A 54623-nucleotide genomic window follows, 5' to 3' on the forward strand; every position below is an offset into this window, starting at 1 on the left:
GGTCGCCGCGCGCGGCGACCGGACAGCCCTAGGTCTGCGGCGGGTCGGTCCGCAGGCGCTTGGCCTCGGGCTCCTCGGAGTGGGAGGACGCAGCGTCCACGAACCGGCCGCCGCCGACCGCAGCCGTCCGCCGCACGAGCTCGTTCACGAGGTCCTCGTCCTCCGGCTCGAGTTCGTCGTCGGGCGCGGTCTCGACCATGACCTGTGACGCCGGTCCGAGCAGCAGTTCCGCGTTCACCGCGGTGCCGGTGTCGTCCGCTGTCGGGATCTCGACGATGTCGGTCGTCCCGTTCTCGCCGAGTGCTGCCGCGTACGCGAGCACCGCGTCCGCGATCGCGTCGCCGGTCATCACCTTGTTGTCCCCGTACACCACGTACTTCACCCGGCCGATCCAACTCCCCCGTGCCGGGAATGTCCGCAGTGCGCAGTCGCAGCGCGGTGTCGGGGGGTGCCGACAGAATGAGCGGTGCATGACGACGGATGCCTCACCCCTCATCCACGTCGACCGCCACGGACTGGACATCGACGAGGCGGTCGCGTTCTACGAGCGCGTCTACTCGAGCAAGGACATCTCCGTCGGGCGAGCCGTCGGCGAGCGGTTCACCTGGCGGTTCCGCGCGGTCGGTGACGACGAGGTCGTCGTCGGGACCTCCGCGGTCGAGGCGCCCCGCTGGGGGACCATCGGACAGGCGCCGAACTACGTGCTCGCCTGGACGACCCGTCCGGGACTCGCCGTCGACACCTCTGGCCGCGACCCGATCGCGATGGAGCCGGGCATCCCGGTGATGTGGCCGTCCGGTCGCGACATCACCTTCGACGGTGAGCCGACGACGCTCCACACCGTGCGGTTCGACGCGCCGTTCCTCGAGTCGGTCGCTGCGGCCCAGCGTCTGGCCGTGCCCGGGCCCCTGCAGTTCACGGTGTCGGCCGCCCCCGGCGCACTCGAGGGCCTCCGCTCGGTGATCGCCTCGGCCGCCCCCGAACTCCTCCGTGCCGACACCTCACGGGGTCGTCGCGCGGCACTCAACATGCTCGTCGCCGAGGCCGTGGTCGACGCCTACGACGTCACCCCGACGCTCGAGATCCCGCTCCACGAGGGGCCGGCGACGATGCGGTTCGCCCAGGAGTGGATGGTCGCGAACGCACACCGGCCGATCACGAGCACCGACGTCAGCCGCGTCACGGGGATCAACGCGCGGAGCCTGCAAGCCACGTTCCAACGCCACGCTGGCACGAGTCCGATGGCGTTCCTCCGCCAGGTGCGGCTCCACCGCGTCCGGGCGCAGCTCGTCGCCGGCGACCCGACGGAGACCACGGTCGCGACGATCGCGAACGCATGGGGGTTCGGGCACCTCGGCCGGTTCGCGGGGTACTACGCGGACACGTTCGGCGAGCTGCCGTCCGAGACGCTCCGGCGTCGCGGCCGCGGCCGCTGACGCGCTCCGGCCGCTGACGCGCCGCGGCCATTGCCGCGCTCCGGCCGCTGACGCGCCGCGGCCGTTGCCGCGCTCCGACCGTTGCCGCGCCCCGGCTGTCGTCAGCGCGCCGCCGCCGGCCCGGTGCTCTGCCGCACCCGGAGTGTCGTCGGGAGTCGCACGTGATCGGAGGTCTGCTCCCCGCGCAGCATCGCGAGCAGCATCTCGACCGCATGCGACCCGAGTTCGACCAGGGGCTGCGCCACGGTCGTCAGCGGCGGGGTGGTCGTCGCAGCCTGCGGGACGTCGTCGAACCCGACCACCGAGAGGTCCTCGGGCACCCGGAGCCCGAGCGCAGCGGCCGACCGCAGGACACCGACGGCCGAGGAGTCGTTCGCCGCGAACACCGCGGTCGGACGGTCGGGGCCGGCGAGCAGGTCGAGTGCGACCTCGGCCGACCGGTCCTCCTGGTAGCCGCCGTCCCGCACGAGCGACTCGTCCACCCGCAACCCCGCGGCGACGAGCGCCCGTCGGTACCCGGCCTCGCGGAGCTGGGCGGACGCCAGGTCCGGGCGCCCGCGCAGGTGTGCGATCCGCGTGTGCCCGAGCCCCACGAGGTGCTCGATCGCCTGCACGGCCCCGCCCTCGTTGTCGGAGTCGACCGTGGCGTGCCCCTCCGGTCCGGTGTGCGGGTCGATCGCGACGACGGGGATCGAGGACGCCGACAGCGCGGTGCTCGGCGTCACGACGATCGCCCCGTCGATGAGGGTCCCGGACAGGCGGGAGAGCGACCGGCGCTCCCAGCCCTTCTGCTCGGCACCGGTCACGAGGCCCGCGTAGGCCAGCAGCTCGTACCCCGTGCCCGTCGTCGCGCCGGAGACCCCGCGCAGCAGTTCGGTGGAGAACGGCTCGAACTCGGTCACGAGGATCCCGACGACGCCGGTGCGCGAACTCCGGAGGCTCCGGGCGACGAGGGAGGTCTCGTAGCCGAGTTGCTCGACGACCTCCTGCACCCGGAGGATCGTGCCCTGGGCGACGCCGTCCCGCTGGTTGATGACCTTCGACACGGTCGGGATCGAGACGCCGGCCGCGCGCGCGACGTCCGCGATGGTGACCCGGCCGGCGCCGGGGCGTGCGCCGATCGCCGTGTCCATCTGCACACCGTACCGCCGCTGAGCATCCCCGACGGTAAAGAAAACGTTATCGATAACGATTGACAAGCCTGGCCGCGCCCTGGCACGCTCTCCGCAGAGGCGGCAGTCGATGTCGCTGCGAGTCAACGACGACACAACAGGAGTTCCACGATGACGAGGAAGATCCGTGCCGCGGCAGCCATCGCGCTGATCGGGGCGACAGCACTCACCGCCGCTGGCTGTTCGGCAGGCAGCGACGCGTCGAGCGACGGCGGGAAGGTCACGATGACCTTCTGGCACAACTCGACCACGGGCCCCGGCAAGGCGTTCTGGGACACCACCGTGAAGGACTTCGAGGCGAAGAACCCGAACGTCACCATCAAGATCCAGGCGATCCAGAACGAGGACCTGGACGGCAAGCTCCAGACCGCCCTCAACTCGAACTCCGCCCCGGACGTCTTCATGCAGCGCGGCGGCGGCAAGATGGCCGCGATGGTCAACGCCGGCCAGGTCATGGACATCTCCGACTCGATCGGATCGAACGCGACGAGCGAGATCAGCAAGGGGTCCTTCAAGGCCTTCGAGCTGAACGGCAAGACCTGGGCGATGCCGACGAACGTCGACCCCGAGGGCATCTGGTACAGCAAGGACCTCTTCGAGAAGGCCGGCATCGACGGCACCCCGACGACCATGGACGAGCTCAACGCCGACATCCAGAAGCTCAAGGACGCGGACATCCAGCCGGTCGCGGTCGGTGCGAAGGACGCCTGGCCGGCCGCGCACTGGTACTACAACTTCGCACTGCGCGCCTGCTCGCCGAGCGTCCTCACGAAGACCGCGCAGGACCTCAAGTTCGACAACGGGTGCTGGAAGCAGGCCGGCGAGGACACGAAGGCGTTCTTCGACACCAAGCCCTTCAACGACGGCTTCCTGACCACCTCCGCGCAGCAGGGCGCCGGCAGCTCCGCCGGTCTCATCGCGAACCACAAGGCCGCCATGGAGCTCATGGGCGCCTGGGACCCGGGCGTGATCTCCTCGCTCACCCCGGACGGCAAGCCGCTGTCCGACCTCGGCTTCTTCCCGTTCCCGGAGGTCTCCGGCGGCAAGGGTGAAGCGGGCTCGATGATGGGTGCCGTCGGCGGGCTCTCCTGCTCGGCACAGGCCCCGAAGAAGGCGTGCACCGACTTCCTCAACTTCGTGACCCAGAAGAGCGTCCAGGAGAACTACTACAAGGCGTTCAACTCGATCCCGGCGAACCAGTCGGCGCAGTCGGTCGTCACCGAGCCGTACCTGAAGACCGTGCTCAAGGCGTACAACGACGCCCCGTTCGTGTCGAACTACCTCGACACGCTCTACGGCCAGAACGTCGGCAACGCGCTCAACACCAGCGTCGTCAACCTCCTCGCCGGCAAGGGGTCCGTCTCGGACATCGTGTCGACCGTCGACCAGGCCGCAGCGAAGGGCTGACGCATGACCACCTCCGTCGCACCGCGCTCGAACGAGGCGCGGTCCGGGACGGGGCGTCGCACGGGCGGGGCCGACGGTACGCCGTCGGCCCCGGCCCGCCGGGTCCGCAAGGGCACCGACGTCCGAACCCGGGTCGAGATCGCCGTCCTCGCTGGCCCCGCGGTCATCATGTTCGTCGGGTTCGTCATCCTGCCCGTCGCGCTCGCCGCCTACTACGGCTTCTACAAGTGGCAGGGCTACGGCGCCCCCGTCGACTTCGTGGGCCTGCAGAACTACAAGGTCATCTTCACCGATCCGGACTTCCGGGCCGTGCTCTGGCACAACCTCTTCATCGTCATCGGATCGCTCCTCGTGCAGGGCCCGATCGCGATCATCCTCGCGCTGCTGCTCAACCAGCGCATCCGCGGCCGCGGTCTCATCCGCGTCCTGATCTTCCTGCCGTACGTCATCTCCGAGGTCATCGTCGGCACCGGGTGGAGCCTCATGCTCCAGTCGAGCGGTGCGGTGAACGACCTGCTGCAGTCGCTCGGTCTCGGGTTCCTGCGCAACGACTGGCTCTCGAACCCCGACATCGCGATCTGGACCCTGCTCGGGATCATCTCGTGGAAGTACATCGGCTTCGCGGTGATCCTGTTCCTCGCCGGCCTGCAGAGCATCCCCGAGGAGCTGTTCGAGGCCGCCCAGCTCGACGGTGCGAGCTACTGGCAGATCCAGCGGCGCATCACCCTGCCGCTCCTCGGCCCGACGCTCCGCATCTGGGCGTTCCTGTCGATCATCGGGTCGCTCCAGCTGTTCGACCTCGTCTACATCATCTGGGGCCAGTACATCGCCTCGACCGCCGGCACCTCGACGATGGCGACCTACATGGTCGGCAACGGGCGGCTCTCCGGCAACTACGGGTACGGCAACGCCGTCGCCGTGGTGATCTTCCTCATCTCGCTGGTCGTCGCCCTCGTCTACCAGCGGTTCGTCCTGCGTCGCGACACCGCCGGCGCCCTGACCGAGAAGGGCGACCGATGACCGCCACCGCCTCCATCGTCGCGCCGAAGCGGCGGCCGCACGACAGCCGTCCCGTCAAGCGGGAGCGCAACCTCGGCACGTACTTCATCGCGCTGCTGTTCATCGCCGTGTGCGTCGGCCCGGTCGCGTACATCGTGCTCGGCGGGTTCCGCACGAACTCGCAGATCACCGCGAGCCCCGCCGGCCTGCCGAACCCGTGGCAGATCGGCAACTACGTGAACGTCCTGACCAGCGGGGTGTTCTGGCAGCAGCTCGGCAACTCGGTGATCGCGGGCGTCACCACGACCGTCGGCGTCGTGGTGCTCGGGCTCATGGTGAGCTTCGTCCTCGCCCGGTACCGGTTCCGCGGCCGGGAGGCGCTGTACTCCCTCTTCGCCGCCGGCCTCATGTTCCCGATCACGGTCGCGATCACGCCGCTCTACATCCTCGTGAAGGACCTCGGCCTGACGAACAACCTCGCCGGCGTCATCCTGCCCCAGATCGCCTTCGCGCTGCCGACGACGGTCATCATCCTCGTGCCGTTCCTCCGGGCGATCCCGGACGAACTCGAGGAGGCCGCCGCCATCGACGGGGCGAGCCGCATCGGGTTCTTCTTCCGCATGGTCGTCCCGCTGTCCCTGCCCGGCGTCGTCACGGTCGGCATCCTCGCGTTCATCGGCAGCTGGAACAGCTACCTGCTGCCGCTGTTCATCCTCAACGACGCGTCGACGTACACGCTGCCGCTCGGCGTGCAGGCGTTCGCGTCGCAGTACTCGGTCGACACCGCCCGGGTGCTCGCGTTCACATCGCTCTCGATGATCCCGGCACTGGTGTTCTTCGCGATCTTCCAGAAGCGCATCGTCGGTGGCCTCACCGGGGCGGTGAAGGGGTGAGCACACTCGGCCCGACGACGGAGGCGACGGACGGCACGGCGACGACGGCGGGCGCGGCGAAGGACGGCCGGGAGGCGCGACCCGCGTCGACCACGCCCGTGGCCACCGCGACCGGTGACGGACACCAGGCGCGTGGCGGGCCCGCACCGTGCCTCCAGTCCGAGACCACCCACCTTCCGGACGCGACCGCGCCCGACCGCGCGAGCACCCTGCTCGCCGCGATGACGCTCGAGGAGAAGACGGCGCAGCTCGTCGGCTACTGGCTCGACCAGAACGGCGTCGTCGCCCCGATGCAGGGCGAGATGGCCGCCGCGCAGGACGGCACCACGCTCGCCGAGATCACGCGGCACGGCATCGGCCAGTTCACCCGTGTGTACGGCACGCGGCCCGTCGAACCCGACGAGCGTGCGGCGTGGCTGTGGGCGGAGCAGCGTCGTCTCAAGCGTGAGACGCGGCTCGGCATCCCCGCACTCGTGCACGAGGAGTGCCTCACCGGGCTCGCCGTGTGGAAGGCCGCGACGTTCCCGACCCCGCTCGCGTGGGGTGCGGCGTTCGATCCGGAGCTCGTCGAGCAGGTCGGCCGCGCGATCGGTGACTCGATGCGTGAGCTCGGCGTGCACCAGGGCCTCGCGCCCGTCCTCGACGTCGTCCGCGACCCGCGCTGGGGGCGGGTGGACGAGTGCATCGGCGAGGACCCGTACCTCGTCGGCACGGTCGGCACCGCGTACGTCCGCGGGCTGCAGGCGGCCGGGGTCGACGCGACCCTGAAGCACTTCCTCGGGTACTCGGCGTCCCAGGCGGGGCGCAACCACGCGCCCGTCCACGCCGGACCGCGCGAGGTCGCGGACGTGTCGCTGCCGCCGTTCGAGATGGCGCTGCGGGACGGCGGCGCCCGGTCGGTCATGAACTCCTACGCCGAGGTCGACGGCGTGCCGGTCGCCTCGGACCCGGCGCTCCTCACCGACCTGCTGCGGGACGGGCTCGGCTTCGACGGGACCGTCGTGGCCGACTACTTCTCGGTCGCGTTCCTCGAGGTCATGCACGGCGTCGCGGCCGACCGTGGTGAGGCCGCGGCGCTCGCCCTGACCGCCGGGATCGACGTCGAGCTGCCGACCGGGGACGCGTACCTCGGGCCGCTCGTCGAGCGCGTGCGGTCGGGTGCCGTGGACGAGGCGCTCGTCGACCGGGCCGTGCTCCGGGTGCTGCGGCAGAAGGAGCGGCTCGGGTTGCTCGACCCCGATGCGTTCGAGGACGACGCTCCCACCAGCGTCGACCTGGACACCCCGCGGCACCGCTCCCTCGCCGGGGCGCTGGCCGCGCGGTCGCTCGTGCTGCTGTCGAACGAGCGCGTCGGCGCTGCTGCTGACGGCGCTGCTGCTGTCGGCGGCGCCCCCGTCCTCCCGCTCCCCGCAGGTGCCTCGGTGGCGGTCATCGGCCCGAACGCCGACCGAGCCGAGGCCCTGCAGGGCTGCTACTCCTTCGCGAACCACGTGCTCGCCGCCCACCCGGACCTGCCCCTCGGGTTCGCGATCCCCACCGTCCGCGAGGCCCTCGTCGATGCCCTCGGTTCCACCGCGGTGCGGTTCGCCGCCGGCTGCTCGGTCACGGGCGTGGACCGCTCCGGCTTCGCCGACGCGGTCGCGGTCGCCCGGGCCTCGGACGTGGCGGTCGTCGTGGTCGGCGACCAGGCCGGGCTCTTCGGCCGCGGCACCGTGGGGGAGGGCAACGACACCGAATCGCTCGACCTGCCCGGCGTGCAGCGCGAGCTCGTCGAGGCCGTCGTCGCCACCGGCACCCCGACCGTCATGGTGCTCCTGACCGGCCGGCCCTACGCGATCGGATGGGCACTCGACGGGCCAGGGATCCGACCGGCCGCGGTCGTCCAGGCGTTCTTCCCCGGCGAGGCAGGCGGCACCGCGATCGCCGACCTGCTGACGGGGGCGACGTCGCCGTCGGGTCGGCTCCCCGTCACCCTGCCCCGGTCGGCCGGAGCGCAGCCGTACACGTACCTCCACCCGCGGCTCGGCGGGCCGTCCGACGTCACGGCGGCGGACTCGACGCCCGTGCGGCCGTTCGGCTTCGGCCTCGGGTACACGTCGTTCGCGTACGAGGACCTCGTCGTCGACGGCACGGTCGCCACGGCGGGCGCGTTCTCCGTCGCCGTGACCGTCCGGAACACCGGCGACCGCGACGGCGAGGACGTCGTGCAGCTCTACGGCCACGACGTCGCCGCGTCGGTCACCCGACCGCTCGTGCAGCTGCTCGGCTACACGCGCGTCGCGGTACCGGCCGGCGGAACGGTCCGGGTGCGGTTCGACGTGCCCGTGCAGCGCTTCGGCTTCACCGACCGCGCGATGCGCCGGGTCGTCGAGCCGGGTGACGTCGAGGTGTGGGTCGCGTCACACGCGGGGGCGTCCCGGCCGGGAGGCACGGTGCACACCGACGGGATCGTCGCGGTCGGGCGCAGTGCCGCTCAGGCCCCCGTGCCCGGGTCCGCGACGGACCGCGCGGTGGTCCACGTCACCGGCCCGCTGCGCGAGGTGCTGCCGACCGACCGGCGGGCGGTGACCGCAGCGGTGGGCTGATCCTCTGCTGCTCGCGTCCGCCGTTCACGCCGCGCGGCGGAGCGTCTCGCGCGGGTACTCGCCGTGCTGCTGGTGGTACGACGCCGAGAACCGTCCGGCGTGGCCGAAGCCCCAGTGCTTCGCCACGTCGGCGATGCTCGTGGTCGCCGGGTCGCCGCGGAGCAGCTCGTCCCGGACACGGTCGAGCCGAACCCGGCGGATGTACGAGTTCGGGGAGCAGTCGAACGTGCGCTGGAACGCGTGCTGCAGTGCCCGCAGGCTCAGCGACGCCACCCGCGCGAGGTCGGTGCTCGTGATCGGCAGGTGGCAGTGCTCGTGGACGTACTCGACCGCCCGGCGCAGGTGCGCGTTGCGGGGGAGCAACAGCTCGTCCGGCAGCGTCGCCGAGACCACCGGGTAGAGCTCGAGCAGTGCCAGGGCTCCGAGGCGACCCATCTCCGCCTGGAGCAACGGCGAGGCCTTCCCGTCGAGCACCGTGTGCGAGATGAGCTGCACCGCGTTCCGCCACACTGCGAGCGCTCGGTCGTCCGGTCGCACGCGGTGGTCGAGCTGCAGCGCGTCCGGGTCCGATCCGCGCTCACCGGCGACCTCGCGGAGCGCCGACCGGTTCACCTGGACGAGGCGCTGGTCGTAGTCGCGGTAGTCGAACCCGGCACCGCTCTGCGGCCACAGCTGCGGTCGGCCGGCCTCCGTGACGATCGGGTCCTCGCCCGGCGGCGTGATCGTGGCCTGGCCGCGCGTCGTCCACTGCACGATGTGGTCATCGGACCGGGACATCGTGCCGGACAGGTGACCGTCGAACCGGATCGTCCGCAGGGTCATGGCTGCGTCCCCGACGGCCTTGAACCGGAACCCGAACGGCTCGTCGGTCCGCTCCGCCCGCCACTCGCTGCCGGCGTACTCCTCCGCCAGGAGGTTGCGCGCGACGTCGAGGTCGTCGCTCTGCGCATCGACCTGGACTCGGGTGGGGGTGGGGTGGGTCATGGGCTACCGTCGCAGCCTGCCCGTCCGCCCGGGTCCTGTCCGCTGAGCGCCGAAACCGGCCAGTGGACTGCGCACCCCAGTCCGGGGGGTCAGGTCGGTCCGGGCGCAGCCGCGCGTGCGGCGAGGTCGGGGTCCTCTGCCGCGAGGAGCGTGCTCAGCAGCTGCTCGAGGTCGGCCTGCTGCGATGCGCTCAGGGGCGAGAACAACTCGGCGAGTACGACTGCGGTGGTCCGGCGACCCGCCTCGAGTGCAGCGCGGCCGTCCTCGGTGAGGGCATGCTCGACCCGACGACCGCGTCCGGCTGTCCTGGTGATGAGTCCGCGATCGACCAGGCGGCTCGCGAGCGTCCCGAAGGCCTGGTCGCTCTGGAACGTCGCCTGCGCGAGTTCGTGGCCGGATGCATCCGGCATGCGGTCGATCGCGCGGAGTGCGTCCCACTGCACGAGTGTCACGCCGATCTCCCGCAGTGCCGCCTCCGCCGCACGGTGGCGGCGGTCCGCGCACCGTCGCCCCGATGGTCGCCCACCTCGCCCCCTCGTTCCACGTGCTCGCCCCCACGCACCCGGGCTGGGACGGCACGAGCCGTCCGGACGACATCGACTCCGTCCGCGCCCTGGCCGCCGCCTACCTGGGCCGCCTGCACGACGACGGACTCCGGGACGTCGTCCTCGTCGGGTCCTCCATCGGCGGCTGGCTCGCGCTCGAGATCGCACTGCTCGCAGCGTCCGACGGCCACACCGTCGACACGATCGGCGCGGTCGTCGACGTCGACGGGGTCGGTGCCGTCGTCGCGGGGGAGCCGATCGCGGACTTCTTCTCGCTCACCCCGCGCCAGCTCGCCGAGGCCGCATGGCACGATCCGGACCGGGGGTACACGGACCCCGCATCGATCAGTGACGAGCAGCGGGCGGACCAGCAGGCGAACGGCACGACGATGGCCGCCGTTGCCGGGCGATCGATGAGCGACCCGGACCTCCTCGGCCGACTGAGCGACCTGGACGTCCCGACGCTCGTCCTGTTCGGGGAGAGCGACCGGATCGTCACCCCCGCGTACGGCCGTGCTGTCGCGGCAGCGATCCCGGGTGCCGAGTTCGCTGTGGTCCCGGGAGCGGGACACCTGCCGCACCTCGAGAACCCCGAGGCCACCTGGGCCGCTCTCGACGCGTTCCTCGAGCAGCACTGACCGCCCGAGTGCTGCGGCCGGACCGTGCTCAGACGCCGCGCAACGCCTGCTCGTCGGGCGCCACGTCCTTCTGCACGGCGAACTGGGTCCGGTGCAGCTCCTCGTACCGACCCCCGACGGCCAGCAGCTCCTCGTGCGTCCCGCGCTCCACGATCGTGCCGTCCTCGACGACGAGGATCTGGTCGGCGCTCCGGATCGTCGACAGCCGGTGCGCGATCACGAGTGCCGTCCGCGCCTCGAGTGCCTCTCCCAGCGCCGCCTGCACCGCTGCCTCGGACGTCGAGTCGAGCGCGGCGGTCGCCTCGTCGAGGATCACGACCCGGGGCTGTGCGAGCAGGAGCCGCGCGATGGTCATCCGCTGGCGCTCACCGCCGGAGAGCCGGTAGCCACGCTCACCCACCATCGTGTCGAGCTGGTCCGGCAACGACCGGACGAGCGGCTCCAGCCGCGCCCGGCGGACCGCGTCCCAGACCTCGTCGTCGGTCGCCTCCGGTCGGGCGAGGCGCAGGTTCGAGCCGATCGTCTCGTGGAACAGGTGGCCGTCCTGCGTGACCATGCCCATGGTCGAGCGCAGCGAGGCGAACGAGACGTCACGGACGTCGGCCCCCGCCAGTCGGACCGCACCGCTGTCGACGTCGTACAGGCGCGACAGGAGCTGCGCGATCGTGGACTTCCCGGCGCCGGACGTGCCGACGAGGGCGACGGTCTGCCCGGGCTCGATCCGGAAGGAGATGCCGTGCAGGACCTCGTCCCCGCCGCGGGTGTCGAGCGTCGACACCTCTTCCAGCGAGGCGAGCGAGACCTTGTCTGCCGATGGGTACGCGAACCGGACGTCGTCGAACTCGACGGCCACCGGACCGGTCGGCACGGCGACCGCACCGGGCTTCTCCTGGATGAGGGGCACGATGTCCAGGACCTCGAACACCCGCTCGAAGCTCACGACGGCACTCATGATCTCGACCCGGGCGTTCGCGAGGCTCGTCAGCGGTACGTAGAGGCGCGTCAGGAGCAGCGCCAGCGTCACCACGTCGCCCGTGTTCAGCTGCCCGCCGAGCGCGAGCGCGCCACCGAGGCCGTAGACGAGCGCGAGGGCCAGCGCGGCGACGAGCGTGAGCGCCGTGACGAAGACGAACTGCAGCATCGCCGTGCGCACCCCGATGTCGCGGACGCGGGCCGCTCGGACGCGGAACTCCTCGGACTCCTCGTCCGGGCGACCGAACAGCTTGACGAGGGTGGCACCGGGGGCGGAGAACCGCTCGGTCATCTGGGTGCTCATCGCGGAGTTGTGGTCGGCGGCCTCGCGGCGGAGCGCGGCCAGCCGGGTGCCCATGCGCCGCGCCGGGACGAGGAAGACCGGGAGCATGACGACCGCGATGACCGTCACGAGCCACGACGTGCTCAGCATCACGACCAGCGTCAGCACGAGCGCGACGAGGTTCGTGACGACGCCGGACAGGGTGCCGCTGAACGCCTGCTGCGCGCCGATGACGTCGTTGTTCAACCTGCTGACGAGCGCGCCGGTCCGCGTGCGGGTGAAGAACGCGATCGGCATCTTCTGCACGTGGTCGAACACCGCGGTTCGGAGGTCGAGGATCACGCCCTCGCCGATCCGCGCGGAGTACCAGCGGGTCAGCAGCGAGGCCCCCGCGTCGGCCACGGCGACGAGCGCGATGACGACCGCCAGCCGGACGATGGTGCCGACCTCGCCGCGTGCTGCGATCACGTCGACGACCTGTCCGGCGAGCACCGGCGTCGCCACCGCGAGGAACGCGCCCACGACGGACAGCGCGATGAACACGACGAGCTTCCACCGGTACGGCACGGCGAAGGTCATGATCCGTCGGAGCGAGGCACGGGACAGTCCGTGCTTCCCGTCCTTCGCCGTGGAGATCTTGTAGAGCGAGCTCCAGGCGGCGCCTTCCATGCTCATGGCTGTTCCTCCCTCGGCCGGCACTCCGCGCGGGCAGCGCCGGGGTCCGGGCAAGGATACGGCCCGGCACCGACGCAGCCGACCCGGCACCGACGCCGCCGGGTCGCCCCGGACGCCGGATGTCCACGGAACGGCGCCGCGGCCCACCCGGACATCCACCTTTCGACGACGTCGTCCGGAGCGCGTGCGTGACGATCGGTGCGTTCGTACCGTCATGGTCGAGAGAGCCCCCGGAACAGCCGGGGGACCGCAGCGAGGAAGACCCGAGGAACCCGCCGTGACCACGATCGCCGACACCGACCTCCTGGTCGGTCCGAAGAGCGCACACCAGTCCGTGTCCGTCTCCGGACGTCACCACCGGAGCCCGTTCAGCGAGGTCCGTGCGGCCCGCCGACAGCGCGCGCTCGCCGTGGTCGCGGTCTGCACGGGGATCGTGTCGGTGTCGGTCGCGGCATCGGCGGCGGTCGTCCTCGGACTGGGAGCGTGAACCGCATGGCCGCACCGACGCTCGAGGAACTCCGCCGGGACCCGCGGGAGTGGCACCGCCGAGGTCTGACGCACCCCGCAGTGCTGCGTGCCATGGTGGTGGCACGGGTGAACGGCCACGACGGTCCCGTGCAGGAACCGTCGTACGCCGACTTCTTCGCCGGCTGACCCGAAGGACACATGACCTCCACGACCCTGACCCCCACGCGGAGCACGACCGACGTGCAACGCGCCGTCATCGACGCCGCCGACGCACTCTTCGCCGAGCACGGCATCGCCTCGGTGTCGAACGCGGACGTCGCCCGACGAGCCGGCCTCGACCCGTCAGACGTGATCGCGGCCTACCCGACGCAGCACGACCTCGTCGTCGCCGTGCTCCAGCGGTGGCACGCGACGTGGACGGCCGCGCTGGAGCGGATCGCGGACGAGTCCGAGGACCCGCGCGACGAGGTCCTCGCGGTGTTCGACCACCTCGAGCGGTGCTTCGCAGCGGAGGACTGGCACGGGTGCGCGTTCATCAACCTCCACGCCGAGCTCGGGCGGCAAGACCCCGAGATCGCCGAACTCGCGCGTGACCACGTCCGTCAGGTCGAGCAGCACCTCACGCAGGTCTGCTCCCGTGCAGGGCTCCCCGCGCACGTCGCGCAGACGCTCGTGCTGTTGGTCGAGGGTGCCCGGGTCGACTCGGTCGTGCAGCGATCCCCGCAGGCTGCCCGGACCGCCCGGCTCGGTGCCGCGATGCTCATGGCCGTCTACGGGACCGAGCAGTCCGCCTGACCGGACCCCCGCCGGCGTGCCAGCATGGAGCGTGCTGACGGTCGCGGTCCTCGTCGTCGCCGGTGTCGTGGCCGGTGTCATCGGCACGGCCGGCGGCATCACCTCGCTCGTGGCGTACCCGGCGCTCCTCGCCGTGGGGATCCCGCCGTTCGCCGCCAACGTGACGAACTCCGTGGCGCTCCTCGGCAGCGGCGTGAGTTCGGCGCTCCGGGCGCGGTCGCAGCTCCGTGACCACCCCGCCACCCTCCGGCGATGGCTGCCGCTCACGGTCGGTGCCTCGCTCGCGGGGGCCGTGTTGCTCGTCGTCACCCCGGCGCACCTCTTCGACCGGATCGTCCCGTTCCTGGTGCTCGCGGGCGGCGCGCTCCTCCTGCTCCAACCGGTCCTCGACCGACGACGCCGCCGAACGCCGACCGGAGCAGCAGCGTCGACTGCAGCAGCGACGCCGGCCGGAGCAGCGACGCCGACCGGCGCGGCCGCGCCCGGGATCGCCGGGGTCGGGCTCTACAACGGGTACTTCGGCGCGGGGTCCGGCGTGCTGGTGATCGCCGTCCTGCTCCTCACGGGCGAGCCGAGCCTGCCCCGTGCGAACGCGGTGAAGAACGTCCTCCTGCTGGCGGCCGACCTACTGCCTGCCCTGGTGTTCGCCGTGTCCGGGCACGTGGTGTGGTCGGCGGCGCTGGCACTCGGCGCGGGCGCGGTCGTCGGTGGGCTCATCGGGCCGACGGTCGCCGCGCGCGTGCCGCAGACGGCGCTGCGCATCGCGATCGCGGCGTGCTCGGTCGCACTGGCCGTCACCCTGTTCGTCACGGTCGCCTGATCCCGAGACGGGGCTGGCCACCGCACGACGACGCCCCGCCCCGGCGGACCGGAGCGAGGCGCGGCGGGCGTCGGACCGTCAGGCGGCAGCCGAACGGTACCGCTCGAGGACCTCGGGGTGCGGGTCCGCGGCGATCGTCGTCGTCGCGATGCTCCACGACGGCAGCGAGCCCGTGAGCGCCCACGCCGCCTGCCGCGCGGCACCCGCTGCGACGTACTCGCCCGGCTCCGGCAGCTCGACGTCGCGGCCGAACACCTGGGACGCGACGACGCGGACGGCTTCGTTGCGTGCGGCACCGCCGATGAGCAGCAGCCGCGACACCTCGACCCCCGTGCCCTCGACGGCGGCCAGCCCGTCGGCGAGGGCGCAGAGCATCCCCTCGACGGCGGCGCGGGCGAGGTGCGCCCGGTCCGTCGTCGCCGGCGTCATGCCGAGGAGCGAGGCGGTGGCGTCCGGTCGGTTCGGGGTGCGCTCGCCGACGAAGTACGGCACCAGGACCAGGCCGTCTGCGCCGGCGGGCGCCTGCAGGGCCAACTCGCCGAGGACGTCGTGGTCGACGCCGAGGAGGCCGCCGACCACCTCGAGCACGCGGGCTGCGTTGAGCGTCGTGACGATGGGGAGGCGCGACCCGGTCCCGTCGGCGAAGCCCGCCACGGTCCCGCTCGGATCCGTCACCTCGGTGTCGGTGACCCCGAAGACGGTGCCGCTCGTGCCGAGGGACACCGCGACGTCACCCGGGCCCAGCCCGAGGCCGAGCGCTGCCCCGGCGTTGTCGCCGAGTCCCGCGCCGACGACGAGTCCCGCCCGTGCGACCGCGCCGCCCGGCAGCTCGACGTCGCCGTCGAGGGTCCCCATCGCCTCGTCCGGCGCGACCAACCGCGGCACCACGACCGCGTCCGCAGCCGAGCCCGGTGCACCGCTGGCGACCCGCAGGCCACGGCCGAGGGCGGTCTCGAACAGCTCCTCGTCGTACTCGCGGCGCACCGGGTCCCAGTACGCCGTGCCGCTCGCGTCCGAGCCGTCCGTCGCGAGGGCGTCGAGGTCGGGCCCGAGCGGGCTCTCGTCCGCCGGACCGTACCCGCGCAGACGCCACGACAGCCAGTCGTGGGGGAGCGCGACGGCGGCGACCCGTCCGGCGTTCGAGGGTTCCGCATCGCGGAGCCACCGCAGCTTGGTACCGGTGAACGAGGCCACCGGGACCAGACCCGTGCGGGCGACCCATGCCTCCCGGCCGAGCTCCTCGACCATCTGCGCGGCCGCGTCGGCGCTGCGGACGTCGTTCCAGAGGAGCGCGTCGCGGACCACGCGACCGTCGGCGTCGAGCGCGACCATGCCGTGCTGCTGCCCGGCGATCGCGACGGCGGCGACGTCGTCGAACCCGCCGGCGTCCGCGATCGCGGCGCCGAGCGCGTCCCACCAGTGGCGGGGGTCGACGGACGTGCCGTCCGGGTGGGCCGCTCGGCCCTCCCGGACGACCGCACCGGAGTCGCCGTCGCGGATCGTGACCTTGCAGGACTGGGTCGACGAGTCGACCCCGGCGACGAAGGTCACCGAGCGCCCATGAGGTGCTCGATCGCGAGCTGCTGCAGCCGCACGAAGCCGAAGCCCTTGCCGCCGAAGTACGCGTCGGCGTCGAAGTCCTCGAAGGCGGAGCGGTCGGCGAGGAAGTCGTCGTACGACTCGCCCGAGTTCAGCGTCGGGGTGCTCAGCTCGTCGACCTTGGCGGCGGCGAGGGCCTCCTGGACCTCGGGGTCGGCGCGGAAGGCCTGCGCGCGCTCCTTGAGGAGGAGGTACATGCGCATGTTCGCCTTCGCCGAGTCCCAGACGCCCGTGATGTCCTCGGTGCGGCTCGGCTTGTAGTCGAAGTGGCGCGGGCCGTCGTACGCCTGACCGCCCTGCGGAGCGCCGTGCTCGAGGAGGTCGACGAGGGAGAACGCGTTCTGCAGGTCGCCGTGGCCGAACACCAGGTCCTGGTCGTACTTGATGCCGCGCTGACCGTTGAGGTCGATGTGGAAGAGCTTGCCCTGGTACAGCGCCTGGGCGATCCCGGCCGTGAAGTTCAGGCCTGCCATCTGCTCGTGTCCGACCTCGGGGTTGATGCCGAACAGCTCGGGACGCTCGAGCGTCTCGGTGAACGCGATCGCGTGGCCGAGGGTCGGCAGGAGGATGTCGCCGCGGGGCTCGTTCGGCTTCGGCTCGATGGCGAAGCGGATGTCGTAGCCCTTGTCGGTGACGTACTGGGCGAGGAGGTTGACGGCCTCGCGGTAGCGCTCGAGCGCCGCCTGCACGTCCTTCGCGGAGTCGTACTCGGAGCCCTCGCGGCCACCCCACATGACGAAGGTCTTCGCGCCGAGCTCGGCGGCGAGGTCGATGTTGCGGAGCACCTTCCGGAGCGCGAAGCGGCGCACCTGGCGGTCGTTCGAGGTGAACCCGCCGTCCTTGAAGACCGGCGCCGAGAACAGGTTCGTCGTGACCATCGGCACGATGATGCCGGTGGAGTCGAGGGCGCCCTTGAGCCGGTCGATCTGGCCCTGGCGCTCGGCGTCGGTCGAGCCGAACGCGAACAGGTCGTCGTCGTGGAAGGTCAGGCCGTAGGCGCCGATCTCGTCGAGCTTCTCGACCGCTTCGACCACGTCCAGTGCGGGACGGGTCGGGCCGCCGAACGGGTCGGAGCCGTTGTAGCCGATGGTCCAGAGACCGAAGGAGAACTTGTCGTCACGGGTGGGCGTCGTTGCCATGGTGGATCACCGTTCGTCGTCGAAACAAAATGTTGCCGCGCCCAACATAAGCGGTAGTGTTGACTCTGGCAAGCGTGATCGCAAAGGAGCGAACGAATGGCATCGGACCGACAGGCGCAGGATCGACTACGTGTGGCGATGGTGGGCCACGGCTTCATGGGAGCCGCCCACTCGCAGGGGTGGCGGACCGCCCCCAGGTTCTTCGACCTCGGGGTCGAACCGGAGATGGCGGTGATCGTCGGCCGTGACCCGGAGCGGACCGAAGCGGCCCGACGGCAGTACGGCTGGCAGACCGCGTCGACCGACTGGCGCGCTGCCGTCACGGACCCGGACATCGACGTGGTGGACATCTGCTCGCCCGGTTCGTCGCACGTCGAGGTGGCGATCGCGGCGCTCGAGGCCGGCAAGCACGTGCTCTGCGAGAAGCCCCTCGCGAACTCGGTCGCCGAGGCCGAGGCGATGACCGCGGCCGCCGCCGCTGCGCGGGCGTCCGGCGTCCGCTCGATGGTCGGCTTCAGCTACCGTCGGGTGCCCGCCATCGCGCTCGCGAAGCAGCTGGTGGCGGCCGGGAGGCTCGGCACCGTCCGACAGGTCCGCGCGCTCTACCTGCAGGACTGGTTGGCAGACCCCGAGGGTCCGATGACCTGGCGACTCGACAAGTCGCTCGCGGGTTCCGGCTCGCTCGGTGACATCGGCGCGCACGCGATCGACCTCGTGGAGCACGTCACGGGGGCGTCGCTCGCCACGGTGTCGGGCACGCTCGAGACCTTCGTGACCGAGCGCCCGCTCATGGCCGAGGGGGTCGGACTCTCCGGTACCGCCTCCGAGGAGCGCGGGCAGGTCACGGTCGACGACGCGGCGTTCTTCACCGCGCGGCTCGCCGGTGGCGCTGCCGACGGGGCGATCGGCACGTTCGAGGCCACGCGCTACGCGACCGGCCGGAAGAACGGCCTCACGCTCGAGATCAGCGGTTCCGACGGCGCGATCCAGTTCGACCTCGAGTCGATGAACGAGCTGCGCTTCTACGACGCCACCGCCCCGGCGGGGGAACAGGGCTTCCAGCGGATCATCGTGACCGAGCCCGAGCACCCCTACATGGCGGCGTGGTGGCCCACCGGGCACCTCATCGGCTACGAGCACACCTTCAGCCACGAGGTGAAGGACTTCGTGCAGGCGATCGTCGCGGGCGAGGACCCGTCCCCGTCGTTCGAGGAGGGGCTGCACGTGCAGCGGGTCCTCGACGCGGTCGAGCGCAGCGCCTCCGACGGCAGCGCCTGGACGGTGATCTGATGGCCGCCGACAAGAAGGCCCTCGTCGTCCGCGGCGGTTGGGACGGCCACATGCCGGTCGAGACCACCGACCTGTTCATCCCGTTCCTCCGGGACAACGGCTTCGACGTACAGGTCTCGGAGTCGACGGCCGTCTACGCCGACGAGTCCGCGATGGCCGACGTCGACCTGATCGTGCAGATCGTGACGATGTCGACCATCGCGGACGACGAGTTCGCCGGTCTCCAGCGTGCCGTCCTCGGCGGGGCCGGCCTCGCCGGGTGGCACGGCGGCATCGCGGATGCGTTCCGGAACACCGCCGACTACCTGCACATGATCGGTGGGCAGTTCGCGCACCATGCGGGCAAGCACCCGTCCGAGCGGACCGGCGAGCAGTCGGACAACTACATCCCGTACACGGTGCACATCACCGAGGCCGGGCACGAGCACCCGATCACGCAGGGGATCGAGGACTTCGACCTGGTCACCGAGCAGTACTGGGTGCTCTCCGACGAGTACAACGACGTCCTGGCCACCACCACCCAGGAGGCGCGGGACTTCGACGCCTGGAACCGACCGGTGACGGCGCCGGCGATCTGGACCCGGCAGTGGGGCGCGGGACGCGTGTTCGTCTCCGCCCCCGGCCACCGGCTCGAGGTCGTCGAGTCGCAGCCACTCCGCACGATCATCGAGAGGGGACTCCTGTGGGCAGCACGGTGAAGGGCGCGGCTGCCAGGCCGCTCCGCGTCGGGGTCGTCGGGGTCGGCGTCATCAGCCAGCAGTACTTCGAGCACTTCCCGGCGCTGCCCGGGCTCGAGTTGACCGCGGTGGCGGACATCGACGTCGCCCGTGCGCAGTCCGTCGGCGAGACGCAGGGCGTCCGGGGGTCGTCGGTCGACGACCTGCTCGCCGCGGACGACGTCGACGTCGTGCTCAACCTGACGATCCCGGCCGCTCACGCGGAGATCGCGACCCGGGCCCTGGAGGCAGGCAAGCACGTGTACGGCGAGAAGCCGCTGGCGATGTCGACGGCCGAGGCGCAGCCCGTGCTCGACCTCGCCCGACGCTCGGGCCTGCGGGTCGGCAGTGCGCCGGACACCGTGCTCGGCACCGGGATCCAGACCGCCCGCGCGGCGCTCGACGACGGGCTGATCGGCACGCCGGTCGGCGCCGCGGTGTCGTGGTCCGCCCCTGGGCACGAGCTCTGGCACCCCGCTCCGGCGTTCTACTACCAACCCGGTGGCGGTCCGCTGCTCGACATGGGGCCGTACTACCTCACGAGCCTCGTGCAGTTCTTCGGTCCGGTGGTGCGTGTCAGCGGTGCCTCGACCCGCTCCGACCGCGAACGCTCGATCGCGACCGGGCCTGCCGCGGGCACTCCGCTCCGGGTGGACATCGACACGCACGTGCTGGCCGTCCTCGAGCACGCGGACGGGGTCGTCTCGACGGTCACGGTCTCGTTCGAGGTGTGGGCGACCCGGGCCCCGTTGTTCGAGGTGTACGGCACGTCGGGCACGCTCGGTGTCCCGGACCCGAACCGGTTCTCCGACCCCGTGTCGATCGCGACCGCCGACGACCGCGAGTGGCGCGAGCTTCCGGTGACCGCCGGCTACGCGGACGCCGGCCGCGGGTACGGCCTCGCCGACATGGCGCACGCGGTCGCGACCGACCGGCCGCACCGGGCGAGCGGTGACCTGGCGTTCCACGTGCTCGAGGTGATGGAGGCCGTCGCGACCGCCGCCCGCGAGCACACCGTGGTCGAGGTGCGCTCGCACGTCGACCGCCCCGAGACGGTGCCCGCGGGCGCCACCCCCGGGTCCTGGTGACCCGGCCGACAGGCGAGGAAGGACGACGACGATGACGACGACGGACGGAACCCCGACAGCGGACGGTCCAGGCGCGACGGGGGCGAGCAGCGCCTCCAGGCCGGACGATGCCGGGCGGCCGACACGGCCGGTCACCCTGTTCACCGGCCAGTGGGCCGACCTGCCCTTCGAGGAGGTGGCGCGCCTCGCGGGGGAGTGGGGCTACGACGGCCTCGAGATCGCCTGCTGGGGCGACCACCTCGACGTCCGACGTGCCGCGACGGACCCGGAGTACGTGGCGGACCGACGAGCGATCCTCGAACGCAACGGTCTGCAGGTCTGGACCATCGCGAACCACCTCGTCGGACAGGCCGTGTGCGACGACCCGATCGACCAGCGGCACCAGGACATCGTGCCGGAGCACGTGTGGGGCGACGGCGACCCCGAGGGCGTCCGGCAGCGGGCCGCCGAGGAACTGCAGTGGACGGCCCGTGCCGCCGCTGCCCTCGGTGTCCGCACGGTCACCGGGTTCTCGGGCTCGTCGATCTGGAAGACCGTCGCCGGGTTCCCGCCCGTGCCGCCGGGCATGATCGACGCCGGCTACCAGGACTTCCACGACCGCTGGTCACCCATCCTCGACGTGTTCGAGGAGGTCGGGGTGCGGTTCGCGCTCGAGGTGCACCCCTCCGAGATCGCCTACGACTACTGGACCGCGCGTCGGACGCTCGACGTGTTCGCGGACCGGCCGGCGTTCGGGTTCAACTTCGACCCCTCGCACTTCGTCTGGCAGGACCTCGACCCCGCCGCGTTCCTGCTCGACTTCGCCGACCGGGTGTACCACGTGCACTGCAAGGAGTCGGTGAAGCAGCTCGACGGACGCAACGGACGGCTGTCCTCGCACCTGCCGTGGGGCGACCCCCGACGCGGGTGGGACTTCGTCACCGCCGGCCACGGGGACGTGCCGTGGGAGCGCGTGTTCCGCGTCCTCAACCACATCGGCTACGACGGGCCGACGAGTGTCGAGTGGGAGGACGCCGGCATGGACCGGCTCGTCGGCGGCCCCGAGGCGCTCGCGTTCGTGCGGCGGCTCGGCACGATCGCCCCGCCGGACGCCGCGTTCGACGCCGCGTTCTCGCGCTCGCGCTAGCCGCGGCGCCGACGCGCGCCGCGGCGGCTCGCCCGAGACTCGGCCAGGCGGACACTTTCGCGGTCTCGGGGCCGCGAAACTGTCCGCAGAGCCGAGACTCGGCGCGCACCACCACCCACCGTCACCGCGAAGGAGGACCGTATGGCACCGCGGCCCGCGCCCGGCAACGCCGCACGCGTCCTCCGCCTCGTGCACGAGGAGGGGCCGATCAGCCGCGCCGAACTCACCCGGCGCACGGGGCTGAACCGCTCGACGACCCTCGCGCTCGTCGGCGAGCTCGTCGACCTCGGCCTCGTGCACGAGGAGGCACCGCCCGCCGGTGTGCGCGGCACCGGGGTCGGTCGACCGAGCCCGGTGGTGCGGGCCTCGGCGGACGTCGTGGCCGCGGCAGCCGTGGTCGAGATCGACGCCGTCACGGTCGCACTCGTCGGCCTCGACGGCTCCGTCCGCCGCCACCGCACCGCCCCGCAGGACCGCCCACCGACCGGGCCGGAGGCCGTCGACACCATCGCGACGCTGCTCGGTGCACTGCGGGCGGACGCGGACGAGCGCACGGGCGACGCCGCACCGGGCACGGTCGACCGCGTGCCCGCGGTCCGCGTCGTCGGCATCGGCGTCGCCGTCCCGGGCACCGTCCGGGTCGAGGACGGCACCGTCCAGTACGCCCCGCACCTCGGCTGGCGCGACGAACCCGTCGCCGGACCCCTCACCACCCGCACCGGCCTCCCGGTGGCCGTCGCGAACGACGCCAACCTCGGCGCGTGGGCGGAGCGGCTCGCCGGGAGCGGTCGCGGTGTCGACGACATCGTGTACCTCAACGGCGGCGCGAGCGGCATCGGTGGCGGGGTCATCGCCGCCGCTCGTCCCCTCATCGGTGCCGACGGGTACGCCGGTGAGCTCGGCCACACGTTCGTCGCGGCGAACGGCATCCGCTGCCACTGCGGCGCCGTCGGGTGCCTCGAGACCGAAGCGTCCCGCGAGGCCCTCACGACCGCGGCCGGCACAGCACCGGACGACCTCCGTGGGCTCGCCGCGGCGCTCGCCGAGGGGCGCCCGGAACTGGAGGCCGTCGTCGACCGCCAGGTGTCGGCGCTCGCCACCGCCCTGCGCAACGCGATCCACACCGTCAACCCCGAGGTCGTCGTGCTCGGCGGGTTCCTCGGGGTGCTCCTGACCCACGTCGGCGACCGGATCCTCGACGCCGTCCGGGCCCAGTCGATGCCCGGCACGGCCGACCGGCTCCGCATCGTCCCCGCGGCCCTCGGTGACGACGTCCTGACCCGCGGCGCGGCCGAGGTCGGCTTCCGGGAACTCCTGCGCGACCCCGCCACGGTGACGCGGACGGCCCCGGCCGTCGGGACGAGCCCGGACCCCAGCACGCACCAGCCCCAGACCGACCGCGACGCAGCGGTCGAGGAAGCGAGACCCGCATGACCACGCAGCTCCCGGAGCAGCAGCGCACGAGCGTGCTCCTCGGCACCCAGGACCTCACGGTCGAGGAGCGCCCCGTCCCGACGCCCGACCCCGGCGACGTGCTCGTCCGTGTCGCGGCGGTCGGCGTCTGCGGCTCGGACGTCCACTACTACCGGCACGGACGCATCGGTGACTTCGTCGTCGAGGAGCCCCTCGTCCTCGGGCACGAGCTGTCCGGCACGATCGTCGCCGTGGGCGACGGCGTCGACGCGTCCCGGGTCGGTGAGCGCGTCGCGGTCGAACCCCAGCGGCCGTGCCACCGGTGCGCGCAGTGCCTCGCCGGCCGGTACAACCTCTGCCCGCACATGCGCTTCTACGCGACGCCGCCGGTCGACGGCGCGTTCACCGAGTACGTCACGATCGAGTCGGTGTTCGCGCACGCCCTCCCCGACACGGTCTCGCTCGAGGCCGGTGCGCTCCTCGAACCCCTGTCGGTCGGGATCGCCGCCGCCCGCAAGGCCGGCATCGTCCCCGGGTCGTCGGTGCTCATCGCGGGCGCCGGTCCGATCGGCGTGATCTGCGCCCAGGTCGCCCGGGCCTTCGGCGCGACACGGGTCGTCGTGAGCGACCTCGTCGCCGAGCGTCGGGAGCGCGCGCTGTCCTTCGGCGCGACCGAGGTGGTCGACCCGACGACGGTCGACGTCACCGCGGACATCGTGCCCGTCGACGCCTTCATCGACGCCAGCGGTGCGCCACGGGCGGTCTCGGACGGCATCAAGGCGGTCGGACCCGCCGGCGCCGCGGTCCTCGTCGGGCTCGGCAACTCCGAGATGACGCTGCCCGTCGAGCACATCCAGAACCTCGAGGTCACCGTCACCGGGATCTTCCGCTACACGAACACCTGGCCGGTCGCGATCGGGTTGGTGGCGTCCGGTCAGGTCGACCTCGACGCGCTCGTCACGGGGCGCTACGGGCTCGACGACGTCCGCGACGCCCTGGAGAGCGACACCGACCCGGCATCGCTCAAGTCGATCGTGCACCCGGGCGGCGTCCCCGCCTGAGCACCGCGCTCGACCGCGTGCGTCGGCAGCGCGCGGCACGCGCGTCCGTCCGGAGGTGCGCCGGAGGACGTCGCGCCCCGCGCCCGGCGCGACCCGCTGCCGGCCTGGAGGCCCGTGGCGGCGCCGCCACGGGCCTCCAGGCCGTCCTTCGCACCCGCCACGCGACCGGCGGTGCCCCCTCGTCGGGGACCACCCGCGCGACACCGGGACGCGCTACGGTTCGGCCATGACCGTGTCGCCCACCGCAGTGCCACCGCAGCGCACCGACCGCCGCGCGCTCGTCTCGTGGGCGCTGTGGGACTGGGGGTCCGCGGCGTTCAACGCGGTGGTGACCACCTTCGTCTTCAGCACGTACCTCGCGAGCCGAGCGTTCGTCGACCCGGCGCTGGTGGCCGACACCTCGGCTGCCGGGAAGGCCGCCGTGGAGCGCGAGCTCGCGCACAACGCGGCGGTGGTCTCGACCACGCTCGCGATCGCCGGGATCGTCGTCGCCCTCGTCGCGCCAGCGGTCGGCCGGCTCGCGGACAGCACCGGACACCGTCGCCGGTCCGTCCTCATCGCGACGATCGGCATCGCGCTCTCGATCGGCGGCATGGTGTTCGTCGCCCCGAGCCAGCCGTTCCTGTACCTCGGCGCCGCGCTGCTCGGGATCGGCACGGTCGCGTACGAGATCGCCAGCGTCGGCTACAACGCGATGCTCGGACAGGTCGCACCTGCGGACCGAACGGGTCGGGTGTCCGCGATCGGCTGGGCCGCGGGCTACTTCGGCGGCATCGTGCTGCTGGTCGTCCTGCTCGTCCTCTGCATCCAGGACTTCGGGCGCGGTGACGTCGCGGGGCTCCTGCAGCTGCCCGCCACCGTCGCCACCGGGCAGTGGGACGTCCGTGTCGCGATCGGCATCGCCGCCGTGTGGCTCGCCGTGAGCTCGGTGCCGCTCTTCCTCGTCGTGCCCGAAGCCGCCGCCGACCGGTCCCGCGGCGGCAACGTGTCCACCGCCTACCGGGACCTCGCACGCGACGTCGCGCGGCTGTGGCGGGAGCGCCGCAACGTGCTCGGGTTCCTCGTCGCCAGCGCCGTCTTCCGGGACGGCGTCGGTGCGGTGTTCACCTTCGGTGGGATCATCGCCGCACAGGTCTTCGGCTTCACACCGTCGCAGGTGATCCTGTTCGCGATCGCCGCCAACGTCGTCGCCGGGGTCGCGACCTTCGCGTCCGGTCGGCTCGACGACCGGTTCGGCTCCCGGGCGCTCATCATGGTCTCCCTCGTCGGCCTCGCCCTCTGCGGGCTCGGGGTGCTGGCGGCCGGCACCTCGTCCTCGTTGTTCTGGGTGCTCGGGCTCACGCTGGCGCTGTTCGTCGGACCGGTGCAGGCGTCCTCCCGGGCGTACCTCGCGCGGCTCGCGACGCCCGGGCGGGAGGGCGAGCTCTTCGGGCTGTACGCCACCACCGGACGCGCGGCGACGTTCCTCGCCCCGACGCTGTTCGCGGTCGCGGTGACGATCGGCGGATCCACGCGGTACGGGATCCTCGGGATCGTGGTGGTGCTCGTGGCGGGGCTGGTGTGCATGGCGTTCGTGCGGCCGGAGCCTGCCGACCGCTGATGTGCTGCTTCCGCTACGTCGGGGACGGGGAGTCAATGGGTGCTGGGGAGCTCTGGATCGAGTCGGAGACGCTGTCCGCGGTCGCGGCGGCCCTGACGGAGGCGCGCTCGGAGCGGACTCGAGACGCTTCACCGGGCTGGACGAGGGGTGTCTCGGCGTCGTCGAGGTGATCAGCCGCGCGGCCGGTCTCTCACTCGCGCATCAGGGCATGATCGAAGCCGTCGACGCGACGCTCGAACAGGCTGCGGTCTTCCCACACGACCTTGCGGCTCAGGTCGAGACCGAGGAAGCGAAGCTCTGGATGAACTACCGGGCCCCCGCCGCGCCCCCGGCCTCGTGGGGTGTGCTCCACGGCGACGCGGCGCGGGCCGGCGCGACCCGGCTCGCTGACGACCTGGCCGGTTTCCGAGCGACGCGGGCCGACGGTCCGACGCTCAACGTGGTCGGGCACTCGTACGGGACGACGACCGGTGCCGACGCGCTGCACGGCACGGGCGTGCACGTCGACAACTTCGTGGCAGTCGCGTCAGCCGGGATCGAGGGTGACGTCGGCGGCGCGAAGGGGATCGATGCTGACCACGTGTACGCAGGGCAGGCGTGCCCACCAAGGACGTGAACGACAACCCGCGTGACCAGTACGCCTGGCTCGGTCGACTGGGTAGCGGCCGCGACGACCCGATGGACTCTTCGTTCGCCGCGACCACGTTCGGGACCAACGGTGGCGACCCGTCCGAAGGACGCCAGACGACGATGCACGACCCGATCGGGTACGGCGGCGGGAGCGGGTACTTCGACTACGGAACGGAAGCACTGAACAACGTCGCGCGGGCCACGATGAACGGCGGAGCCGGCATGACCCCAGCCGACGACGCCGGGATGAGCGATCATGACAAGACGCTGTTCGACAACATGATGGAACCGTCCCTGTGACCAGACGATCGGTGGCGTCCGGGGCTGTGCTGCTCGCAGCCCTCGTGCTCGCGGGGTGCGCCGCAGCTAGCCCGACCAAGGAGGACACCATGGAACCAGCGCCCACCGCCGAGCACCAGCGTCGGCTCGCAGCTGCCTACGTCGAGGAGACGATGCACCGCTCCGGCATCGACTGGGACGCCCCGCAGTCGCAGGAGTACCCGCAGGCGTGCTCGCTTCCCGACGGTTCGGCCGGCGCGATGTACAACATCGTGCGGACGGGCGCGGGCGTGCGCGACCCGGAGGCCGTGACGAAGTCGGTGGGGAAGCGCTGGGCCGCGGATGGGCTGACGGTCGAGTACTCGTCCGACAAGATGACCTCCGGTGCTGACCGGTACCTGGTGAACGGGAGCGGCGGCGACGTCGAACGCATCCAGTTCGGTGCGGCCACCACGAAGTCGAGCCTGGGTGGCGTGTCGAAGTGCGGTACCGGGAACGCGGCCGACCTGGGCTGAGCAGGACGGACCCGCCGGCTGTTGACTGAGCAGGGCCGGCAGCGGGCCGAGGGAGCGGCACGCGACGAGCGGGCGCTCCGCATCACCCGTCGAGGCGACGTGCGCCAGGATGGGGGCATGACCGACCAGCGCATCGCCGTCGTCGTCCTGGCCGCGGGCCAGGGCACCCGCATGAAGTCCGCCACGCCCAAGGTGCTGCACCGTCTCGCCGGGCTGCCGCTCATCGCGCACGTGCTGCGGACCGCCGCGTCGCTCGAGCCCGAGCACGTGGCCGTCGTGGTGCGGCACGAGCGGGACCGCGTCGCCGCCGAGGTCGTCGAGCGTGCGCCGGACGCCCTCGTGGTCGACCAGGACGACGTCCCCGGCACCGGCCGCGCCGTGGAGGTCGCGGTGCAGGCGCTCCCCGCGGACTTCGACGGAGCCGTCGTGGTGCTGTCGGGCGACGTGCCGCTGCTCGACGCGGTGTCCCTCCGGTCCCTCGTGGACGCCCACGTCGGCGGTGGCAACGGCGCCACCTTCGTGAGCGCGATCGCCCCGGACCCCACCGGACTCGGCCGCATCGTGCGCGACGCCGAGGGGGCGTTCGTCGGGGTCGTCGAGCACAAGGACGCGACGCCGGACCAGCTGACGATCACCGAGGCGAACGCCGGCATCTACGCGTTCGACGTCACGCACCTGCGCGCGGTCCTGCCCTCGCTCACCCTGGCGAACGCGCAGGGGGAGAAGTACATCACCGACGCGCCGGCGCTCATCGGCGAGCGGGGCGGGCGCATCGACGTCGTCACGCTCACGGACCCGTGGCTCGTCGCCGGGATCAACGACCGCGCGCAGCTCTCCGACGCCGCCCGCGAGCTGAACGCCCGCATCGTCCGTCGCCACCAGGTCGCCGGTGTCACCGTGCAGGACCCGGCGACGACGTGGATCGACCTCGACGTCACCATCGAGCCGGACGCGGAGGTCCTGCCGGGCACACAGCTCGTCGGGGCCACCGCGATCGCGTCCGGCGCGGTCGTCGGTCCGGACACCACGCTCCGCGACACCGAGGTCGGCGCGGGAGCGACCGTGAACCGGGTCGACGCGACGCTCGCCGTCATCGGAGCGGGAGCGTCCGTCGGGCCGTTCGCGTACCTGCGTCCCGGCACGATCCTCGGTGACCAGGGCAAGATCGGCACCTTCGTCGAGACGAAGAACGCGGTCATCGGTCGGGGCAGCAAGGTCCCGCACCTGTCGTACATCGGGGACGCCGAGGTGGGCGAGGACTCGAACATCGGCGCGAACACGATCACGGCGAACTACGACGGCGTCGCGAAGCACCGCACCGAGGTGGGCTCGAACGTCCGCACCGGGTCGCACAACGTGTTCGTCGCCCCGGTTAGGATTGGTGACGGAGCGTACACCGGCGCCGGGACCACCGTCCGCAAGGACGTCCCTGCTGGGTCGCTGGCGATCAGCTACGCCCCACAGCGCAACACCGACGGCTGGGTCGAGGAACACCGATCCGGAACGCCGGCGGCCGAGGCGGCTCGGCGCGCGCGCGGCGAACAGATCTGACGGCCTCCGGGTCGATCGACACGGCCCCTCGGGGTCAGGGAGTGAGCACGGCACTTGTCCGGAATCAAAGCCACTGGTCAGAAGCGACTCGTCCTCGTCTCGGGCCGGGCACACCCCAGGCTGTCGGCGGAGATCGCGGAGGAGCTCGGTGTCGACCTCGTCCCGACCGACGCCCGGACGTTCGCGAACGGTGAGCTCTACGCACGGTTCGACGAGTCGGTGCGCGGCTGCGACGCGTTCGTCATCCAGTCGCACACGGCGCCGATCAACGAGTGGCTCATGGAGCAGCTCATCATCGTCGACGCCCTCAAGCGTGCGTCGGCGAAGCGGATCACCGTCGTCGCGCCGTTCTACCCGTACGCCCGTCAGGACAAGAAGGGCCGCGGTCGCGAACCGATCTCGGCCCGCCTCGTCGCCGACCTCTTCAAGGCGGCCGGCGCCCACCGCATCATGAGTGTCGACCTGCACGCGGCCCAGATCCAGGGCTTCTTCGACGGCCCGGTCGATCACCTCTTCGCGATGCCCGTCCTGCTCGAGCGCTTCCAGGAGATCCTCGACCCGTCGACGCTCACCGTCGTCTCGCCGGACATGGGCCGCGTGCGCGTGGCCGACATCTGGTCGGAGAAGCTCGGTGCGCCGCTCGCGATCATCCACAAGCGGCGTGATCCGCTCGTGCCGAACCAGGTGTCCGTGCACGAGATCGTCGGCGACGTGAAGGGGCGCGTCTGCCTGCTCGTCGACGACCTCATCGACACGGGTCGCACCATCGCGAAGGCTGCCGAGGCGCTCAAGGCGAACGGTGCCACGGGCGTCGTGGTCGCCGCGACCCACGCCGTGTTCTCCGACCCGGCCACCGAACTCCTCCAGAGCGAGTTCATCGACCGCGTCGTCGTCACCGACACCCTCCCGCTGCCGGAGGAGAAGCGCTGGGACCGTCTCGAGGTCCTGCCGATCGCGCCGCTCATCGCCCGCGCCATCCACGAGGTCTTCGACGACGGCTCCGTGACGTCGATGTTCGACGGCGCGGCCTGAGCCGCACCGACCCGTGGTGAGCTCGGCTGCCAGGGAGGCCCTTGCCACCCGGCTCCGTGCGGGCGGCAGCGTCTACGCGGAGGACGAGGCCGAGCTGCTGCTCGCCGCCGGCGACGGCGACCCGGTCCGGCTCCGCGGACTCGTCCAGCGTCGGCTCGGCGGTGAACCGCTCGAGTACGTCCTCGGGTGGGCGGCCTTCGACGGGCACCGGGTGCGCGTCGCGCCCGGAGTGTTCGTGCCGCGAACCCGGACGGCTGTCGTCGTGGCCGAGGCTGCTCGGCGGCTCCACCGCTACGACCGCGTCGTCGATCTGTGCTGCGGGGCGGGAGCGATCGCCGTGGCCCTCCTCGAACGCGTCGGCGCACTCGACCTCGTCGCCTCCGACATCGACCCCGCCGCGGTGGACGTGGCGGCGGAGAACATCGGCGACCGCGGGATCGTCGTTCGCGGCGACCTGTTCGAGCCGTTGCCCGTGCGACTCCGGGGGGCTGTCGACGTCATCGCGGTGAACGCGCCGTACGTGCCGACCGACGCGGTCGCGACGATGCCGAGCGAGGCGCGGGACCACGAGCACCGGGTCGCGCTCGACGGTGGGGCGGACGGGCTGCACCTGCACCGACGGATCGCCGTGGGAGCGGCGGAGTGGCTCCGACCGGGCGGGGCCGTCGTGATCGAGGTGTCGGAATCGCAGGCCGCTGCATCGATGCGGGCGTTCGAGGAAGGCGGCTTCGAGACGGCGGTCGTCCACGACGACGCGGTCGACGGCACGTGCGTGGTCGCGACTCGGCCGCACGGCTGAGGCTGCGAGGACCGCTCGATCCCGAGCGGGCTGACCTCAGGACGCCGTGACCGTCACCTCGTGCCATCCCGTCGCCCCGTTCGGCGCTGGCGGCCGCTCGACACTCGTCTGCACCTCGCCGTCCGCGCTCGTCGCTCGGACCTGCAGTCGGTGCGACCCCTTCGTCGGCGTCCACCTCCACACCCACTGGCGCCACGTGTCCGCGGAGATGGAGTCGGCGAGGGTCGCGTCCTGCCACGCACCGTCGTCCACCCGGACCTGCACGCCCTTCACCCCGGTGTGCGGCTGCCAGGCGACACCCGCGACCGCGACCGTCGAGCCGGCCCGCACCGTGCTGCCGCCGCGCGGCACGTCGATCCGCGACTCGAGCTTCACCGGCCCGCGCTCTGACCAGCCCCGCGGGGTCCAGTAGCCCTGCGCGTCCGCGAACCGGGTGACCTCGAGGTCGGTCACCCACTTCGTCGCCGACACGTACCCGAACAGCCCTGGTACGACCATGCGCACGGGGAAGCCGTGCTCGGGCGGCAGGGGCTCACCGTTCATCCCCACGGCCAGCAGCGCGGCCGTGCCGCGGTCCTGGAGGACGTCGAGCGGAGTCCCCGCGGTGAACCCGTCGACACTCGTGGAGAGGACCATGTCGGCAGATCCGTGGGGCCCGGCCTTCGCCAGCAGCTCGCGGATCGGGTACCCGAGCCACTTCGCGGTCCCGATGAGGTCGCCGCCGACCTCGTTCGAGACGCAGCTCATGGTGGCGACGTGCTCCTCGAGCGGCAGGGCGAGGAGTTCGTCCCAGGTCACCTCGACCTCGCGATCGACGGCACCGTGGATGCGGAGCTTCCACGTGGCCGGGTCGACCTGCGGGACACGCAACGCAGTGTCGATCCGGTAGAACGCATCGTTCGGTGTGATGACGGGCGTGATGCCGTCGACGTCGAGCGATGCCCCTGCCGGTACGGCAGGTGCAACCGTCGCGGGGCTGGGGAGTCGGATCGCCCGGCGCGCGGCCACCGCTGCTTGCATGGTCGCGGTCCCCAGCCGGGAGGCACCGCCCACCACGACCGCGAGCGCTGCGGTCGTGACGCCCCACACCAGGAACGCGCGGCGCGCAGGCCCTGTGGAGTGCGCTGCCGTCGAGCCCGAGCCCGAGCCCTGGGCGGGCGTCGGGGTCGCATCGGGCGGGCCTGCGACGTCCCTGGCCGTCGGTACGACACGCGTGTCCTCGGCGGCCTCCCATCGACGCAGGCGCGCGAGGAGCACCCGGAGGACGACGATGGCGGCCGCGACCCCCACGACGGTCGGGGCGCCGTCGAGCGAGCCGCTCCCGGAGCGCGTCGTCACGGCGAGGAGCGACAGCACCCCGCCGATCGCGAACACGATCGCACCGAGCGGCGGGCGTCGCCGTTCGAGGACGCCCGCACCCGCGCTGATCGCCACGACGAGGACGACCATCAGCACGAAGAGCGCGACCTTGTCACCGGTGCCGAACAGGGTGACCATCAGGTCCTTCGCGCCCCGCGGTGCGAGGTCGATCACGGCCCCGCCCACGCCGACGAGCGGACTGCCCGCGCCGCCGAGGAACACCGCAACGAGTTCGGCCGCCGCGAGGAACACGACGGCGGCGATCACCCCGACGACTGCTGCCCACGTCTTCCACACACCGCAGATCGTAGGTCGTCGAGCCCACGTGCACGCTGGACGCGGTACATCTGTGGGGAACGGCCGACCCCCCACGTTCACGACACGGCCAGCGGGGGCACGGCGATCCGTGCGACGATCAAGGGGTGCTGAGGCGACCCGACCGCGTTCCCCGGTCCGGGCGTGTGCGACGGGGCGGTCACGCGCCGTGGTCGACGGCCCGCAAGTTCGCTGCCCTGCGCTGGACCATCGTCGGGGTCTGGGCGGCGCTGCTCGCGGTCCGGATCGTCGTCGTCACCACCTCGCCGGACACCGACCTCGTGTGGTTCGGCATCACCGAGGCGGTCGCCATCGCGGTCGGAGTGGCCCTCATCCTGTTCGCCCTCGTGCGTGCTCGCGGCGTGCGACTCCGGCGTGAGGACGAGGCACTCGCGCTCGCGATCCGTCGCATCGACCCGACCGTGTGGCTCGTCCCGGCCGCTCCCACGGAGGAACTGCGGCGCTCCGTGGCCGACCTCCGCCCAGGCCTCGCCCTCGGTGACCGGGTGACCTGGGCGTTCGGTGCCACGGAGGCGTCGCTGTGGGAGCTCGACGAGCGGCGGGCGACCCGGATGCTCGTCATCCGGTGGTCGCGGATGGTGCACGTGGGCCTCGAGGACGAACGGACGCCGACCGGCGCGCGCGGGACCGCGGTCGTGCTGCACCACGTCCGGATGGACGACACCCCGGCCGTCGCGACGTTCTTCGTCCGTTCCGGCCCGGGTTCCCGGCGCATGGTCGGTCGGGGACCGCGGCTCGAGCGGCTCGTCGCCGACCTTGCCCGCGAGCGCATCGTCGCGTAGCAGAACCAGAACCCGAACCCGGTTCAGAACCAACTCCGGGAACCCCAGAGGGCCCCGCCGGATCGATGGGGCCCTCTGGGGACGGTCTTGCCGCGGTCAGCGCGGGCCGCTCAGTGCGTGGACGGCTCCTGCTCGACCTCGCGGCGGTCGTCGTCCGACCAGAGGGTGTGGAAGGTGCCGTCCTTGTCGACCCGCTGGTAGGTGTGCGCGCCGAAGAAGTCGCGCTGTCCCTGGATGAGCGACGCCGGGAGCCGGTCGGACGCGAGCGAGTCGAAGTACGCCAGCGCGGACGAGAACCCCGGCGCGGGGATCCCCGACGCGGCCGCGATCCCGACGATGCGGCGCCATGCTGCTTCGCCCTCGGCGACGGCGTCCGCGAAGTACGGGTCGACCAGCAGCGACTCGAGGGACGGGTTCTTGTCGTACGCCTCGACGATGCGGTTGAGGAACTGTGCCCGGATGATGCAGCCTCCGCGCCAGATCTTCGCGACGTTGCCGAGGTCGATGTCCCAGTCGTACTCCTTCGCCCCGGCGATGATGAGGTCGAAGCCCTGCGCGTAGGCGACGACCTTCGAGGCGTAGAGGGCGGCGCGGACGTCGTCGGCGAAGGTGTCGGGGACCTCCGCGATGTCGGGGCGGGACCCCACCGAGCGCTGCACGGCGGCGCGCTGCGTCGGCTTCGAGGAGACCGCACGGGCGAACACGGCTTCACCGATGCCCGACACCGGGATGCCGAGTCCGACCGCGTTCTGCACGGTCCAGACGCCGGTGCCCTTCGAACCGGCCTCGTCGCGGATGACGTCCACGAGCGGCTTGCCGGTGTCGGCGTCGCGCTGCTTGAGAACCTCGCCCGTGATCTCGATGAGGTAGGACTCGAGGTCGCCCTTGTTCCACTCGTCGAAGACCTCCACGAGCTGCTCGACCGACAACCCACCGGCCCGACGGAGCAGGTCGTACGACTCGGCGATCAGCTGCATGTCGGCGTACTCGATGCCGTTGTGCACCATCTTCACGAAGTGACCGGCACCGTCGGTGCCGATGTGGGTCACGCACGGCTCACCCTCGGCCACCGCGGCGATCGACTTCAGGATCGGCCCGAGCGTCTCCCAGGCCTCCTTCGAGCCACCGGGCATGATCGACGGGCCCTTGAGTGCGCCCTCCTCGCCACCGGAGATGCCGGTGCCGACGAAGTTGAGGCCCTTCTCGCGCAGGTCGTGCTCGCGCCGGATGGTGTCGTGGAAGTTCGCGTTGCCGCCGTCGACGATGATGTCGCCCTCCTCGAACCGCTCAGCGAGCTGCTCGATGACGGCGTCGGTGCCCTTGCCGGCCTGCACCATGATGATCGCGGTGCGCGGCTTCGACAGCGACGCGACGAACCCGTCGATGTCCTCGGACGCGATGAACCCGGCGTCGCCGTGCTCCTGCAAGAGCTCCTCGGTGCGGGCGTACGTGCGGTTGTACACCGCGACCGTGTTGCCCTCGCGCGAGGCGAGGTTGCGTGCGAGGTTCGAGCCCATCACGGCGAGCCCGATCACGCCGATGTTCGCCTGTCCGTCGTTGTCTGCCACGAGGTCTCCTTCGTCCTGTCGTACCGGCCACCAACCTACGGCGCGCGCCCTGGATCCGGATGGGTGTTACGGCAACGTGGGGAGAACGTTCATCGCCGTCAATACTGTGGAGGGATGACCGACACCGCAGTCCTCCCGCCCGTCCTCGTCATGGGGGTGTCCGGCTCGGGCAAGTCCACGATCGGAGCCGCGGTCGCAGCAGCGCTCGCGGACCGCGGCGAACCGGCCGAGTTCGTCGACGCCGACGACCTGCACCCCGCCGCGAACAAGGAGAAGATGCGCGCCGGCGTCCCGCTCACCGACGAGGACCGTTGGCCCTGGCTGGACGCGTGCGCGGACCGGATCACGGCGATCGAGGCGTCGGGACACCGTGCGGTCATGGCGAACTCGGCGCTCAAGCGCGCCTACCGGGACCGCCTCCGGGCGTCGGCGCCCGGGCTCGTCATCGCGTTCCTCGACGGCTCGCGCGAGCTCATCGCCGAGCGGCAGTCGCACCGGCACCACGAGTACATGCCGACCTCGCTGCTCGACTCCCAGTTCGCGACGCTCGAACGGCCGCAGCCCGACGAGGCCGCCCTCGCCGTGCCGATCGACGGTCCCGTCGACGACACGGTGCGGACGATCCTCGCGGGCCTCGCGGTCACTTCCGGCTGAGTTCGGACAGCCGCGCCCGGTACTCCTCGGCACTGATGTCGCCGCGCGCGAACCGGTCGGCGAGGACCGCCCGCGCGTCGGAGACGGCTCGCCACGACCCGCGTCGGAACACGCCGAACACGAGGAACACGACGAGGAACGCGAGGAAGAAGAAGGCCGGGAAGACGAAGAACGGGAACCCGCCGCCGTGCCAGTACGGCCCGGTCGCTGCGGCTGCGGTGGTGAGTGCGGTGGTGATCATGACTGCTCCTGTGGTCGGTTCGGTCCGGCTGGTCGGCGACCGTTCCAGCGTCCGGCCTGGAGGCCCGACACGCGTCCGCCCCGCAGGCCCTCTTCCGACTGCTCCCGCGGTCGTACGGCCGGCCTTCCTGCACAGGCGCGTACTCCCGGCGGAGTAGTCCACAGGTCGTGCTCGCGCCCGATGCCGCCGCGAGCACCCGACCCTAGGCTCGACGCATGACCGACACGACCTCCGTACCCGGCCCTCGGCCGGGCGGCCGAGCCCGCTTCGCGCGGGTCGGTCGGGTCGTGCCCGTCGCACTCCTCCAGGTGGCCGGGACCGTCGTCGCCTTCGGCTGGTCGGGCGGCGGTCGGGTCGGGCCACCGTGGCTCGCGCACGGCGTCGCGACGCCGGTCGGACCGGTCGCTCTCGGGCCGCTGGCCCTGGCGCTCCTCGTCGGGGGTGTCGTCGCGCTGCCGTTCCGCTGGTGGCGTCCGCGCGGCGTGCTCTGGTTCGTCCTGGCGACCACGCTCGGGTTCGCCGCGGTCGTCAGCCCGCGGGGGCCGTTCGTCGCCGCGTTGACCATGGCGCTCGCGAACGCCTGGTTCCGAGGCCGTCGGGTCGAGGTCGTCGTCGCCGCCGTGCTCGCGGTCGTCTGGCTGCCTTCCGCCGACGTCGTGCTCGGTCGGTCGCCCGCCATCGACCCGGCGGCGGTGTCGCTCGCGCTCGCGTGGGCAGTCGTGACGATCATCCTGACCGAGCTCGTGCGGGTCCGTGTCGAGCGCGCGGCCGAGCGTCGCCGTGCCCGCGCGGACGCCGAGCGTCGTCGGGCAGGGGAGGAACGCGTGCGGATCGCCCGGGAACTCCACGACTCGGTCGCGCACAGCATGTCGTTGATCAACCTGCAGTCCGGGGTCGCCCTCCACCTCGGTGCCGACCTACCGGAGTCGACCCAGCAGGCCCTCGGGAACATCCGCGACACCAGCCGTGAAGCCCTGGTCGAGCTGCGGACCATCCTCGGCGTGCTGCGGAGCGTCGACGGCGAGCCCGGGTCGGAGCGGAACCCCACGCCGGGCCTCGATCGTCTCCCGGACCTCGTCGAACGTGCGCGCGCCGCCGGCATCGTGGTCGGTGCCGACGTCACCGGAGACCCCGCGGACCTCGACGGACCCGTCGACCGGAGCGCATTCCGCATCGTGCAGGAAGCCCTCACGAACGTCATGAAGCACGCTCCCGCGAACCGTGCCACGATCACGGTCGTGATCGGTGCCGACACGCTCGACGTCGCGGTCACCGACCGCCCGCTCGGCACGGAGCCCCGCACCGCGTCCCGCGCCACGCCGATCGGCGACTCCGGGAACGGCCTCATCGGCATGCGGGAGCGTGCGACGGCCGTCGGCGGAACGTTCCGCGCCGGACCGCGAGCGGACGGCGGCTGGGCGGTCGAGGCCCGCCTGCCGACCACGACCGCACGCCCGGAGGCCCCCGATGACCACTGAACCGCTGCGCGTCGCGCTCGTGGACGACCAGGTGCTCGTCCGCGCCGGACTCCGCGCGCTCGTGGACGCTGAGTCCGGGATGACCGTCGTCGGCGAGGCCGGGGACGGAGACGAAGCCGTCGCACTCGCACGCCGAGAGCGACCGGACGTCGTGCTCATGGACATCCGCATGCCCGGGACCGACGGCCTCGCCGCGACCCGACGCATCTCGGCCGACCAGGACCTCGCCGACGTCCACGTCGTCGTGCTGACCACCTTCGAGGAGGACGACTACGTGTTCGAGGCCATCCGGGGCGGCGCTGCCGGGTTCCTCGTGAAGGACACCGAGCCCGCCGAGCTCCTCCGCGCCGTGCGGACGGTCGCGGCGGGGGAGTCATTGCTCTCGCCGCGTGCGACCCGTTCCCTCGTCGAGGCGTACGCCACGCACGCGAAGCCGGCCTCACTGTCGCCCGAGCTCGACGTCCTCACCGTCCGGGAACGCGAGGTGATGCGACTCGTCGCCGCCGGCCTCTCGAACGCCGAGATCGCCGAGCGGCTCTTCGTCAGTCCGATGACCACGAAGACGCACGTCTCGCGGGCGATGATCAAGCTGGGCGCCCGCGACCGCGCACAGCTCGTGGTCTTCGCGTACGAGACCGGACTCGTCACCCCCGGCTGGACACCCTGATGCACAGCACGTCTGCACGCGTTCAGAGCTTGAACGTCGCCCGCGGGATGTCGGAGACGATCCGGCGCGCCGTGCGGACCGCGTCCTCCTCGGACAGCTGGTGCGTGACGACGAGCGACGCCAGGTACGCGGCGTCAGCCCGTCGTGCCATGTCGTGCCGCGCCGGGATCGAGCAGTACGCGCGGGTGTCGTCGATGAACCCGGAGGTCTTCGTGAACGACGCCGAGTCCGTGATCGCCGCCCGGTACCGGCCGATCGCCGCCGGGGTGTCGATGAACCACCACGGCGCCCCGGCGTAGACCGCGGGGTAGAAGCCCGCGAGGGGTCCGATCTCGCGCGAGAACACGGTCTCGTCGACGGTGAAGAGCACGAGGTGGAAGCCGGGCGCCGTGCCGAAGTCGTTCAGGAGCGGCCGGAGTGGTTCGGTGAACGACCCGACCGCGGGCAGGTCGTGGCCCGTGTCCGGCCCGAAGCGGTCGAGGGTCGGCTGGTGGTGGTTCCGCAACACGCCGGGGTGCAACTGCATGACGAGGCCGTCGTCGACGCTCATCTCGGCCCAGCGGTAGAGCATGTCGTGACGGTAGGCGGTGGCTTCGGCCGCGGTCACGGCGTCCGGCCCGCGCATCGCCGCGGCGTGGATGCGCTCGCGCTCGGCCGCCGGCAGCGGTGCAGACCCGGCGTCGAGCACCCCGGTGTCGGTGGCCGTCGCGCCGTGCTCGATGAAGTACTGCCGCCGTGCACGCAGCGCGTGGAGCAGCCCGTCGTGGGTGCCCGTCTCGATGCCCGCGGCCTCGCCGATCGACGTCACCACGTGCCTCCAGTCCGAGCGCGACGGGTCGAACACGGCGTCCGCGCGGAAGGTGGGGAGCACCCGTCCGGTGAAGGTGGGGTCCGCCGCGAGCCGCGCATGCGCGGCGAGGTCGGCGTCCGGTGCGTCGGTGGTGGCGAGGACCTCGATGCCGAAGGCGTCGAAGAGCGCACGTGGTCGGAACTCGGGGGAACGGAGCAGCGCGGCGAGGTGGTCGTACTGTTCGTCGGCGTTCTCGGCGGAAGGCGCTGACCGCAGGCCGAAGACGTCGTGGAGCTCGGTCTCGAACCAGTACCGGACGGGTGTGCCGAGGAAGTCGTCCCAGTGCGTGGCGAGGTGTCGCCAGACCTCACGGCCCGTGACGGGCGCCGCGGCGTCCCGGCCGAGCTGGTCGAGGGGCACCCCGTTGGCGTGCAGGAGTCGGAGGACGTAGTGGTCCGGGGTGATGAGGAGCGCTGCCGGGTCCGGGAAGGGCTCGTCGTCGGCGATGAGCGCTGCGTCGACGTGGCCGTGCGGGGAGATGATCGGCGCATCGGCCACCGTTTCGTACACCGTCCGGGCGATGTCCCGGGCGGCCGGGTCTGCCGGGAGCAGCCGGTCGGGGTGCGGTACCAGGGGGGTCGTGGTCGTGCTGTTCCGGGTCATCGTCGACTCCTTCAGGACGGACGGTGGGGCGAGCTCGGCGCCGGGCCGGTGGACTCGCGGACGGTGAGGTGGGTGGGCAGGGCGACGGCTCCGGCGGTCTGCCCGTCGGGCAGGTCGTCGCCGGACGACGAGGGTGCGGCGCCGAGCCGGCCGAGGAGCATCCGGATCGCCACCCGCCCCGCGCGCTCGATCGGTGACGTCATCGTGGTCAGCGGCGGGTTGCAGAAGTCGGCGCCGAAGATGTCGTCGCACCCCACGACCGACATGTCCTCCGGGACCCGGACGCCGCGCTCGCGCAGCCGCGACAGCATGCCGATCGCGATGAGGTCGTTGAAGGCGATGCACGCCGTCGCCCCGGCGTTGACCGCGGCGTCGGCGGCCGCGGCGCCCGAGTCGACGAACGGGGCGTGCGGTCCGACCCGGGCGACCCGCACACCGAGGCGCTTCGCGACCCGGACGAGCGCCCGCCACCGACGCTCGTTGGACCACGAGCTGTCCGGACCCGCGACGTAGAGGACGTCCCGGTGCCCCAGGCTCACGAGGTGCTGCACGGCCTGCTCGACCCCGCCCGGGGTGTCGATGAGGACCGAGGGGACGCCGGCCGGTCGACGGTTCACGACGACGAGGGGGGTGCGCTCGGCGAACCGGGCGATCTGCGCGTCGGACAGACGAGAGGCCGTGAGCACCGCGCCGTCCGCCTTCGTGGCGATCGCGCTGAGAGCGGCGAGCTCGGCGTCGGCGGACTCCTCGGTGTCGACGAGCAGCTGCGTCCACCCGGCGGCCGAGAGCTGGTGCTGTGTGCCCCGGATGACGTCGAAGTAGAAGGGGTTCGTGATGTCCGAGACGAGGACGGCGACCGCGCGGGTCCGGCCGGACGTCAGCGCCCGCGCCTGCGAGTTCGCGACGTAGCCGAGCTCCCGTGCGGCCTGCTGGATGCGCTGCTGCGTGACGTGGTTCACCCGGTCCGGCAACGAGAGGGCGCGGGACACCGTGGACGGCGCCACACCGGTGGCGTCGGCGATGTCCCGGATCGTCACCCGACGACCGACGTCCGCACCCCCGACGGGGACCGTGTCTGCGCTGCTCACGCTGCCGAAGCTAGGCCGTCGTGGCAACAAGTGGCAACCGGTTGCCGGATGTTGCCACCAGCGGGACAGTGGTGGCACCCGGGCAGCGCTGCCGACGGTCGGTCGTCCAACGCAGCCCTCGGAGGTCTCGAGGAGGAAGCCCCCGCATGAGGACACGAAGACTGAAGGCCCGCTCCGTGGTCGGGGCCGTCGCCGTCGTCGCGCTCGCAGCACTGTCGCTGCAGGGCTGCGCGATCGTCAACGGCAGCGGCGACGACCCGAACACGCTCCGCGTCATGATGGGCGCGGACACCACCTACCCCAAGGAACGCAAGCAGTGGCAGCAGGACGTCGCCGCCGAGTTCCAACGAACCACCGGCGCGAAGGTGCAGTGGGAGACGTACTCCTCGGCGCAGGAGGAACTCACCGCCATCCAGACGAGCGTCATCTCCGGGCAGGGCCCCGACGTGTACGCGATCGGCACCACGTTCACGCCGACCGCCTACGCCACGGGCGCCTTCGTCGAGATGGGGAAGAAGGAGTGGGACGCGGTCGGGGGCAAGGACCAGTTCGACCCGGCGTCGTTCGGCATCTCCGGTCCGAGCTCGTCGAAGCAGATCGGGATCCCCCTCGCCAGCCGGCCGTTCGTCATGGCGGTGAACAAGGACCTGCTCGCGAAGGCCGGGATCACCGAGATGCCGACCACATGGGACCAGTTGACCGCTGACGCGGAGAAGACGACCAGCGGCGACGTGCACGGCCTGGCGATCGCGTACGCCGACGGCTTCGACCCGTGGAAGTTCGTCTGGGGCATGGCGCAGAACGCGGGCAACACGATCGTCTCGAAGGACGGCAATGCCGAGATCGACACGAAGGCCGTGGAGGACGCCTACCGCACCTACTTCGACTGGGTCACCAAGGACGGCGTCGTCGACAAGGCCGCGATCGGGTGGAACAACGCGCAGGCCCTCGCGCAGTTCACCGACGGCAAGGCCGCGTTCTTCCCGATGACGACCACCACCGCGATCAACTCGTTCAAGGACACGAAGGTCGACGGCAAGTACGAGTTCGCACTGCTGCCGACCGTCCCGCCGGGGGCGACCTCGCGCCCCAGCGACGGGATCGAGGCGGCCAGCATCCTGTCCGGCGACAACTGGGTCGTCGCGGACTACGGGAAGAAGCAGGACCTCTCGTTCGACTTCATCAAGCAGCTCAGCACGCCGAAGGCACAGCTGCAGTACTACGAGCTGTTCGGCAACCTGCCCACCAACGCCGACGCGGCCGCACAGCTCGCGGCCGACAACCCCCAGCTCGCGCCGATCATCCAGGCGGGCAAGCTCTCGAAGCCCACCGCGTTCACGGGAGCGTGGTCGGACATCCAGCTCGCCCTCGTCGACGTCGTCGTGCAGTCGATCCCGCAGCTCAAGAGCGGCGAGGTGAGCGACGAGCAACTGCGGTCGCGCCTCGAGTCCGCGCAACGGGATGCCCAGTCCACCCTGAACCGACAGAAGAACGGAGGGCTGTGATGACCGCCACCGAGACCCGGCCCCGCACGCAGTCCTCGCGACCCCACGGCGTCCGGCCCGTCGGCAAGACCCCGCTCTACAAGAAGGAACGTCCGCTCTGGATGCTCCTCCCCGGCGGCGTCCTCATGCTCGCCGTCATCGTGGTGCCGCTCCTCGTCGGCGTGTACATCGCGATGCTCGACCTCGACCAGTACACGCTGCGGCAGTGGTTCAGCGCCCCGTTCATCGGGTTCGCGAACTTCGCCGAGGCCTTCACCGCCTCGCCCCTCCTGCACTCGATCTGGATCTCGGTGTCGCTGTCCGTGCTCGTCACCGCGGTCACGGTACCGATCGGGGTCGCCGCGGCGATCTCCACGCAGAACCGGTTCCCCGGCCGCGGACTCGTCCGGTCCGTCTACCTCATCCCGTACGTGCTCCCCGCGTTCGTCGTCGGCACGTTCTTCCGGACCATGCTGCAGCCGCAGGGCGTCGTGAACTCGGTCCTGCACACGGACGTGCTCTGGCTGAACGGCTCCGCGTCCTACTGGGCGCTCGCCGGGGTGATGGTGTGGACGAGCTGGCCGTTCGTCTACCTGCTGTCCCTCGCCGGGCTGCAGGCCGTCGACAACGAGGTGCACGAGGCCGCGGCGCTCGACGGCGTGACCTGGTGGGCGAAGCTCCGGTACATCATCTTCCCGTACCTGCGCGGCCCGCTCTCACTCGCGGTGATCATCTCGATCCTCCACAACATCAACAACTTCACGCTCCCGTTCGTCCTGTTCGGCATCCCGCTGCCGTCGAGCGTCGAGGTGATGCCCGTCCTGACCTACATCGCGAGCTTCCAGTCGTTCCGCTTCGGTCTGTCCGCGGCCATGGCGATCTGCTCGCTCGTGATCGTCGCCATCCCGCTGTTCGTCTACCTCCGGGCCGTGAAGCTCGACACCGGTGACGACGCTGGCCCCACCCGCAAGCAGCGACGGGCCGACCGGGCCACGCTCGCGGCAGCGGACCCGACCTCGCTCGCGGCAGCCACCCCGGCCGCAGCCGCCGACATCGACGGAGCCCGCGCATGAGCACCCAGAGCACCTTCCGCACCCGCACCCGCCCGACCGCGACGCTGACCGAGAGCATCACGGCACGGAGCGGCCGCCCGGCGAAGCGGCCCTACGACACCGACGTCACCCGGCTCCTGCCGCGCTGGCTGCTCATCGTCGTCATCGCCGTGATCGTCGCGTTCATCGCCGTCCCGGTGCTGTACATACTGTTCGGCTCCGTCAACTCCGACGTCGCGGTCGCCCGCGGCGAGTACTTCCCGTCCGAGTTCACCCTGGCGAACTACGTGAACATCTGGTCGACGGTCGCCCTGGGGCAGGGACTGGTGAACTCCATCCTCACCGCGGGGGCGGTCGCCGTCGCGAGCGCCGCGCTCGCCGTGTCCACCGCCTACGTCCTCGTCCGCTTCCGGTTCCTCGGCCGCCTGACGATCCTCCGCGGGCTCCTCGCCCTGCAGTCGATCCCGGGCACGCTCCTGCTCCTGCCCGTGTTCGTCGTGTTCTCGAACATCGCGAGCGCGACCGGCGTGCAGATCATCGGCACCCGCTGGGGACTCTTCGTCACCTACCTGACGTTCGCCTTGCCGTTCTCGACCTGGGTGATGGTGACGTACCTCCGTGGGCTGCCGAAGGAACTCGAGGAGGCCGCTCGCATCGACGGCGCATCGAGCGGCCGCATCCTCCGCAGCGTGGTCCTGCCCCTGTCGTGGCCGGGGATCGTCGTGTCCGCGATCTTCGCGTTCCTGCTCGGCTGGAACGACGTCCTGTTCTCCACGATCATGACGACCCCGAACACGCGCACCGTCGCCGTGGTGCTGCAGGTGCTCGGCACCACCCAGGAGGGCGGCGCCGTCCCGATCTACGGCCAGATGATGGCCGCATCGATCGTCTGTGCCGTGCCGGTCGTCGCGCTCTACCTCATCTTCCAGCGCTACCTGGTCGGCGGCCTCACGGCCGGCTCGGTGAAGTAGCGCTGTGCAGTCTTCCGACTTGTCCACAGACAGCCTGGAGGCGCGGTGCCAGCCCGCCCCGCGCCTCCAGACTGCCTCCATGAAGGGAATGCAATGACGGACCAGCCCACGTGGGAACTCTCCGGTTTCGGCGACGAGATCGACGCCGACCCGGCGATCCAGGTCGCCGTGCTGCAGGCGCTCGGCGCCAGCGCCATCGAGGTGCGGAGCGCCTGGGGGGTGAACGTCGTCGACCTCGACGACGACCAGCTCGCCGGGCTCCACCGCCTCTTCGAGGAGCGTGGGCAGACCGTGTCCGCCATCGCCTCGCCGATCGGCAAGGTGCCGGTCGACGAGCCCGTCGAGCACGAGGTCGGCCGGCTCGGTCGCGCGATCGCCGCGGCGCACGCCCTCGGCACGACGAACATCCGGATCTTCTCGTTCTACTTTGAGGGGCGCACGGCCGGATCTGTCCGCGACGACGTCCTCACCCGCATGCGTGCCCTCGCCGACCTCGCCGAGCGCGAGGGCGTGGTCCTGCTCCACGAGAACGAGAAGGACATCTACGGCGACGTGCCCGACCGGGTGCTCGACATCGTCGAGAGCGTCGGCTCCCCGGCACTGCGCCTCGCGTGGGACAACGCGAACTACGTGCAGTGCGGCGTCCGACCGTTCACCGACGGCTGGGAGCGCCTCGCCCCGTACGTCGACTACCTCCAGGTCAAGGACGCCCTCGCAGCCGACTCGTCCGTCGTGCCGGCGGGCGAGGGGGACGGTGAACTGCTGCAGACCCTGACCGCGCTCCGCGACGCCGGGTACTCCGGGTACGCATCCCTCGAACCGCACCTCAGCGACTTCACCAACCTCGGCGGGTTCTCCGGTCCCGCGGCCTTCGGTCGCGCCGGACGCGCCTTCCGCTCCCTCACCGACCAGATCGGAGTCACCCTGCGATGACCACCCCACTGAAGTTGGCAGTCGTCGGCGCCGGCGTCATCGGACGCCACCACGCCCGCGTCGCCGTGCAGCACCCGGACCTCGAGGTCGTCGCCCTCGTCGACGCGATCCCCGCAGCGGCCACGAGCGCAGCCGACGAACTCGAGGCGATGGGCGTCACGCGGCCGATCACGACGTCCACCATCGAGGAGGCGATCGAGCAGGCCGACATCGACGTCGTCGCGATCTGCTCGCCCTCCGGCATGCACGTCCAGCTCGCCGAGGCAGCACTCGCTGCCGGCAAGCACGTCGTGATCGAGAAGCCGCTCGACACGACGATGCCGCGAGCGCGGCAGATCGCGGCGCTCGCCGCGGACGCCCGCGAGCGCGGTCTCGTGACGAGCGTCATCAGCCAGCACCGCTTCGACCCGGCCTCGGTCGCGGTCGCCGGGGCCGCGCACGACGGTTCGTTCGGCACGGTCACCTCGGGCGTCGCGAGCGTCGCCTGGTACCGGTCACAGGGGTATTACGACTCGGGCGACTGGCGCGGCACCTGGGAGCTCGACGGCGGTGGCGCGGTGATGAACCAGGGCGTCCACACCGTCGACCTCCTCGTGTGGGCGCTCGGCCGCCCGGAGGAGATCTCGGCACAGACCGGGCTCCTCGCCCACGACCGGATCGAGGTCGAGGACACCGCGGTCGCCACGGTCCGGTTCCGGGACGGCGCCCTCGGGGTGATCCACTGCACGACCGCGGCGTACCCGGGGCTCTCCGCTCGGTACGCGGTCTACGGCACGCACGGTTCGGCGATCGTCGACGACGACCGGCTCGCCTACTTCCACGTCGCGCCGGACACCGCGACGCTCGAGTCGGCGTCCACCACCGCGAACGCCACCGCCGTGGCGGACGCGGTCGACCAGAAGTCCGACGTCGTCCCGCCCGAGCACGTCGTCGGCGGTCCGACCGAGCCCGACCACTTCGCAGCCGGCCACGCACGGCAGTACACCGACATCGTCGCCGCGATCCGCGAGGGCCGCGAGCCCGGCGTGACCGTCGACGCCGCACTCGTGTCCCTCGCGACCGTCCGCGGGCTCTACGTCAGCGCGACGCTCGGCAAGCCGGTCCGCATCGACGACGTCATCGAGGGCCGGTACGACGACGTGGTGCCGGTCGTCGGCGCCGGCGCCCACACAGAAGGAGCAGTCTCGTGAAGTTCTCCGTGTTCACCGCTTCCACCCCGGACTGGACCCCGACCGAGGCGGCGCGAACCCTTGCCGAGCAGGGATGGGACGGCATCGAGTGGCGTGTCCTCGACGACCAGCCGGCCGACGGCGCCGAGGTCCCGGCCGATCGGTCGTTCTGGGCGGGCAACAAGTCGACGTGGCAGTTCACCGGCATCGCCGACCGCGTCGGCGAGATCGCCAGCACCACCGACGCCGCCGGACTCGAGTACTCCGGCATCGGCGGCTACCAGCAGGTGTCCGACCACGACGGCGTCGACACCATGCTGCGGGTCACCGCCGAGCTGGGCGCTCGGCAGGTCCGGGTCACCATGCCGCACTACCGGCAGACGCGGGAGCGCACCGGCGAGACCTACGCGCAGGTCTTCGACCGCACCCGGGCCGACCTCGAGTGGGCGGCGGGCCGCGCGGCGGAGCTCGGTGTGAAGGCGTTGGTCGAACTGCACCACATGACGATCACCCCGTCGGCGTCCGCGGCGCTCCGGCTCGTCGACGGCCTCGACCCGGAGCACGTCGGCGTCATCCACGACCTCGGCAACCTCGTCATCGAGGGGCAGGAGGACCACCTCGCCGCGTTCGAGCTGCTCGGGCCGTACCTCGCGCACGCCCACGTGAAGAACGCCCGATGGGTCGACACCGGCGACACCCGGGCCGACGGCAGTCGGATCTGGCAGAACGAGTGGGCACCGCTGCGCGACGGTCAGGCTTCGGTCGCCGAGTACCTCGACGCGCTGCGGCAGCACGGCTACGACGGCTGGGTCACCATCGAGGACTTCTCCACCGACCTCCCACTCGAGGCCCGCACGGCCGACAACCTGGCGTACCTGCGTTCGCTCGTCCCGGTGACGGCGTGAGCGACCGTCGTCCGGGCATCGTCCACCTCGGGGTGGGGGCGTTCGCGCGGGCCCACGTCGCCTGGTACACGGCGCACGCAGACGGGCAGCCGTGGGGCATCACCGCCTTCACCGGTCGCTCACCGGCGGCGGCCGAGGCACTGGCCGCGCAGGACTGCCGGTACACGCTGGTCACCCGCGCTCCGTCCGGGGACACCGCCGAGGTCGTCGACACGATCGTCGCGGCCCACTCCGGTGACGACGACACGGCCTGGAGGCGCATGGTCGCGTCCCCGGAGACCACCGTCGTCACCCTGACGGTCACCGAGCAGGGCTACCGGTCCGGCTCGGACGTCCCGGCGCGGCTCGTCGCGGGGCTCGACGCCCGGCGTGCCGCCGGCGCCGGGCGGATCGCGCTCGTGTCGCTCGACAACCTGACGCACAACGGCGAGGTGCTGCGTGACGCCGTCACGTCCGCCGTGGCCGACGCCGAGCTGCGGGCGTGGATCACGGCGAACGTCGCGTTCCCGTCGTCGATGGTCGACCGGATCACCCCGGCCACGACCGCGGCCGACGTGGACGAGCTCGCCGGGCTCCCGGGGGCGCTCGAAGGCGACCGCGTGCCCGTGGTCACCGAGCCCTTCGCCGAGTGGGTGCTCGAGGACCGGTTCGACGGCATCGACCGGCCGGCATGGGAGACCGCGGGCGTGCGGATCGTCGACGACGTGACCCCCTACGAGCAGCGCAAGCTCTGGCTGCTCAACGGGGCCCACTCCCTGCTCGCGTACCTCGGGCTCCTGCTCGGGCACGAGACCGTGGCGCAGGCCATGGACGACCCCCGGTGCCGCGCGGCCGTCGAGCAGCTCTGGGACGAAGCCGCCGCCGAGCTCCCGCTGCCGGACGCCGAGGTGGTCGACGCCCGCGCCGCCCTCGTCGAGCGGTTCGCGAACCCGCGCATCCGGCACACCCTCCGGCAGATCGCGTCCGGAGGCTCCCAGAAGCTCCCGGTCCGAGTGGTCGACGTGCTTCGCCACCGGCTCGACCGCGACCCCGACGCCGACATCGGCCCGGGGGCCACCACGACGCTCGCCGCGTGGTGGATGCACCTGACCGAGCAGCCCGGGTTCGTGGACGACGCCGGAGCCCCCGGGCCGGACTCGGACGTGCACGACGTCCTGCGCGCCGTCGCCCCTGATCTCGACACGACCCCCGTGGTCGCCGCCGTGACCGCGGCAGCCGACCGCATCCGCTCGGCCCGGCACGACACCGCCGGGGCCCGTACCGACCACGCGGACACCCGCACCGAAGAAGGAGCGCACGCATGACCGACAGCACGACGAACCCCGCGGCCCCGGTGCCGGGCGCGACCGACGGCGGCGCCGCGACGGACCCGACCGCCGGACGTCCGGACACGTGGGCGTCTGGGGACCGCGGGCAGCTCATCGACCGGGCCGAGGTCGTCGTCACGAGTCCGAACCGGAACTTCGTCACGCTGAAGATCACGACGGCGGACGGCGTCACCGGACTGGGCGACGCGACCCTCAACGGTCGCGAGCTCGCGGTCGCGTCGTACCTGTCCGAGCACGTCGTGCCGCTGCTCGTCGGCCGCGACGCCAGCCGGATCGAGGACGCCTGGCAGTTCCTCTACCGCTCGTCGTACTGGCGCCGCGGTCCGGTCACGATGGCTGCGATCGCCGCGGTGGACATGGCGCTCTGGGACATCAAGGGCAAGGTCGCCGGCATGCCCGTCTACCAGCTGCTCGGCGGCGCCTCCCGCACCGGGCTCATGGCGTACGGGCACGCATCGGGCAAGGAGCTCCCCGAGCTGTTCGACTCGATCCGCGAGCACCAGGCCGAGGGCTACCGGTCCATCCGCGTCCAGACCGGCGTCCCGGGGCTGGAGAGCATCTACGGCATCGCCTCGAACAGGACCACCGAGGGCAACGCGGGCGTCCGGTACGACTTCGAGCCGGCGCAGCGCGGGGCGTTCCCGGCGATGGAGGACTGGGACACCCGGGCGTACCTCCGGCACGTGCCCACCGTGTTCGAGGCCGTCCGCAACGAGTTCGGCCCCGAGCTCCCACTGCTGCACGACGGCCACCACCGGATGACCCCGCTGCAGGCCGCGAAGCTCGGCAAGAGCCTGGAGCCGTACGACCTGTTCTGGCTCGAGGACTGCACGCCCGCCGAGAACCAGGAGGCGCTCAAGCTCGTCCGGCAGCACACCACGACGCCGCTCGCGATCGGCGAGGTGTTCAACACGATCTGGGACTTCAAGGACATCATCCGCGACCAGCTCATCGACTACGTCCGCGGAGCAGTCACGCACATGGGCGGCATCTCCCCCCTGCGCAAGACGATGGACTACGCCGCGATGTACCAGATCAAGTCCGGGTTCCACGGGCCGACCGACATCTCGCCGGTGGGCCTGGCGGCGCAGATGCACCTGGGGCTCGCCATCCACAACTTCGGCATCCAGGAGTACATGCAGCACGGCCCGAAGACCAACCAGGTGTTCCGGCAGACCTTCACCTTCACCGACGGCTACCTCCACCCGGGCGACGAACCGGGCCTCGGGGTCTCGCTCGACGTCGACGAAGCAGGCAAGTACCCGTACGAGCAGGCGTACCTGCCGTTCAACCGCCTCGCCGACGGCACCGTCCACGACTGGTGACCCACCGGGGGAACGCGGGCATGCTGGGCTGATGGAGTTCAGCGAGGTCGCCGGGGAGCTGCTGCTCGTGGCCCCCGGCGACTTCGTGCGTGCACGGACGGAACGGCAGCGCGCGGTGCGGAAGGACGACCGTGCCCTGGCCACTCGGATCGGCGGGCTCCGGAAGCCCGCGCCGGCCGCGTGGGTCGTCGACCTCCTCGTGCACGACGAGGCGCTCGACGAAGCGATCGACCTCGGTCCGGCGCTCCGCGAGGCGCAGGCGGGCGCGGACCCCGACGAGATCGCCACGCTCCGGAAGCAGCGCGCACGACTCGTCCGGCGGCTGACCGACCGGGGTGCAGCGCTCGCCGCAGGAGCCGGACACGAGGTCACCCGTGCCGTCCTCGACCAGGTGGCCGCGACGATCGAAGCGGCCATGATGGACCCGCACGCCGCCGCGGCCGTGCGGTCCGGGCTGCTCGTCCGGCCGCTCGAGAGCGTCGGGTTCGACGGCGTCGACCTCGACGGAGCGCTCGCCGACCCCGACGCCGTGCCGGACGCGTGGTCCGGGTCCGACGCCGAGCCGATCCCGATCGACCACGCACCCAGCCGCGGGCGGCGGGGCGGTCGTGGTGGCCAGGACGACGACGAGGGCAGCGCAGGGGAGCCGACCCGCGCCTCCCGGCCGACAGCGCGGAAGCGCGAAGCGGAACCGGACACGCAACCGGACGAAGACGCGCCGGTGCCGGACCGCGGCGCCCTCCGCCGTGCGGAGGCCGATGCCCGTCGAGCGTCCCGCGAGGCGGACGCCGCGCTCGACGCAGCCGAGGAAACGCTCGACGCAGCGGACGCGCGCCAGCGGGACCTCCACCACCGTCGTGACGCACTCGCAGCCGAACTGGAGCAGCTGGACCGCGACCTCGCCGACCTCGCCGTCGAGACCGAGCGGCTCGGTGCCGCGCGGGACGTCGCCGAGGCCGCGAGTGACCGCGCCCGCGCCGAGCTCGACGCCGTGCGTGCACGTCGCGGAGGTCGCCGAGCCTGACGGCCGCTGCAACGAGATCGTTGTACAACAGTTGTCGTTCTTGACCATCGGTGTTGGAGCGGTCTAACCTCGGTGACCATGCTTCGGGCCGGCGATGGTCCGCCGGGTGCCACCCCTGCCGTCGACGGGGTGCCCCGGGCACAGGACTCGCATCATCGCCGGCGTCCCGAGCGCCCGCTGCACGACACGGGCGGTCGGGGACGAGGCGCGCGGCGCACCCCGGAGACATGCCGCGATGCCGGGTCGAGCACTCCGGGGGCCCTCCAGGAGAGACGACACATGTCGGAACCCCGCACCACCCGTACCAGCACACTGACCCCGCCGAACGGCGTCCCCGCGTCCGCGGTGGACCGCACCGCACCACCACCACGCGCACGGACGGGCCTCGTCGCTCGCCTGGGCATCCCGCACGCCCTCCGATGGGGGTTCCTCGGCGTCCTGGTCTTCATGACCGGCGACGGCATCGAGTCCAACTTCATCTCGCCGCACATCGCCGCGGCCCTCGGGTCCGGTGGGGTCGACAGCGCCGCGATGGTGATCGGTCTCTACGGGGTCGCGGTCCTCGTCGCGTCGTACTTCGCCGGCGTCCTGTCCGAGCTGTGGGGACCCCGGAACGTGATGACGGTCGGAGCCGCGCTCTGGGTGGCGTTCCAGGTCGCGTTCCTCGCGGCGCTGCCGACAGGTTCGGTCGGCCTCATCGCGCTGACCTACTTCCTGCGCGGACTCGGCTTCCCGCTGTTCGCGTTCTCGTTCCTCTGCTGGGTCAACCACACGGTCGCCCGGGACCGGAACGCCACCGCGGTCGGCTGGTTCTACGTCGTCTTCACCGGAGGCCTGCCGACCCTGGGTTCCCTCATCGCGATCGGGTCGATCCCGGCGTTCGGGGGCGGACACACCGGCGAGACCTGGTCGATGGCGCTGTCCCTGGTGCTCGTCGCGGCGGGATGGGCGATCGTGCGGTTCGGCGTCTCCGAGCCCACCGGCCTGGGGCGCATCGCCCCGCGGTCGCACTCCGCCGCGCGCGTCCTCGCCAGCGGGGTCGAGGTCTGCGTCAGGCGTCCGAAGGTCCTGCTCGCGGTCGTCATCCGGCTCGTGAACACGGCGCCGGAGTTCGGGATGTTCGTGATCATGCCCGCGATCATCGGGGCCCAGCTCGGCTGGGGTCAGTCGAAGTGGCTCACGATGACCGTGATCGTCTACGCGGGGAACATCCTCTTCAACGCCTTCTTCGGTGCCCTGGGTGATCGCATCGGGTGGATCCGTACCGTGAAGTGGTTCGGCATCGCCGCGTCCGCCGTCGGGCTCCTCGCCTGGTGGTACGTGCCGCACCTCGTGCCGGCGGGCTCCGAGTGGGGCTTCTGGGTCGCCACCGCGGCCGGGACCGTCTTCGGCATCATGCTCGCGGGCTTCACCCCCATGGGCGCGATCGTCCCTGCCTTCGCGGGCGAGGAACGCCGTGGTGCCGCGATGGCGATGTACGCGACGGCCGCCGGCGGCGCGACCTTCCTCGGGAACGCGGTCGTCAGCGCGGTCCTGCCCTGGGCGGGCCCGGGCGGTGTCGTCTGGACGTTCGTCGGCCTCTACGCCGTCGCCTTCGTGGTGCTGTCGTTCCTGAAGGTCCCGGAGGGTGCGGTCGGGCACTGACGTGCCCGGTGTTCGGACGGAGGCACGTGTCGGCACCGCCACGGACCTCCCGTCCGGACGCTCCGACCCCGCCGGTGCGACACGCCCGGTCCGCGCCTGGTAGGCTTGGCGACTGACTTCGGCGAGGGCCGCGTACGCGCGGCCGTGATCGACGCAGTGGGAGACCCGGCCCAGTCCTGGGAGCGTTCCTCACGCGTGCACGCGTTCGAGTTGCAACACCACAGACCCCCGATGCCGGCACCCCGGCGTCGACCACGACACCAGGAGGCAACCATGGCCGACAACACCAAGCTCGCGGCGGAAGTCCGCACCAAGTTCGGCAAGGGCGCGGCCCGGAAGATCCGTGCGAACGACAAGATCCCCGCGGTCGTCTACGGCCACGGCACCGAGCCGAAGCACATCACCCTCCCGGGCCACGAGACGATGCTGATCGTCCGTACCGCCAACGCGATCATCGACCTCGACATCGAGGGCACCGCGCAGCTCGCCCTCGTGAAGGACGTCCAGCGCGACCCGGTGCGCCAGATCATCGAGCACATCGACCTCGTCGTCGTGCGCCGTGGCGAGAAGGTCACCGTCGACGTCCCCGTGGTCGTCGAGGGTGAGTCCTTCTCCGGCACCATCCACGTCCAGGACCTCGCCTCGGTCTCGCTCCTCGTCGAGGCGACGAAGATCCCCGAGCACGTCGTGGTGGACGTCGAGGGCCTCGAGGACGGCAAGCAGATCCTCGCCTCCGAGATCGAGCTCCCGTCGGGCGCCGAGCTCGAGACCGACGCCGACGCGCTCGTCGTCCAGATCGTCACCCCGCGTGCGACCGCCGACGACATCGCCGCCGACGAAGAGGCCGCCGAGGCCGGTGCCGAGGCCGGCGCCGAGGGCGAGGCCGCTGCCTCCTCCGACGACGAGTCCGAGTCGGACTCCGAGTAAGACCCCGATCGCGGACATCTGACCGACGCTGATGGCTGACAACGTGTTCGTCGTCGTCGGGCTCGGGAACCCCGGGCCCGGTTACGCCGGCAACCGCCACAACGTCGGTCAGATGGTCCTCGACGAACTCGCCGCCCGGATGGGGGCGACGTTCAAGAAGCACAAGACGCCGAACCAGGTCGCCGAGGGGCGCCTGGTGCCCGGCGGACCGAAGCTCGTGCTCGCCAAGCCCGCTTCGTTCATGAACACCTCCGGCGGCCCGGTGTCGTCGATCCTCGGGTTCTACGGACTCGATGCGCAGTCGCTCGTCGTCGTGCACGACGAGCTCGACCTGCCCTACGACACCGTCCGCCTCAAGGGCAACGGCGGACACGGCGGACACAACGGCCTCCGCGACATCATCAAGGCGACCGGGACGAACGAGTTCGCCCGGGTGCGGATCGGCATCGGCCGTCCCCCGGGTCGACAGGACCCTGCCGACTACGTGCTGCGCGACTTCTCGCCAGCCGAGAAGAAGACGCTCCCGAACCTCGTCGCCGACGGCGCCGACGCTGTCGAAGCGATCGCGGACCTCGGCCTGCTCGCCGCCCAGCAGCGGATCCACGCCCCCTCCTGATCGCGCTCCCGATCCCGGTCGTCCCCGAACTGGGGGACCGCCCCGTCCCCCACGGTCGGTAGGTTCTGGCCGGGGGTGCCCGACCCCCGATGAACGAGGGGGTCCTCCGATGGCGCTGCACCGGTCCCGGCCGTCCGCCCGGCGAGCCGCACTCCCGGCCGTCGTCGTCGCGGCGGCCCTGCTCGCGACCGCCGGACTCGGCGCTGCGACGGTCGGGGCGGCGAGTGCAGCCGTCGCGACCTGGACCCCGAGCGCAGCGATCACGGACGCACCCGGTGCCGCTGCGTCGTTCGCCGCACCGAACGATGTCCGGTACACGCGCTCCGGGGCGCTCCTCGTCGCCGACTTCGCCAGGAACGGCGTCCTGCGCCGGGAGACCGACGGCACGTGGTCGGTCGTCGCGCCGTTCGGTACCGACGACCGTTCGATGTGGAACCCGTCCGCGCTGGCCGAGACCGACGACGGACGGCTCGTCGTGGCCGAGGCCGGCCGGCGTCCGACGTCGGGCGGCCCCGGGACGATCGCCGTGCTCGACGGGCACGACGTCGAGCGGCGGTTCCCGGCCCCCGCCGACCGAGCGGTGTCGGAACTCGCGGTCGACGGCGCACGACTCGTCGCCGCCGTGCCCGGGACGGGGTCGCTGTGGGAGACGGACATGACGGCGCAGGCGCCGGTGTGGCGCGCGGTCGACGGCCCGTGGGTGGACCCCGCGGGCGTGGCGGTGTCGCCCGACGGCTCGGTCTGGACGGTGACGGACGGCACGACCGACGTCGTGTGGCGACTCGACCGGACCACCGGTGTCGCCACGTCGCTCGGGACCGTCCAGGACGACCAGGGGCGGGTCCGGCTCCGCGGGGTCGCACTGCTCGCGGACGGGTCGGTCGTGGTGGTCGACAACGGTGGCGGACGGGTCTTCGTGCTGCAGGACCGCGGGTGGGCGGTCGCGTTCGCGGGGGCGCAGGACGGGAGCACGCTCGTGAACCCGACGGGGGTGTCGGTCGGGCCGGGGGACCGGATCGCGGTGGCGGACTACAACCGGCAGCGGGTCGTGGAGGCCGCGCGGGTGGCGACCGTGACGCCCGCCCCCGACCCGCAGCCGACGCCGGATG

At 71.9% G+C, this 54623-nt stretch carries 51 protein-coding genes and 1 pseudogene; 40 read left to right on the forward strand and 12 right to left on the reverse strand.

Going from position 1 to position 54623, the window contains the following annotated elements; translation table 11 throughout:
• Positions 1 to 28 precede the first annotated feature (28 nt).
• On the reverse strand, positions 29 to 382 hold the full coding sequence (locus NS184_RS14930; RefSeq protein ID WP_058726894.1) for a hypothetical protein: 354 nt from the start codon (positions 380 to 382) through the stop codon (positions 29 to 31).
• Positions 383 to 470: 88 nt separating this feature from the next.
• Between NS184_RS14930 and NS184_RS14935 the strand changes: the two genes are divergently transcribed.
• Positions 471 to 1436, forward strand: coding sequence for an AraC family transcriptional regulator (locus tag NS184_RS14935; RefSeq protein WP_058726895.1), 966 nt, complete (start codon positions 471 to 473; stop codon positions 1434 to 1436).
• 101 nt (positions 1437 to 1537) lie between these two features.
• Here NS184_RS14935 and NS184_RS14940 read toward each other — a convergent pair whose 3' ends face one another.
• Positions 1538 to 2569 (reverse strand): LacI family DNA-binding transcriptional regulator, encoded by a 1032-nt coding sequence (locus NS184_RS14940; protein ID WP_058726896.1) that lies wholly within the window; start codon positions 2567 to 2569, stop codon positions 1538 to 1540.
• 150 nt (positions 2570 to 2719) lie between these two features.
• On the opposite strand from NS184_RS14940, the gene NS184_RS14945 reads away from it, so the two are divergent.
• From NS184_RS14945 to NS184_RS14960, 4 genes are all read left to right on the forward strand, one after another.
• Positions 2720 to 4015, forward strand: a complete 1296-nt coding sequence (locus NS184_RS14945) for an ABC transporter substrate-binding protein (RefSeq protein ID WP_058726897.1) — start codon at positions 2720 to 2722, stop codon at positions 4013 to 4015.
• Between the two features lie 3 nt (positions 4016 to 4018).
• Positions 4019 to 5035 (forward strand): carbohydrate ABC transporter permease, encoded by a 1017-nt coding sequence (locus NS184_RS14950; RefSeq protein ID WP_058726898.1) that lies wholly within the window; start codon positions 4019 to 4021, stop codon positions 5033 to 5035.
• Positions 5032 to 5907, forward strand: coding sequence for a carbohydrate ABC transporter permease (locus NS184_RS14955; protein WP_058726899.1), 876 nt, complete (start codon positions 5032 to 5034; stop codon positions 5905 to 5907). The genes NS184_RS14950 and NS184_RS14955 overlap by 4 nt, the downstream gene beginning before the upstream one ends.
• Positions 5908 to 6128: 221 nt before the next feature.
• On the forward strand, positions 6129 to 8492 hold the full coding sequence (locus NS184_RS14960) for a glycoside hydrolase family 3 N-terminal domain-containing protein (protein ID WP_058726935.1): 2364 nt from the start codon (positions 6129 to 6131) through the stop codon (positions 8490 to 8492).
• Positions 8493 to 8516: 24 nt separating this feature from the next.
• Here the strand turns inward: NS184_RS14960 and NS184_RS14965 are convergent, their stop codons facing one another.
• Together NS184_RS14965 and NS184_RS14970 are read right to left on the reverse strand one after the other, a co-directional pair.
• Complete coding sequence (locus NS184_RS14965; RefSeq protein WP_058726900.1) at positions 8517 to 9476, reverse strand: AraC family transcriptional regulator; 960 nt, start codon at positions 9474 to 9476, stop codon at positions 8517 to 8519.
• A gap of 89 nt (positions 9477 to 9565) precedes the next feature.
• Positions 9566 to 9928 carry a MarR family winged helix-turn-helix transcriptional regulator gene (locus tag NS184_RS14970; protein ID WP_242863075.1) on the reverse strand — a complete coding sequence of 121 codons (363 nt, stop codon included), beginning with the start codon at positions 9926 to 9928 and terminating at the stop codon, positions 9566 to 9568.
• Between the two features lie 62 nt (positions 9929 to 9990).
• On the opposite strand from NS184_RS14970, the gene NS184_RS14975 reads away from it, so the two are divergent.
• Entirely contained in the window at positions 9991 to 10659 is a 669-nt protein-coding gene (locus tag NS184_RS14975) for an alpha/beta fold hydrolase (RefSeq protein ID WP_242863076.1), read from the forward strand.
• Positions 10660 to 10687: 28 nt separating this feature from the next.
• Here the strand turns inward: NS184_RS14975 and NS184_RS14980 are convergent, their stop codons facing one another.
• Positions 10688 to 12589 carry an ABC transporter ATP-binding protein gene (locus NS184_RS14980; RefSeq protein WP_058726902.1) on the reverse strand — a complete coding sequence of 634 codons (1902 nt, stop codon included), beginning with the start codon at positions 12587 to 12589 and terminating at the stop codon, positions 10688 to 10690.
• Positions 12590 to 12866: 277 nt separating this feature from the next.
• On the opposite strand from NS184_RS14980, the gene NS184_RS14985 reads away from it, so the two are divergent.
• Genes NS184_RS14985 through NS184_RS14995 form a run of 4 tightly spaced genes read left to right on the forward strand, consistent with a single transcriptional unit; the run spans position 12867 to position 14672 of the window.
• Entirely contained in the window at positions 12867 to 13076 is a 210-nt protein-coding gene (locus tag NS184_RS14985) for a hypothetical protein (protein ID WP_058726903.1), read from the forward strand.
• Between the two features lie 5 nt (positions 13077 to 13081).
• Positions 13082 to 13243: a hypothetical protein gene (locus tag NS184_RS18425; protein ID WP_193750489.1), complete on the forward strand. Its 162-nt coding sequence runs from the start codon at positions 13082 to 13084 to the stop codon at positions 13241 to 13243.
• 12 nt (positions 13244 to 13255) lie between these two features.
• Positions 13256 to 13852 carry a TetR/AcrR family transcriptional regulator gene (locus NS184_RS14990; RefSeq protein ID WP_058726904.1) on the forward strand — a complete coding sequence of 199 codons (597 nt, stop codon included), beginning with the start codon at positions 13256 to 13258 and terminating at the stop codon, positions 13850 to 13852.
• Positions 13853 to 13868: 16 nt separating this feature from the next.
• Positions 13869 to 14672 (forward strand): sulfite exporter TauE/SafE family protein, encoded by an 804-nt coding sequence (locus NS184_RS14995; RefSeq protein ID WP_193750491.1) that lies wholly within the window; start codon positions 13869 to 13871, stop codon positions 14670 to 14672.
• Between the two features lie 78 nt (positions 14673 to 14750).
• Here NS184_RS14995 and NS184_RS15000 read toward each other — a convergent pair whose 3' ends face one another.
• Positions 14751 to 16223, reverse strand: a complete 1473-nt coding sequence (locus tag NS184_RS15000) for a xylulokinase (RefSeq protein WP_058726906.1) — start codon at positions 16221 to 16223, stop codon at positions 14751 to 14753.
• Positions 16220 to 17410: a xylose isomerase gene (gene xylA, locus NS184_RS15005; protein WP_058726907.1), complete on the reverse strand. Its 1191-nt coding sequence runs from the start codon at positions 17408 to 17410 to the stop codon at positions 16220 to 16222. The genes NS184_RS15000 and xylA overlap by 4 nt, the downstream gene beginning before the upstream one ends.
• Before the next feature lie 96 nt (positions 17411 to 17506).
• Between xylA and NS184_RS15010 the strand changes: the two genes are divergently transcribed.
• From NS184_RS15010 to NS184_RS15070, 13 genes are all read left to right on the forward strand, one after another.
• Positions 17507 to 18700, forward strand: coding sequence for a Gfo/Idh/MocA family protein (locus NS184_RS15010; RefSeq protein ID WP_058726908.1), 1194 nt, complete (start codon positions 17507 to 17509; stop codon positions 18698 to 18700).
• Positions 18700 to 19398, forward strand: coding sequence for a ThuA domain-containing protein (locus tag NS184_RS15015; RefSeq protein ID WP_058726909.1), 699 nt, complete (start codon positions 18700 to 18702; stop codon positions 19396 to 19398). The genes NS184_RS15010 and NS184_RS15015 overlap by 1 nt, the downstream gene beginning before the upstream one ends.
• Complete coding sequence (locus NS184_RS15020) at positions 19383 to 20504, forward strand: Gfo/Idh/MocA family protein (protein ID WP_083513750.1); 1122 nt, start codon at positions 19383 to 19385, stop codon at positions 20502 to 20504. Before NS184_RS15015 ends, NS184_RS15020 begins: the two co-directional genes overlap by 16 nt.
• Positions 20505 to 20535: 31 nt before the next feature.
• Positions 20536 to 21630 carry a sugar phosphate isomerase/epimerase family protein gene (locus NS184_RS15025; protein ID WP_242863077.1) on the forward strand — a complete coding sequence of 365 codons (1095 nt, stop codon included), beginning with the start codon at positions 20536 to 20538 and terminating at the stop codon, positions 21628 to 21630.
• A gap of 141 nt (positions 21631 to 21771) precedes the next feature.
• On the forward strand, positions 21772 to 23064 hold the full coding sequence (locus tag NS184_RS15030) for an ROK family transcriptional regulator (RefSeq protein ID WP_058726910.1): 1293 nt from the start codon (positions 21772 to 21774) through the stop codon (positions 23062 to 23064).
• Complete coding sequence (locus NS184_RS15035) at positions 23061 to 24104, forward strand: NAD(P)-dependent alcohol dehydrogenase (protein WP_058726911.1); 1044 nt, start codon at positions 23061 to 23063, stop codon at positions 24102 to 24104. Before NS184_RS15030 ends, NS184_RS15035 begins: the two co-directional genes overlap by 4 nt.
• Before the next feature lie 226 nt (positions 24105 to 24330).
• Positions 24331 to 25704: an MFS transporter gene (locus NS184_RS15040; RefSeq protein ID WP_058726912.1), complete on the forward strand. Its 1374-nt coding sequence runs from the start codon at positions 24331 to 24333 to the stop codon at positions 25702 to 25704.
• A 208-nt stretch (positions 25705 to 25912) separates the two neighbouring features.
• Positions 25913 to 26320: an alpha/beta hydrolase gene (locus NS184_RS15045; protein WP_152998250.1), complete on the forward strand. Its 408-nt coding sequence runs from the start codon at positions 25913 to 25915 to the stop codon at positions 26318 to 26320.
• Positions 26302 to 26634 (forward strand): hypothetical protein, encoded by a 333-nt coding sequence (locus tag NS184_RS15050; RefSeq protein ID WP_058726914.1) that lies wholly within the window; start codon positions 26302 to 26304, stop codon positions 26632 to 26634. The genes NS184_RS15045 and NS184_RS15050 overlap by 19 nt, the downstream gene beginning before the upstream one ends.
• Positions 26631 to 27128, forward strand: a complete 498-nt coding sequence (locus NS184_RS15055) for a hypothetical protein (protein ID WP_152998251.1) — start codon at positions 26631 to 26633, stop codon at positions 27126 to 27128. The genes NS184_RS15050 and NS184_RS15055 overlap by 4 nt, the downstream gene beginning before the upstream one ends.
• A 117-nt stretch (positions 27129 to 27245) precedes the next feature.
• Positions 27246 to 28679, forward strand: coding sequence for a bifunctional UDP-N-acetylglucosamine diphosphorylase/glucosamine-1-phosphate N-acetyltransferase GlmU (gene glmU / locus NS184_RS15060; protein WP_058726916.1), 1434 nt, complete (start codon positions 27246 to 27248; stop codon positions 28677 to 28679).
• 54 nt (positions 28680 to 28733) lie between these two features.
• A complete protein-coding gene (locus NS184_RS15065; RefSeq protein WP_058726917.1) occupies positions 28734 to 29711 on the forward strand; it encodes a ribose-phosphate diphosphokinase in 978 nt (325 codons plus the stop codon).
• Between the two features lie 16 nt (positions 29712 to 29727).
• Entirely contained in the window at positions 29728 to 30510 is a 783-nt protein-coding gene (locus tag NS184_RS15070; protein ID WP_345969017.1) for a putative protein N(5)-glutamine methyltransferase, read from the forward strand.
• Positions 30511 to 30546: 36 nt separating this feature from the next.
• On the opposite strand, the gene NS184_RS15075 is transcribed toward NS184_RS15070, so the two are convergent.
• Positions 30547 to 32166: a molybdopterin-dependent oxidoreductase gene (locus NS184_RS15075; protein ID WP_058726919.1), complete on the reverse strand. Its 1620-nt coding sequence runs from the start codon at positions 32164 to 32166 to the stop codon at positions 30547 to 30549.
• A gap of 125 nt (positions 32167 to 32291) precedes the next feature.
• Here NS184_RS15075 and NS184_RS15080 point away from each other — a divergent pair, with 125 nt between their 5' ends.
• Positions 32292 to 32987, forward strand: coding sequence for a hypothetical protein (locus tag NS184_RS15080; protein ID WP_152998252.1), 696 nt, complete (start codon positions 32292 to 32294; stop codon positions 32985 to 32987).
• A gap of 110 nt (positions 32988 to 33097) precedes the next feature.
• Here the strand turns inward: NS184_RS15080 and gndA are convergent, their stop codons facing one another.
• The gene (gndA, locus tag NS184_RS15085; protein WP_083513751.1) at positions 33098 to 34555 is read right to left on the reverse strand and encodes an NADP-dependent phosphogluconate dehydrogenase; all 1458 of its coding nucleotides are present in this window, start codon (positions 34553 to 34555) and stop codon (positions 33098 to 33100) included.
• A 114-nt stretch (positions 34556 to 34669) separates the two neighbouring features.
• Here gndA and NS184_RS15090 point away from each other — a divergent pair, with 114 nt between their 5' ends.
• A complete protein-coding gene (locus tag NS184_RS15090; RefSeq protein WP_058726921.1) occupies positions 34670 to 35209 on the forward strand; it encodes a gluconokinase in 540 nt (179 codons plus the stop codon).
• Here NS184_RS15090 and NS184_RS15095 read toward each other — a convergent pair.
• Positions 35196 to 35450, reverse strand: a complete 255-nt coding sequence (locus NS184_RS15095; RefSeq protein ID WP_058726922.1) for an SHOCT domain-containing protein — start codon at positions 35448 to 35450, stop codon at positions 35196 to 35198. The two genes, NS184_RS15090 and NS184_RS15095, sit on opposite strands and share 14 nt — an antisense overlap.
• A 215-nt stretch (positions 35451 to 35665) precedes the next feature.
• Between NS184_RS15095 and NS184_RS15100 the strand changes: the two genes are divergently transcribed.
• Positions 35666 to 36928 carry a sensor histidine kinase gene (locus tag NS184_RS15100; protein WP_058726923.1) on the forward strand — a complete coding sequence of 421 codons (1263 nt, stop codon included), beginning with the start codon at positions 35666 to 35668 and terminating at the stop codon, positions 36926 to 36928.
• On the forward strand, positions 36918 to 37595 hold the full coding sequence (locus NS184_RS15105; protein WP_058726924.1) for a response regulator: 678 nt from the start codon (positions 36918 to 36920) through the stop codon (positions 37593 to 37595). Before NS184_RS15100 ends, NS184_RS15105 begins: the two co-directional genes overlap by 11 nt.
• A 22-nt stretch (positions 37596 to 37617) precedes the next feature.
• On the opposite strand, the gene uxaC is transcribed toward NS184_RS15105, so the two are convergent.
• Both uxaC and NS184_RS15115 read right to left on the reverse strand, forming a co-directional pair.
• On the reverse strand, positions 37618 to 39048 hold the full coding sequence (gene uxaC / locus NS184_RS15110; protein WP_058726925.1) for a glucuronate isomerase: 1431 nt from the start codon (positions 39046 to 39048) through the stop codon (positions 37618 to 37620).
• Positions 39049 to 39059: 11 nt separating this feature from the next.
• Positions 39060 to 40136 (reverse strand): LacI family DNA-binding transcriptional regulator, encoded by a 1077-nt coding sequence (locus NS184_RS15115; protein ID WP_058726926.1) that lies wholly within the window; start codon positions 40134 to 40136, stop codon positions 39060 to 39062.
• 146 nt (positions 40137 to 40282) lie between these two features.
• Here NS184_RS15115 and NS184_RS15120 point away from each other — a divergent pair, with 146 nt between their 5' ends.
• The 13 genes and pseudogenes from NS184_RS15120 to NS184_RS15180 all read left to right on the forward strand — a co-directional run.
• The gene (locus tag NS184_RS15120; protein ID WP_058726927.1) at positions 40283 to 41641 is read left to right on the forward strand and encodes an ABC transporter substrate-binding protein; all 1359 of its coding nucleotides are present in this window, start codon (positions 40283 to 40285) and stop codon (positions 41639 to 41641) included.
• Positions 41641 to 42693 (forward strand): carbohydrate ABC transporter permease, encoded by a 1053-nt coding sequence (locus NS184_RS15125; RefSeq protein WP_058726928.1) that lies wholly within the window; start codon positions 41641 to 41643, stop codon positions 42691 to 42693. The genes NS184_RS15120 and NS184_RS15125 overlap by 1 nt, the downstream gene beginning before the upstream one ends.
• Positions 42690 to 43643, forward strand: coding sequence for a carbohydrate ABC transporter permease (locus tag NS184_RS15130; protein ID WP_242863078.1), 954 nt, complete (start codon positions 42690 to 42692; stop codon positions 43641 to 43643). Before NS184_RS15125 ends, NS184_RS15130 begins: the two co-directional genes overlap by 4 nt.
• A gap of 93 nt (positions 43644 to 43736) precedes the next feature.
• The gene (locus tag NS184_RS15135) at positions 43737 to 44576 is read left to right on the forward strand and encodes a sugar phosphate isomerase/epimerase family protein (RefSeq protein WP_058726929.1); all 840 of its coding nucleotides are present in this window, start codon (positions 43737 to 43739) and stop codon (positions 44574 to 44576) included.
• Entirely contained in the window at positions 44573 to 45766 is a 1194-nt protein-coding gene (locus tag NS184_RS15140; RefSeq protein WP_058726930.1) for a Gfo/Idh/MocA family protein, read from the forward strand. Before NS184_RS15135 ends, NS184_RS15140 begins: the two co-directional genes overlap by 4 nt.
• Positions 45763 to 46650 carry a sugar phosphate isomerase/epimerase family protein gene (locus tag NS184_RS15145; RefSeq protein WP_058726931.1) on the forward strand — a complete coding sequence of 296 codons (888 nt, stop codon included), beginning with the start codon at positions 45763 to 45765 and terminating at the stop codon, positions 46648 to 46650. The genes NS184_RS15140 and NS184_RS15145 overlap by 4 nt, the downstream gene beginning before the upstream one ends.
• The gene (locus tag NS184_RS15150; protein WP_083513752.1) at positions 46647 to 47954 is read left to right on the forward strand and encodes a mannitol dehydrogenase family protein; all 1308 of its coding nucleotides are present in this window, start codon (positions 46647 to 46649) and stop codon (positions 47952 to 47954) included. The genes NS184_RS15145 and NS184_RS15150 overlap by 4 nt, the downstream gene beginning before the upstream one ends.
• A complete protein-coding gene (gene manD / locus NS184_RS15155; RefSeq protein WP_242863079.1) occupies positions 47951 to 49303 on the forward strand; it encodes a D-mannonate dehydratase ManD in 1353 nt (450 codons plus the stop codon). The genes NS184_RS15150 and manD overlap by 4 nt, the downstream gene beginning before the upstream one ends.
• Before the next feature lie 31 nt (positions 49304 to 49334).
• Complete coding sequence (locus NS184_RS15160; RefSeq protein ID WP_058726932.1) at positions 49335 to 50327, forward strand: hypothetical protein; 993 nt, start codon at positions 49335 to 49337, stop codon at positions 50325 to 50327.
• A 279-nt stretch (positions 50328 to 50606) separates the two neighbouring features.
• On the forward strand, positions 50607 to 51971 hold the full coding sequence (locus NS184_RS15165) for an RbtT/DalT/CsbX family MFS transporter (RefSeq protein WP_083513753.1): 1365 nt from the start codon (positions 50607 to 50609) through the stop codon (positions 51969 to 51971).
• A gap of 273 nt (positions 51972 to 52244) precedes the next feature.
• Positions 52245 to 52898 (forward strand): 50S ribosomal protein L25/general stress protein Ctc, encoded by a 654-nt coding sequence (locus NS184_RS15170; RefSeq protein WP_058726933.1) that lies wholly within the window; start codon positions 52245 to 52247, stop codon positions 52896 to 52898.
• A gap of 31 nt (positions 52899 to 52929) precedes the next feature.
• Positions 52930 to 53514, forward strand: coding sequence for an aminoacyl-tRNA hydrolase (gene pth, locus NS184_RS15175; RefSeq protein ID WP_058726934.1), 585 nt, complete (start codon positions 52930 to 52932; stop codon positions 53512 to 53514).
• A 109-nt stretch (positions 53515 to 53623) separates the two neighbouring features.
• Positions 53624 to 54623: pseudogene (locus NS184_RS15180) on the forward strand (hypothetical protein); the annotation flags it as partial.

The sequence above is a fragment of the Curtobacterium luteum genome (genome assembly GCF_001475545.1).
GTDB classification, from domain to species: domain Bacteria; phylum Actinomycetota; class Actinomycetes; order Actinomycetales; family Microbacteriaceae; genus Curtobacterium; species Curtobacterium luteum_A.

Bases quoted from the DNA above. Each gene is read 5' to 3' on its own strand.
- manD (WP_242863079.1), top strand. From the start codon at position 47,951: ATGACCGACAGCACGACGAACCCCGCGGCCCCGGTGCCGGGCGCGACC.
- NS184_RS14980 (WP_058726902.1), bottom strand. From the start codon at position 12,589: ATGAGCATGGAAGGCGCCGCCTGGAGCTCGCTCTACAAGATCTCCACG.
- NS184_RS15105 (WP_058726924.1), top strand. From the start codon at position 36,918: ATGACCACTGAACCGCTGCGCGTCGCGCTCGTGGACGACCAGGTGCTC.
- NS184_RS14975 (WP_242863076.1), top strand. From the start codon at position 9,991: ATGGTCGCCCACCTCGCCCCCTCGTTCCACGTGCTCGCCCCCACGCAC.
- NS184_RS15140 (WP_058726930.1), top strand. From the start codon at position 44,573: ATGACCACCCCACTGAAGTTGGCAGTCGTCGGCGCCGGCGTCATCGGA.
- NS184_RS14960 (WP_058726935.1), top strand. From the start codon at position 6,129: ATGACGCTCGAGGAGAAGACGGCGCAGCTCGTCGGCTACTGGCTCGAC.
- uxaC (WP_058726925.1), bottom strand. From the start codon at position 39,048: ATGACCCGGAACAGCACGACCACGACCCCCCTGGTACCGCACCCCGAC.
- NS184_RS15130 (WP_242863078.1), top strand. From the start codon at position 42,690: ATGAGCACCCAGAGCACCTTCCGCACCCGCACCCGCCCGACCGCGACG.
- NS184_RS15035 (WP_058726911.1), top strand. From the start codon at position 23,061: ATGACCACGCAGCTCCCGGAGCAGCAGCGCACGAGCGTGCTCCTCGGC.
- xylA (WP_058726907.1), bottom strand. From the start codon at position 17,410: ATGGCAACGACGCCCACCCGTGACGACAAGTTCTCCTTCGGTCTCTGG.
- NS184_RS15015 (WP_058726909.1), top strand. From the start codon at position 18,700: ATGGCCGCCGACAAGAAGGCCCTCGTCGTCCGCGGCGGTTGGGACGGC.
- NS184_RS15095 (WP_058726922.1), bottom strand. From the start codon at position 35,450: ATGATCACCACCGCACTCACCACCGCAGCCGCAGCGACCGGGCCGTAC.
- NS184_RS15170 (WP_058726933.1), top strand. From the start codon at position 52,245: ATGGCCGACAACACCAAGCTCGCGGCGGAAGTCCGCACCAAGTTCGGC.
- NS184_RS15045 (WP_152998250.1), top strand. From the start codon at position 25,913: ATGATCGAAGCCGTCGACGCGACGCTCGAACAGGCTGCGGTCTTCCCA.
- NS184_RS15090 (WP_058726921.1), top strand. From the start codon at position 34,670: ATGACCGACACCGCAGTCCTCCCGCCCGTCCTCGTCATGGGGGTGTCC.
- NS184_RS15030 (WP_058726910.1), top strand. From the start codon at position 21,772: ATGGCACCGCGGCCCGCGCCCGGCAACGCCGCACGCGTCCTCCGCCTC.
- NS184_RS15135 (WP_058726929.1), top strand. From the start codon at position 43,737: ATGACGGACCAGCCCACGTGGGAACTCTCCGGTTTCGGCGACGAGATC.
- pth (WP_058726934.1), top strand. From the start codon at position 52,930: ATGGCTGACAACGTGTTCGTCGTCGTCGGGCTCGGGAACCCCGGGCCC.
- NS184_RS14940 (WP_058726896.1), bottom strand. From the start codon at position 2,569: ATGGACACGGCGATCGGCGCACGCCCCGGCGCCGGCCGGGTCACCATC.
- NS184_RS14950 (WP_058726898.1), top strand. From the start codon at position 4,019: ATGACCACCTCCGTCGCACCGCGCTCGAACGAGGCGCGGTCCGGGACG.
- NS184_RS15100 (WP_058726923.1), top strand. From the start codon at position 35,666: ATGACCGACACGACCTCCGTACCCGGCCCTCGGCCGGGCGGCCGAGCC.
- NS184_RS18425 (WP_193750489.1), top strand. From the start codon at position 13,082: ATGGCCGCACCGACGCTCGAGGAACTCCGCCGGGACCCGCGGGAGTGG.
- NS184_RS14945 (WP_058726897.1), top strand. From the start codon at position 2,720: ATGACGAGGAAGATCCGTGCCGCGGCAGCCATCGCGCTGATCGGGGCG.
- NS184_RS15010 (WP_058726908.1), top strand. From the start codon at position 17,507: ATGGCATCGGACCGACAGGCGCAGGATCGACTACGTGTGGCGATGGTG.
- glmU (WP_058726916.1), top strand. From the start codon at position 27,246: ATGACCGACCAGCGCATCGCCGTCGTCGTCCTGGCCGCGGGCCAGGGC.
- NS184_RS15125 (WP_058726928.1), top strand. From the start codon at position 41,641: ATGACCGCCACCGAGACCCGGCCCCGCACGCAGTCCTCGCGACCCCAC.
- NS184_RS14935 (WP_058726895.1), top strand. From the start codon at position 471: ATGACGACGGATGCCTCACCCCTCATCCACGTCGACCGCCACGGACTG.
- NS184_RS15165 (WP_083513753.1), top strand. From the start codon at position 50,607: ATGTCGGAACCCCGCACCACCCGTACCAGCACACTGACCCCGCCGAAC.
- NS184_RS14965 (WP_058726900.1), bottom strand. From the start codon at position 9,476: ATGACCCACCCCACCCCCACCCGAGTCCAGGTCGATGCGCAGAGCGAC.
- NS184_RS15025 (WP_242863077.1), top strand. From the start codon at position 20,536: ATGACGACGACGGACGGAACCCCGACAGCGGACGGTCCAGGCGCGACG.
- NS184_RS14955 (WP_058726899.1), top strand. From the start codon at position 5,032: ATGACCGCCACCGCCTCCATCGTCGCGCCGAAGCGGCGGCCGCACGAC.
- NS184_RS14990 (WP_058726904.1), top strand. From the start codon at position 13,256: ATGACCTCCACGACCCTGACCCCCACGCGGAGCACGACCGACGTGCAA.
- NS184_RS15120 (WP_058726927.1), top strand. From the start codon at position 40,283: ATGAGGACACGAAGACTGAAGGCCCGCTCCGTGGTCGGGGCCGTCGCC.
- NS184_RS15160 (WP_058726932.1), top strand. From the start codon at position 49,335: ATGGAGTTCAGCGAGGTCGCCGGGGAGCTGCTGCTCGTGGCCCCCGGC.
- NS184_RS15040 (WP_058726912.1), top strand. From the start codon at position 24,331: ATGACCGTGTCGCCCACCGCAGTGCCACCGCAGCGCACCGACCGCCGC.